Annotated in this window: 47 protein-coding genes (1 of these 47 only partly in view); 24 read left to right on the top strand and 23 right to left on the bottom strand. The window is 74.1% G+C overall.

The features are described from left to right. Nucleotides 1-1,187, top strand: partial view of a 1-deoxy-D-xylulose-5-phosphate synthase gene (dxs, locus tag ACIBIW_RS10295; protein ID WP_399334122.1) — the 3' portion only. It extends 727 nt beyond the left edge of the window; 1,187 of the gene's 1,914 nt are visible here — the last part of the coding sequence; its start codon lies off the left edge, out of view; the stop codon is at nucleotides 1,185-1,187. 181 nt (nucleotides 1,188-1,368) lie between these two features. Further along, nucleotides 1,369-2,856: an amino acid permease gene (locus tag ACIBIW_RS10290; RefSeq protein WP_399334120.1), complete on the top strand. Its 1,488-nt coding sequence runs from the start codon at nucleotides 1,369-1,371 to the stop codon at nucleotides 2,854-2,856. A gap of 54 nt (nucleotides 2,857-2,910) precedes the next feature. Here ACIBIW_RS10290 and ACIBIW_RS10285 read toward each other — a convergent pair whose 3' ends face one another. Then, nucleotides 2,911-5,097 carry an alpha-galactosidase gene (locus ACIBIW_RS10285; RefSeq protein WP_399334118.1) on the bottom strand — a complete coding sequence of 729 codons (2,187 nt, stop codon included), beginning with the start codon at nucleotides 5,095-5,097 and terminating at the stop codon, nucleotides 2,911-2,913. 268 nt (nucleotides 5,098-5,365) lie between these two features. Between ACIBIW_RS10285 and ACIBIW_RS10280 the strand changes: the two genes are divergently transcribed. From ACIBIW_RS10280 to ACIBIW_RS10265, 4 genes are all read left to right on the top strand, one after another. Then, nucleotides 5,366-5,764, top strand: a complete 399-nt coding sequence (locus tag ACIBIW_RS10280; RefSeq protein WP_399334116.1) for a DUF3140 domain-containing protein — start codon at nucleotides 5,366-5,368, stop codon at nucleotides 5,762-5,764. A gap of 147 nt (nucleotides 5,765-5,911) precedes the next feature. Continuing rightward, nucleotides 5,912-6,337: a phage holin family protein gene (locus tag ACIBIW_RS10275; RefSeq protein ID WP_399334841.1), complete on the top strand. Its 426-nt coding sequence runs from the start codon at nucleotides 5,912-5,914 to the stop codon at nucleotides 6,335-6,337. A gap of 94 nt (nucleotides 6,338-6,431) precedes the next feature. After that, nucleotides 6,432-6,794: a DUF3618 domain-containing protein gene (locus ACIBIW_RS10270; RefSeq protein WP_399334114.1), complete on the top strand. Its 363-nt coding sequence runs from the start codon at nucleotides 6,432-6,434 to the stop codon at nucleotides 6,792-6,794. Beyond that, nucleotides 6,791-7,063, top strand: coding sequence for a DUF4235 domain-containing protein (locus tag ACIBIW_RS10265; RefSeq protein WP_399334112.1), 273 nt, complete (start codon nucleotides 6,791-6,793; stop codon nucleotides 7,061-7,063). Before ACIBIW_RS10270 ends, ACIBIW_RS10265 begins: the two co-directional genes overlap by 4 nt. 80 nt (nucleotides 7,064-7,143) lie before the next feature. Here ACIBIW_RS10265 and ACIBIW_RS10260 read toward each other — a convergent pair whose 3' ends face one another. From ACIBIW_RS10260 to ACIBIW_RS10235, 6 genes are all read right to left on the bottom strand, one after another. Next, a complete protein-coding gene (locus tag ACIBIW_RS10260; protein ID WP_399334110.1) occupies nucleotides 7,144-7,527 on the bottom strand; it encodes an NTP pyrophosphohydrolase in 384 nt (127 codons plus the stop codon). 146 nt (nucleotides 7,528-7,673) lie between these two features. Beyond that, the gene (locus ACIBIW_RS10255; RefSeq protein WP_399334108.1) at nucleotides 7,674-9,806 is read right to left on the bottom strand and encodes a 3-hydroxyacyl-CoA dehydrogenase NAD-binding domain-containing protein; all 2,133 of its coding nucleotides are present in this window, start codon (nucleotides 9,804-9,806) and stop codon (nucleotides 7,674-7,676) included. Next, on the bottom strand, nucleotides 9,803-11,023 hold the full coding sequence (locus ACIBIW_RS10250; RefSeq protein ID WP_399334106.1) for a thiolase family protein: 1,221 nt from the start codon (nucleotides 11,021-11,023) through the stop codon (nucleotides 9,803-9,805). Before ACIBIW_RS10250 ends, ACIBIW_RS10255 begins: the two co-directional genes overlap by 4 nt. A gap of 231 nt (nucleotides 11,024-11,254) precedes the next feature. After that, a complete protein-coding gene (locus ACIBIW_RS10245) occupies nucleotides 11,255-12,556 on the bottom strand; it encodes a ribonuclease D (protein ID WP_399334103.1) in 1,302 nt (433 codons plus the stop codon). A gap of 217 nt (nucleotides 12,557-12,773) precedes the next feature. Continuing rightward, a complete protein-coding gene (locus tag ACIBIW_RS10240) occupies nucleotides 12,774-13,430 on the bottom strand; it encodes a LuxR C-terminal-related transcriptional regulator (protein ID WP_399334100.1) in 657 nt (218 codons plus the stop codon). A gap of 637 nt (nucleotides 13,431-14,067) precedes the next feature. Beyond that, complete coding sequence (locus ACIBIW_RS10235) at nucleotides 14,068-14,736, bottom strand: DUF3000 domain-containing protein (RefSeq protein ID WP_399334098.1); 669 nt, start codon at nucleotides 14,734-14,736, stop codon at nucleotides 14,068-14,070. Between the two features lie 102 nt (nucleotides 14,737-14,838). On the opposite strand from ACIBIW_RS10235, the gene hemE reads away from it, so the two are divergent. Further along, entirely contained in the window at nucleotides 14,839-15,939 is a 1,101-nt protein-coding gene (gene hemE / locus ACIBIW_RS10230) for a uroporphyrinogen decarboxylase (protein ID WP_399334096.1), read from the top strand. A 56-nt stretch (nucleotides 15,940-15,995) separates the two neighbouring features. On the opposite strand, the gene ACIBIW_RS10225 is transcribed toward hemE, so the two are convergent. Further along, nucleotides 15,996-17,405 carry an FAD-dependent oxidoreductase gene (locus ACIBIW_RS10225; RefSeq protein ID WP_399334094.1) on the bottom strand — a complete coding sequence of 470 codons (1,410 nt, stop codon included), beginning with the start codon at nucleotides 17,403-17,405 and terminating at the stop codon, nucleotides 15,996-15,998. 86 nt (nucleotides 17,406-17,491) lie between these two features. Between ACIBIW_RS10225 and hemG the strand changes: the two genes are divergently transcribed. Further along, a complete protein-coding gene (hemG, locus tag ACIBIW_RS10220; RefSeq protein ID WP_399334092.1) occupies nucleotides 17,492-19,054 on the top strand; it encodes a protoporphyrinogen oxidase in 1,563 nt (520 codons plus the stop codon). A gap of 4 nt (nucleotides 19,055-19,058) precedes the next feature. Further along, entirely contained in the window at nucleotides 19,059-19,775 is a 717-nt protein-coding gene (gene hemQ, locus ACIBIW_RS10215; RefSeq protein WP_399334090.1) for a hydrogen peroxide-dependent heme synthase, read from the top strand. Nucleotides 19,776-19,804: 29 nt separating this feature from the next. Here the strand turns inward: hemQ and ACIBIW_RS10210 are convergent, their stop codons facing one another. Together ACIBIW_RS10210 and ACIBIW_RS10205 are read right to left on the bottom strand one after the other, a co-directional pair. Further along, the gene (locus tag ACIBIW_RS10210) at nucleotides 19,805-21,133 is read right to left on the bottom strand and encodes a DUF692 domain-containing protein (protein WP_399334088.1); all 1,329 of its coding nucleotides are present in this window, start codon (nucleotides 21,131-21,133) and stop codon (nucleotides 19,805-19,807) included. Nucleotides 21,134-21,317: 184 nt separating this feature from the next. Next, complete coding sequence (locus tag ACIBIW_RS10205; RefSeq protein WP_399334086.1) at nucleotides 21,318-22,067, bottom strand: peptidyl-tRNA hydrolase; 750 nt, start codon at nucleotides 22,065-22,067, stop codon at nucleotides 21,318-21,320. A gap of 102 nt (nucleotides 22,068-22,169) precedes the next feature. Between ACIBIW_RS10205 and ACIBIW_RS10200 the strand changes: the two genes are divergently transcribed. Both ACIBIW_RS10200 and ACIBIW_RS10195 read left to right on the top strand, forming a co-directional pair. Continuing rightward, the gene (locus tag ACIBIW_RS10200; protein WP_399334084.1) at nucleotides 22,170-23,141 is read left to right on the top strand and encodes an ATP-binding cassette domain-containing protein; all 972 of its coding nucleotides are present in this window, start codon (nucleotides 22,170-22,172) and stop codon (nucleotides 23,139-23,141) included. Nucleotides 23,142-23,211: 70 nt separating this feature from the next. Further along, entirely contained in the window at nucleotides 23,212-23,880 is a 669-nt protein-coding gene (locus tag ACIBIW_RS10195) for an ABC transporter (RefSeq protein ID WP_399334082.1), read from the top strand. Nucleotides 23,881-23,891: 11 nt separating this feature from the next. On the opposite strand, the gene ACIBIW_RS10190 is transcribed toward ACIBIW_RS10195, so the two are convergent. After that, complete coding sequence (locus ACIBIW_RS10190) at nucleotides 23,892-24,038, bottom strand: hypothetical protein (RefSeq protein ID WP_399334080.1); 147 nt, start codon at nucleotides 24,036-24,038, stop codon at nucleotides 23,892-23,894. Between the two features lie 204 nt (nucleotides 24,039-24,242). On the opposite strand from ACIBIW_RS10190, the gene ACIBIW_RS10185 reads away from it, so the two are divergent. Further along, nucleotides 24,243-24,668 carry a hypothetical protein gene (locus ACIBIW_RS10185; RefSeq protein WP_399334078.1) on the top strand — a complete coding sequence of 142 codons (426 nt, stop codon included), beginning with the start codon at nucleotides 24,243-24,245 and terminating at the stop codon, nucleotides 24,666-24,668. A gap of 10 nt (nucleotides 24,669-24,678) precedes the next feature. On the opposite strand, the gene zapE is transcribed toward ACIBIW_RS10185, so the two are convergent. After that, nucleotides 24,679-25,833, bottom strand: a complete 1,155-nt coding sequence (gene zapE, locus ACIBIW_RS10180; RefSeq protein WP_399334076.1) for a cell division protein ZapE — start codon at nucleotides 25,831-25,833, stop codon at nucleotides 24,679-24,681. A gap of 109 nt (nucleotides 25,834-25,942) precedes the next feature. Here zapE and ACIBIW_RS10175 point away from each other — a divergent pair, with 109 nt between their 5' ends. From ACIBIW_RS10175 to msrB, 4 genes are all read left to right on the top strand, one after another. Next, nucleotides 25,943-26,731, top strand: coding sequence for a pyrimidine reductase family protein (locus tag ACIBIW_RS10175; RefSeq protein WP_399334074.1), 789 nt, complete (start codon nucleotides 25,943-25,945; stop codon nucleotides 26,729-26,731). A gap of 323 nt (nucleotides 26,732-27,054) precedes the next feature. Continuing rightward, nucleotides 27,055-27,528 carry an indole-3-glycerol phosphate synthase gene (locus ACIBIW_RS10170; RefSeq protein WP_399334072.1) on the top strand — a complete coding sequence of 158 codons (474 nt, stop codon included), beginning with the start codon at nucleotides 27,055-27,057 and terminating at the stop codon, nucleotides 27,526-27,528. A 180-nt stretch (nucleotides 27,529-27,708) separates the two neighbouring features. Then, entirely contained in the window at nucleotides 27,709-29,112 is a 1,404-nt protein-coding gene (gene murC / locus ACIBIW_RS10165; protein ID WP_399334839.1) for a UDP-N-acetylmuramate--L-alanine ligase, read from the top strand. 22 nt (nucleotides 29,113-29,134) lie between these two features. Next, complete coding sequence (gene msrB / locus ACIBIW_RS10160; RefSeq protein ID WP_399334070.1) at nucleotides 29,135-29,542, top strand: peptide-methionine (R)-S-oxide reductase MsrB; 408 nt, start codon at nucleotides 29,135-29,137, stop codon at nucleotides 29,540-29,542. A gap of 43 nt (nucleotides 29,543-29,585) precedes the next feature. On the opposite strand, the gene ACIBIW_RS10155 is transcribed toward msrB, so the two are convergent. From ACIBIW_RS10155 to ACIBIW_RS10145, 3 genes are all read right to left on the bottom strand, one after another. Beyond that, nucleotides 29,586-30,542 (bottom strand): family 16 glycosylhydrolase, encoded by a 957-nt coding sequence (locus ACIBIW_RS10155; protein ID WP_399334068.1) that lies wholly within the window; start codon nucleotides 30,540-30,542, stop codon nucleotides 29,586-29,588. Nucleotides 30,543-30,693: 151 nt separating this feature from the next. Continuing rightward, entirely contained in the window at nucleotides 30,694-32,670 is a 1,977-nt protein-coding gene (locus ACIBIW_RS10150; RefSeq protein WP_399334837.1) for a serine/threonine-protein kinase, read from the bottom strand. Nucleotides 32,671-32,856: 186 nt separating this feature from the next. Then, a complete protein-coding gene (locus tag ACIBIW_RS10145; protein WP_399334066.1) occupies nucleotides 32,857-33,057 on the bottom strand; it encodes a hypothetical protein in 201 nt (66 codons plus the stop codon). 217 nt (nucleotides 33,058-33,274) lie between these two features. On the opposite strand from ACIBIW_RS10145, the gene ACIBIW_RS10140 reads away from it, so the two are divergent. Continuing rightward, a complete protein-coding gene (locus tag ACIBIW_RS10140) occupies nucleotides 33,275-34,405 on the top strand; it encodes a glutathione-independent formaldehyde dehydrogenase (RefSeq protein ID WP_399334064.1) in 1,131 nt (376 codons plus the stop codon). 48 nt (nucleotides 34,406-34,453) lie between these two features. Here the strand turns inward: ACIBIW_RS10140 and ACIBIW_RS10135 are convergent, their stop codons facing one another. The 3 genes from ACIBIW_RS10135 to ACIBIW_RS10125 all read right to left on the bottom strand — a co-directional run bounded on the left by ACIBIW_RS10135 (nucleotide 34,454) and on the right by ACIBIW_RS10125 (nucleotide 36,940). Beyond that, nucleotides 34,454-35,146 (bottom strand): GAF and ANTAR domain-containing protein, encoded by a 693-nt coding sequence (locus tag ACIBIW_RS10135; protein ID WP_399334062.1) that lies wholly within the window; start codon nucleotides 35,144-35,146, stop codon nucleotides 34,454-34,456. Between the two features lie 154 nt (nucleotides 35,147-35,300). Beyond that, complete coding sequence (locus tag ACIBIW_RS10130; protein ID WP_399334060.1) at nucleotides 35,301-35,657, bottom strand: STAS domain-containing protein; 357 nt, start codon at nucleotides 35,655-35,657, stop codon at nucleotides 35,301-35,303. Then, entirely contained in the window at nucleotides 35,654-36,940 is a 1,287-nt protein-coding gene (locus ACIBIW_RS10125) for a PP2C family protein-serine/threonine phosphatase (RefSeq protein WP_399334835.1), read from the bottom strand. The genes ACIBIW_RS10130 and ACIBIW_RS10125 overlap by 4 nt, the downstream gene beginning before the upstream one ends. Before the next feature lie 395 nt (nucleotides 36,941-37,335). Between ACIBIW_RS10125 and ACIBIW_RS10120 the strand changes: the two genes are divergently transcribed. Then, nucleotides 37,336-37,899, top strand: a complete 564-nt coding sequence (locus ACIBIW_RS10120; RefSeq protein WP_399334058.1) for a dihydrofolate reductase family protein — start codon at nucleotides 37,336-37,338, stop codon at nucleotides 37,897-37,899. A 175-nt stretch (nucleotides 37,900-38,074) separates the two neighbouring features. Here ACIBIW_RS10120 and ACIBIW_RS10115 read toward each other — a convergent pair whose 3' ends face one another. After that, entirely contained in the window at nucleotides 38,075-41,455 is a 3,381-nt protein-coding gene (locus ACIBIW_RS10115) for a glycosyl hydrolase (protein WP_399334056.1), read from the bottom strand. Nucleotides 41,456-41,803: 348 nt separating this feature from the next. Between ACIBIW_RS10115 and ACIBIW_RS10110 the strand changes: the two genes are divergently transcribed. After that, entirely contained in the window at nucleotides 41,804-42,148 is a 345-nt protein-coding gene (locus ACIBIW_RS10110; protein ID WP_399334054.1) for a hypothetical protein, read from the top strand. An 18-nt stretch (nucleotides 42,149-42,166) separates the two neighbouring features. Here ACIBIW_RS10110 and ACIBIW_RS10105 read toward each other — a convergent pair whose 3' ends face one another. Further along, a complete protein-coding gene (locus ACIBIW_RS10105) occupies nucleotides 42,167-42,739 on the bottom strand; it encodes a hypothetical protein (protein WP_399334052.1) in 573 nt (190 codons plus the stop codon). 237 nt (nucleotides 42,740-42,976) lie between these two features. On the opposite strand from ACIBIW_RS10105, the gene ACIBIW_RS10100 reads away from it, so the two are divergent. The 4 genes from ACIBIW_RS10100 (at nucleotide 42,977) to ACIBIW_RS10085 (ending at nucleotide 49,131) form a co-directional block, all read left to right on the top strand. Continuing rightward, nucleotides 42,977-45,331, top strand: coding sequence for a germacradienol/geosmin synthase (locus ACIBIW_RS10100; protein ID WP_399334050.1), 2,355 nt, complete (start codon nucleotides 42,977-42,979; stop codon nucleotides 45,329-45,331). A 142-nt stretch (nucleotides 45,332-45,473) separates the two neighbouring features. Next, nucleotides 45,474-46,598, top strand: coding sequence for a M24 family metallopeptidase (locus ACIBIW_RS10095; protein WP_399334048.1), 1,125 nt, complete (start codon nucleotides 45,474-45,476; stop codon nucleotides 46,596-46,598). A 38-nt stretch (nucleotides 46,599-46,636) separates the two neighbouring features. Continuing rightward, a complete protein-coding gene (locus tag ACIBIW_RS10090) occupies nucleotides 46,637-47,596 on the top strand; it encodes a phosphotransferase (RefSeq protein WP_399334046.1) in 960 nt (319 codons plus the stop codon). Nucleotides 47,597-47,958: 362 nt separating this feature from the next. Then, nucleotides 47,959-49,131 (top strand): hypothetical protein, encoded by a 1,173-nt coding sequence (locus tag ACIBIW_RS10085; protein WP_399334044.1) that lies wholly within the window; start codon nucleotides 47,959-47,961, stop codon nucleotides 49,129-49,131. A 76-nt stretch (nucleotides 49,132-49,207) separates the two neighbouring features. Here ACIBIW_RS10085 and treZ read toward each other — a convergent pair whose 3' ends face one another. After that, nucleotides 49,208-50,959, bottom strand: a complete 1,752-nt coding sequence (gene treZ / locus ACIBIW_RS10080; RefSeq protein WP_399334042.1) for a malto-oligosyltrehalose trehalohydrolase — start codon at nucleotides 50,957-50,959, stop codon at nucleotides 49,208-49,210. A gap of 154 nt (nucleotides 50,960-51,113) precedes the next feature. Here treZ and ACIBIW_RS10075 point away from each other — a divergent pair, with 154 nt between their 5' ends. Then, nucleotides 51,114-51,662 carry an FHA domain-containing protein gene (locus tag ACIBIW_RS10075; RefSeq protein ID WP_399334040.1) on the top strand — a complete coding sequence of 183 codons (549 nt, stop codon included), beginning with the start codon at nucleotides 51,114-51,116 and terminating at the stop codon, nucleotides 51,660-51,662. 17 nt (nucleotides 51,663-51,679) lie between these two features. Here the strand turns inward: ACIBIW_RS10075 and treY are convergent, their stop codons facing one another. Then, a complete protein-coding gene (gene treY / locus ACIBIW_RS10070) occupies nucleotides 51,680-54,124 on the bottom strand; it encodes a malto-oligosyltrehalose synthase (protein WP_399334833.1) in 2,445 nt (814 codons plus the stop codon). A gap of 96 nt (nucleotides 54,125-54,220) precedes the next feature. Continuing rightward, a complete protein-coding gene (gene glgX / locus ACIBIW_RS10065; protein WP_399334038.1) occupies nucleotides 54,221-56,347 on the bottom strand; it encodes a glycogen debranching protein GlgX in 2,127 nt (708 codons plus the stop codon). Between the last annotated feature and the right edge of the window lie 170 nt (nucleotides 56,348-56,517).

The following is a 56,517-nucleotide window of genomic DNA, read 5'->3' as shown; positions in this document are numbered from 1 at the left end:
TGGGGCTCAAGTACGTCGGCCCGATCGACGGCCACGACATCGAGGCCCTGGAGTCCGCCTTCGGCCGCGCCAAGCGCTTCGGCGGCCCCGTCATCGTGCACTGCATCACCGAGAAGGGCCGCGGCTACAAGCCCGCGGAGGAGGACGAGGCGGACCACTTCCACGGCATCAGCCCCATCCACCCGGACACCGGCCTGCCCATCGCCGCCTCGGGCACCGACTGGACCTCCGTGTTCGGCGAGGAGATGGTGAAGCTCGCCGGGGAGCGTGACGACATCGTCGCCATCACCGCGGCCATGCTCCAGCCGCTCGGCCTCAAGGCGTTCGCCGAGCAGTTCCCCGACCGGATCTACGATGTCGGCATCGCCGAGCAGCATGCCGCGGTCTCCGCGGCCGGGCTCGCCACCGGCGGCCTGCACCCGGTGTTCGCGGTGTACGCCACATTCCTCAACCGCGCCTTCGACCAGCTCCTGATGGACGTCGCGCTGCACCGCTGCGGCGTCACCTTCGTCCTGGACAGGGCCGGGGTCACCGGCAGCGACGGCGCCTCCCACAACGGCATGTGGGACATGTCCATCCTCCAGTGCGTGCCCGACCTCAGGATCGCCGCGCCCCGCGACGCCGACCAGCTCAGGATGCAGCTCAGGGAGGCCGTCGCCGTCGACGACGCCCCGACCGTCGTGCGCTACTCCAAGGGCGCCGTCGGGCCCGCCGTCGCCGCCGTGGACCGGGTCGGCGGCATGGACGTGCTGCGCGCCGCGGGCACCACGGAGCCCGACGTCCTGCTCGTCTCCATGGGCGCGCTCGCCCCGATGTGCCTCGAAGTGGCCGGCCTCCTCGACAAGCAGGGCATCTCCTGCACCGTCGTCGACCCCCGCTGGGTCAAGCCGGTCGACGAGGCGCTCGTGCCGCTCGCCGAGGGCCACCGCGTCGTGGTCACCGTCGAGGACAACTCCCGCGCGGGCGGCGCCGGCTCTGCCATCGCCCAGGCCCTCAGGGACGGCGGCGTCGACATCCCGCTGCGTGACTTCGGCATCCCGCCGCGCTTCCTCCAGCACGCCTCGCGCGGCGAACTGCTCGCCGAGATCGGCCTGACGGCCCCCGACATCGCCCGCCAGGTCACCGGCCTCGTGGCGCGCCTCTCCGGGGTCACCGCACAGGCCGCGGAGGAGTCCGCGCGCGACTGACGCGGCCGGGCCGCCCGCGTCACCGGCGCGGCCCTGGCCCTCCCCCGTCCGGGTGGCAGCACGCGCCCGGTGGCGTGAAACTCCGCTCCCCGAGGGATAGCCGGGGATACGGAGTACCGCCCGGCCGCCCCGCGCTCCGCGAGGGCGGGCGCGGGGGTCGCGAGCAGGGAGGCCGCCACACATGCCCGTCAGAAACAGCCTCGTCCGCACGAAGACGGTCGAGCAGTCGGTGCGCGACACCGAGGAGCCCGAGCACCGGCTCAACAGGAGCCTGTCCGCGCTCGACCTGACGGTGTTCGGCGTGGGTGTGGTCATCGGCACCGGCATCTTCGTCCTCACCGGCAAGGTCGCCAAGGAGAACGCGGGCCCCTCCACCGCCCTCGCGTTCGTCGTCGCCGGTGTCGTCTGCGCCCTCGCCGCGCTCTGCTACGCCGAGTTCGCCTCGATGGTCCCGGTCGCGGGCTCCGCGTACACGTTCGCGTACGCCTCGCTGGGCGAGTTCCCCGCGTGGATCATCGGCTGGGACCTGGTGCTGGAACTCGCCCTCGGCTGCGCGGTGGTGTCCGTCGGCTGGTCGGGCTATCTGCGCTCGCTGATGGACACCGCGGGCATCCCGCTGCCGGACGCGCTCAGCGGCACCCACGACGGGCACTTCGGCTTCGACCTGCTCGCGGCCGTGCTGGTGCTGATCGTGACCGCGGTCCTGGTGGCGGGCGTCAAGCTGTCCTCCCGGGTGACCAGCCTGATCGTCGCGGTCAAGGTCACCGTGGTGCTGATCGTGGTGATCGTCGGCGCGTTCTTCATCACCGGCTCCAACTACCACCCGTTCGTGCCGCCCGCGCAAGAGGTCGGCGGCGGCTCCGGGCTGACCGCCCCGCTGATCCAGGTCATGGCGGGCTACACCCCCGCCAACTTCGGTGTGATGGGCGTCTTCACCGCCGCCGCCGTGGTGTTCTTCTCCTTCATCGGCTTCGACATCGTCGCCACCGCCGCCGAGGAGACCAGGCTGCCGCAGCGCGACGTGCCCCGGGGCATCCTCGGCTCGCTGCTGATCTGCACCGTCCTCTACGTGGCCGTGTCGATCGTGGTCACCGGCATGGAGAAGTACACCCGGCTGTCCACCGACGCCCCGCTCGCGGACGCCTTCAAGTCGGTCGGGCACCCCTTCTGGGCCGGGGTGATCAGCTTCGGCGCGGCCGTCGGGCTCACCTCGGTCTGCCTCATCCTGATGATGGGCCAGACCCGGGTGTTCTTCGCCATGAGCCGCGACGGACTGCTGCCCGGCGCCTTCTCCAAGGTGCACCCACGCTTCCGCACGCCCTACCGCTCCACCGTGCTGCTCGGCGTCGTCGTGGCGATCGTGGCCGGGCTCACCTCCATCGACGAACTCGCCGAACTGGTCAACATCGGCACCCTGTTCGCGTTCGTCGTGGTGGCCCTCGGGGTGATCCTGCTGCGCAGGCGCCGCCCCGACCTGCACCGCTCCTTCCGCACCCCGCTCGTGCCGCTGGTCCCCGTCCTGTCCGTCCTCGCCTCGCTCTGGCTGATGCTCAACCTGCCGTCGGAGACCTGGCTCAGGTTCGCCGTCTGGATGGTGGTCGGCATCGTCGTCTACTTCGGCTACGGCCGCGGCCACAGCCGCCTGGGGCGCCGTCAGGACGCCGACTGACGGCTCCGTGCCCGCCCGCGCCGCCGCCGTGCCCCGGTGATCTCCCCGCGGTGCTCAGCTCCCGCCGGGGCCCACCTCCAACAGCAGCGCCTGCTGCGGCGCGAGCGTCGGCATCGGCAGGCCGAGGGTAGCGAGGACCGCGCCGGGCAGGTCCACCCAGCCCTCGACGGCCTCCTGGTACCAGGCGGGGTCCGCCACCCGCCGGGTGACCGGAAGACCTGCCTCGGTGCGCACCCGCACCCGGTAGCGCCCCGCCGGGTCGAGGCCGGGCAGCGGCACCCGCCCCGACTGGCCCTGCGCGGAGGAGGCGAGCCGTACCCAGGCGTACAGCGCCGCGCGCCGGTCCCGGGAGACCACGCCGTGCAGCAGCGTGGCCGTGTCGTCCAGGTCCGCGCGCACCACGCGCCCCGAGTGCAGCAGCGGGCGGGTCTCCTTGTAGAGCGCCGCCCAGGAGCGCAGCGCCGCCCGTTCCTCTGGATCGCGCAGCGTCAGGTCGTCCTCGATGCCCGCGTGCGCGAACAGCGCGGTGACCAGCCGGAAGGAGCCGTCGGTGACGCGCCCCGTGGTGTGGCTGCGGGGCGCGCCGACATGCGAGCCGATCAGCTCGGGCGGCAGGAGCTGGCCCGTCCAGCGCTGGATGGCCTGGCGCTCCACCGGGTCGTTGCAGTCCGAGGCCCACACCCGGTCGGTACGGGCCAGGATGCCGAGGTCGACGCGGGCGCCGCCGCTCGCGCAGCTCTCGATCTCCAGTCCTGGGTGGCGCCGCCGCAGCTCGTCCATCAGCGCGTACACCGCCGTCACCTGGGCACGGGTGCCGGGCCGCTCGCCTTCGGGGCCCTGCGCGACGGCCTCGTGGACGTCGCGGTTGTGGTCCCACTTGAGGTAGTCGATCCGGTACGTGGCCACCAGGGTGTCCAGCGCGTCGAGCAGGTACGCCCAGGCGTCCGGGTGCGCCACGTTCAGCACGTGCTGGTGGCGCCAGCTCGTGCCGGGGCCCGCGGCGGGCGTCAGCAGCCAGTCGGGGTGGGCGCGGGCCAGGTCGGAGTCGAGGTTGACCATCTCGGGCTCGACCCAGAGCCCGAACTGCATGCCGAGCGCGCGCACCCGCGCGGCCAGGGGCGTGAGGCCGTCGGGCCACACCGTCTCGTCGACGCTCCAGTCACCGAGCCCGGCGCGGTCGTGCCGCCGCCCGCGGAACCAGCCGTCGTCGAGCACAAGCCGCTCCACCCCGACCTCGGCCGCGGCGTCGGCGAGTGCGAGCAGCTTGTCCTCGCGGTGGTCGAAGTACACCGCCTCCCAGGTGTTCAGCGTCAGCGGGCGCGGGGCCGAGGGGTGCCGGGGGCGGCCCCGCAGCAGGGTGTGGAAGCGCTCCGCGAGGCCGTCGAGGCCGTCGCGCGACCAGCCGAACGCACACACCGGCGTGGTGTGGCTCTCGCCTGGCGCGAGCCTGACCTCGCCCGGCGCGAGGAGTTCACCGCCGCCGAGGGTGGCGCCGTGCACCCCGGCGCCCTCGGGCAGCCGCTCCGCGAACCAGTGCTGGTCGCCGCTCCACGCCACGTGCACCGCCCAGACCTCGCCGTGCCCGAACCCGAACCCGGGCACCCCCACCGTCAGCAGCAGCGGGGTGTCGGAGCCCGGGCGCCCGCGCCGTGCCTGCCTGACGTGGGAGCCGTGGACGAGCGGGTGGCGCTGCGGGGCGGCCTCGCGACACCACTTGCCGGTGAAGTCCAGCACCTCGGACGCCCGTGTCGGCACGGGCAGTTGCAGCACGGCGGAGGCCAGGTCGTACGGGACCCCGGGGGCGGGGGCGTCCGGCAGCCGGCGCAGTGTGGCGTCCACGCTCAGCACCCCGGAGGGGGCGAGGCGGAAGCGCTGGGTGACGGTGAGCCCCACCGCGTCGTCGGCGAGCCGCACTGTCAGCTCGCCCGGGGCCTCGTCCGCTCCGGCGAGCCTGAGCCTGGGGGCCGTACCGGAGCCGCCCAGGTGTCCCTCGTGCCCCGGGGTGCCCGACCAGCCGTCCGCGCGTGTGGGCCACACCGTGCAGCGGCGCGGCAGGTCGGGCGCGCTGTTGAGGACGGGCCCGTCCGCGGTCAGCACGAGCGCCCGGGCGTCCGCGTCGGTCAGCTCGCCCAGTTCCTCGCCCCAGTGCAGGACGCGGGGCAGCGGACCGCTGTCAAGATCGACGACGAAGCTGACTCCGGCCGCGCGCAGATGGGCGATCCGGGGGGTGGTACGGGGCATGGGCAGTCCTTACGGCGTCGTCGCGGGAGGTGGGGGCGCGGGGGCGGGCGGCGCCCTGCGCGGGGCACCAGCGGCGGCCGGGCCCCGGCGGGGGCGCACAGAGCCGGGCCCTCGTCGGCGGGGGCGCCGTGCCGCGCGAGGGTGCGGAGGGACTGTACATCGTCGGCCGCGCCGGGCCCACGGGGCCGGTCCGGTTTCCGTTGCGGGGCCGCGGGGGACCCGGTCCCCTCGGTACCGCGCGACGAAGCGGAGGAGGAGGGGACGGCAGATGGCAGCCGACGACGTACCCCGGGAGGACCTCGACGAGCTGTGGAACGAGTTCCACGCCGTGGTGAACATGACCTCGCGGGAGCTGAGCGAGTGGCTGAAGACGCGCTCGTCGGGGGAGGAGACCGAGGAACTGCCCGACAAGGCGGGTCCCCCGAAGGGCCGCAGGGTGCTCGATGTCCTCGGCAAGCGCCGCTGCGACCTGGACTCCGACGACCTCCGCATCATGCGGAAGGTGGTGGACACCGTCACCGCGGAGCGCGGTGTCGACATGGAGCCCACCGCGGGGCAGGCCCCCTGGCGCCACCGGCTGATGAGCCTGGGCCACGACCCCCTCAAGCCCGTCGTCTCCGGCGGCCCCGGCGGCCCCGGCGGCCCCGGCGGTGCGGGACGCCGCTGAGCGGCGCTGCCAGGGCGTGACGGAGCGGACGCGGCCGGAAGCGGCCGGTAGGCGGCCGGTTTCACCACGGCCGTCTCAGGTCACTCGGGGGGCGGCAACCCCCGGGGCGGCCGAGACGCCGTCGACATGGAGGTGACAGACGTGAGGATGCCGACGCTCGAACGCGCGGAGCGCCGTGACGGCCACCCGGCCGAGGACTCGGTCGGCGAACTGGTCTCACGGGCGTCCCAGCAGATATCGCAGCTCGTCCGCGAGGAGATGCGCCTCGCACAGGCGGAGATGACACAGAAGGGCAAGCGCTTCGGGCTCGGCGGCGGCCTCTTCGGCGGCGCGGGCGTGGCCGCCTTCGTCGCCTTCCTGGCGTTCACGGCCGCGGCCATCGCCGCCGTCGCGCTCGCCCTGCCCGGCTGGGCCGCGGCCCTCATCGTGGGCGGCGGCCTGCTGCTGGTCGCGGGCCTGCTCGCCCTGCTCGGCAGGACGGAGATCGGCCGGGCCACCCCGGCCGCGCCCAAGCAGACCATCGACAGCGTCAAGGATGACGTGGCCGAGGTTAAGGCGAGGGCACGGCGATGATCAGTCGAGGTGAAGGCGAGGGCACGGCGATGATCAGTCGAGGTGAGGGCGAGGGCACGGCGATGATCAGCCGAAGTGAAGGTGAGGCACGGCGATGACCGACGGAGCGCACCAGTACTCCACCCCTTCCTCGGACCCCGAGGAGCTGAGGGCGCAGGTGGCCCACACCCGGCGGGAACTCGGGCATACGGTCGAGGAGTTGGCCGCCAAGGCCGATGTGAAGGCACGCGCCAGGCAGCGCGCCGACGAGACCAGGAACCGGCTGCGGCAGCGCGCGGAGCGGGCCAGGGGCCGGGCGCGCGGCAGGGCGGACCATGCGAAGGGCCGGGCACGGGGCCGCGGGGCCTGTGCCGCCCGCGCGGTGCGCGACCACCGGATGGCGGTGCTCGGCGCCGCCGCTGCGAGCGCGGTCGTCGCCGCGGGCGTGGCGCGCGGCTGCGGGAGGAGGCAGCGGTGAACAGCGAGAAGGTCGCCAAGGTGTACAAGCCCGTGGGGCTCGTGCTGAGCACCGCGAGCGGCGTGGTCGCGGGCAAGGCGGTCAGGAAGACCTGGCAGCGCGTCGGCAGCAGGGGCGGCGCCGCGAGCCCCACCGACGAGGAGCGCGCCCTGCGGGAGATCGTCGCCGCCGCCGCGGTGCAGGGCGCGGTGACCGCCGTGGTGAAGGCCGCCGTCAACCGCGCGGGCGCCACCACCACCCGCCGCCTCACCGGTACCTGGCCGGGCTGACCCGCGCCGCCCCGGGGTGCCCCCCCCCGCACCGTCCCCGCCACAGGCGCGCGGTACGGCACCGCAGAAGGCGGGGCGCGCTACCCCCTGCCGCCGCCCCCGTACAACGTCCGTGGCCCCGCGGTGGCGGCGCCCGCCGCCGTCACCCTGCGGCGCAGTTCACGGTCGGCGGTGATCACCAGGCAGGGGCGGTCCCCGGCCTCGGCGGCCAGCCGCGCGATCAGGTCGTCCCCGCTGCCCGGCGCGGCCTCCACCCGCACCCCCGGCACCGGCTCCACCCCGCGCGCCGCGCCCTCCACGACCAGTACCACGTCGAGCGGTCCCGGATGGCCGGGCAGCCCCTCCTCCGCGTACCGCACAAGGCCGTCGCGCAGCCGCTCGGCGGCGCCCCTGCGATCCCGCCACCAGCCGTCGGGCACCGAGCCCACCACGTTGGCGGCGTCCACCACGAGAAGTGTCCTCATGCCCTGCCGCGCCTTCCCCAGTCCGTACGGCACCGTCCGCGGCGGCGCCCGTGATCCCAGCAGGGTAGCCACGACGCGCGCGGGCCGTACCGGAAGCTGCTCCGGTACGGCCCGTCGGCGCGCCCGGGTCCCCGGGCGGTGCTCCGCTACGCCGGGACGCTGGCGACGCCCCGCGCGAGGAACCGCCTGCCGTTCACCCGCTCGCTGACGCCCTCGCGGTCCAGGTACGGGGTGATCCCGCCGAGGTGGAAGGGCCAGCCGGCGCCGGTGATCAGGCAGAGGTCGACGTCCTGGGCCTCCGCGACGACGCCCTCGTCCAGCATCAGGCCGATCTCCTGCGCCACCGCGTCCAGCACCCTGGCCAGGGTCTGCTCCTCGGTGAGCGCCGTGTCGCCCTGCCGCAGCAGCGCCGCCACCTCGGGGTCGAGTTCCGGCTTGCCGCTGTCGTGGACGTAGAAGCCGCGCTTGCCCGCCGCCACGACCGCCTTCAGGTTCGGCGAGACGGTGAAGCGGTCGGGGAAGGCGCCGTGCAGGGTCTCCGACACATGGAGACCGATCGCGGGCCCGACCAGTTCCAGCAGCACGAGCGGCGACATCGGCAGGCCGAGCGGCTCCACGGCGCGCTCGGCGACGTCCACGGGGGTGCCCTCGTCGATGACGTTCTGGATCTCGCCCATGAAGCGGGTCAGGATGCGGTTGACGACGAACGCCGGGGCGTCCTTCACCAGCACCGCGGTCTTCTTCAGCTTTTTGGCGACGGCGAACGCGGTCGCCAGCGACGCGTCGTCGGTGCGCTCGCCGCGCACGATCTCCAGCAGCGGCAGCACGGCCACCGGGTTGAAGAAGTGGAAGCCCACGACCCGCTCCGGGTGCCGCAGCTCCGACGCCATCTCGGTGACCGAGAGCGAGGAGGTGTTGGTGGCGAGGATGGCGTGCTCCGGCACCACCGCCTCGACCTCCGCGAACACCTGCTGCTTGACCGAGGTCTCCTCGAACACCGCCTCGATGACGAAGTCCGCGTCCGCGAACCCCTCGGCCTTGTCCAGCACCCCGGAGACCAGGGCCTTCAGCCGGTTGGCCCGGTCCTGGTCGACCCGGCCCTTGGCCAGCAGCTTGTCGACCTCGCCGTGGACGTAGCCGACGCCCTTGTCCACCCGCTCCTGGTCGATGTCGGTGAGCACCACCGGCACCTCAAGGCGCCGTACGAACAGCAGCGCGAGCTGGGACGCCATCAGCCCGGCGCCGACCACGCCGACCTTGGTCACCGGCCGGGCCAGGTTCTTGTCGGGGGCGCCCGCGGGCCGCTTGGCGCGCTTCTGCACCAGGTTGAACGCGTAGATGCCGCTGCGCAGTTCGCCGCCCATCATCAGGTCGGCCAGCGCCCGGTCCTCGGCGTCGTACCCCTTCTGGAGGTCGCCGTCGCGCACCGAGTCGATGATGTCGAGCGCGCGGTAGGCGGCCGGGGCCGCGCCGTGCACCTTGGAGTCGGCGATCTCCTTGCCGCGCGCCAGCGCCTGGTCCCAGCCCTCGCCGCGGTCCGGCTCGGGGCGTGCCACCTCGATCTCGCCGCTGAGCACGGACGCGGTCCACAGCAGGGACTGTTCGAGGAAGTCGGCGGCCTCGAAGATCGCGTCGGCGATGCCGAGGTCGTAGACCTGGGCGCCCTTGAGCTGCCGGTTCTGGTTGAGCGCGTTCTCGATGATGACGGTGACCGCGCGGTCGGCGCCGATCAGGTTCGGCAGCAGGGTGCAGCCGCCCCACCCGGGCACGAGGCCGAGGAACACCTCGGGGAACGCGAACGCGGGGATGGACGCCGACACCGTGCGGTAGGTGCAGTGCAGCCCCGCCTCCACGCCGCCGCCCATGGCCGCGCCGTTGTAGTAGGCGAAGCTGGGCACGGCGAGCTTCGCGAACCGCTTGAAGACGTCGTGCCCGCCCTTGGCGATGGCCAGCGCGTCCGTGTGCTCCTTCAGCACCTCGACGCCCTTGAGGTCGGCGCCGACGGCGAAGATGAAGGGCTTGCCGGTGAGGCCGACCCCGGCGATGGTGCCCTCCGCCGCCTCCTTCTCGACCTGGTCGAGTGCCGCGTCGAGCCGGGCGAGCGACTGCGGTCCGAAGGTGCTCGGCTTGGTGTGGTCGAAGCCGTTGTCCAGCGTGATCAGCGCGAAGCGGCCGACACCGTAGGGGAGTTCGAGGTGGCGTACATGGGCCTCGGTGACCACCTCGTCGGGGAAGACGTCGGCGGCGCGCTTCAGCGCCTCTGCGGTGGTGGTGCTCATGCGGTGCCTCCGTCGAAGTGCGGGTTCTCCCAGATGACCGTCGCGCCCATGCCGAAGCCCACGCACATGGTGGTGACGCCGTAGCGGACCTCGGGCCGCGTCTCGAACTGCCGGGCGAGCTGGTTCATCAGCCGCACCCCGGAGGACGCCAGCGGGTGGCCGAAGGCGATGGCGCCGCCGAACTGGTTGACCCGGGGGTCGTCGTCCGCGATGCCGTAGTGGTCGAGGAAGGCGAGCACCTGGACCGCGAACGCCTCGTTGATCTCGAAGAGGCCGATATCGGAGATGGACAGGCCCGCCTTGGCGAGCGCCTTCTCGGTCGCGGGGATCGGCCCGTAGCCCATCACCTCGGGCTCGACGCCCGCGAACGCGTACGACACCAGGCGCATCTTCACCGGCAGCGCCTGCTCGCGCGCGAAGTCCTCGGCGGCGATCAGGGACGCGGTGGCACCGTCGTTGAGGCCCGCCGAGTTGCCCGCGGTGACCCGGCCGTGGGTGCGGAACGGCGTCTTCAGGGCGGCGAGCTGCTCCAGCGTGGTGCCGGGGCGCATCGGCTCGTCCTGGGTGGCCAGGCCCCAACCGGTCTCGCCCGCCTCCGCGTTGGTGCGGCGCACCGAGACGGGCACCAGGTCCTGCTGGATCAGGCCGTTCGCGTACGCCTTCGCCGCCTTCTCCTGCGAGCGCACCGCGTACTCGTCGGCGCGCGCCTTGGTGAGGTGCGGGAAGCGGTCGTGCAGGTTCTCCGCAGTCATGCCCATGAACAGGGCCGACTCGTCGACCAGCTTCTCGCTGACGAAACGGGGGTTGGGGTCGACGGCCTCGCCCATCGGGTGGCGCCCCATGTGCTCCACACCGCCCGCGACCACGACGTCGTACGCGCCGAACGCGATGGACCCGGCGGTGGTGGTGACGGCGGTGAGGGCGCCCGCGCACATCCGGTCGACCGAGTAGCCGGGGACCGACGAGGGCAGGCCCGCGAGGATGCCGGCGGTGCGGCCGATGGTGAGGCCCTGGTCGCCGATCTGGGTGGTGGCCGCCACGGCCACCTCGTCGATCCGCGCGGGGTCGAGCCCGGGGTTGCGGCGCAGCAGTTCGCGGATGGACTTGACGACGAGGTCGTCGGCCCGGGTCTCGTGGTAGATGCCCTTCGGGCCCGCCTTGCCGAACGGGGTGCGGACGCCGTCGACGAAGACGACGTCCCTGACGGTACGAGGCACTGTGGCTCTCCTCCAGACGCGGGCGTGGTAAGACCACCGCGCGGCGCCGGGCCGACGGCGGTACGGTCATGCTACTCGCCGGTAACCAACGGGGGTAGTCTCCCCCCGCCGGGCGTCAAAGGTCACACCGGCGGCCAAAGGCGGGCTTGCGGAGAAGGCCCGGCAGTTGGGGGTCGGCCGGGGCGCCCGGGGGAGGGGAGGGCGTGCCCTCCTCCCCCTCCTCAGGTCCCCTCAGGAGTCGCCCTGCGCCGTCAGGGCGTCGAGCAGTACCGGCGTGACCAGCTCCACCTGCCAGTCCCGGGCGCCGTGCGAGGCGAGGGCGGCGGCCACCGCCTCGCTGCTCGGCGCCGCGGGCGGCTCCCAGCACACCCGCCGTACCGTGTCGGGCGTCATCACGTTCTCCTGCGGCATGCCGAGCCGCTCCGCCAGCGCCGACACCCCCGCGCGGGCCGCCGAGAGGCGGGCCGCGGCTGCCGGGTCCTTGTCGGCCCAGGCGCGCGGCGGCGGTGGCCCGGTGACCGGGGCGCCGGGGCCGGGCAGCCGGGAGTCGGGCAGCGCCTTCGCGCGGTCCACGGCCGCCTGCCACTGTTCGAGCTGGCGCCGCCCGGTGCGCCCGCCGAAGCCGGGCAGCCGGCCGAGCGCCTGCGTGTCGGCGGGCAGCGCGAGCGCCGCCTCCACGATCGCGGCGTCCCCGAGCACCTTGCCGGGGGAGATGTCGCGGCGCTGCGCGATCCGGTCCCGGGTCAGCCACAGCTCCCGTACGACCGCCATCTGCCGGCGGCGGCGGACCTTGTGCATCCCCGAGGTGCGCCGCCAGGGGTCCTTGCGGGGCGGCGGGGGCGGCGCGGCCACGATGGCCTCGAACTCCTGGCGGGCCCAGTCCAGCTTGCCCTGGCCTTCGAGGTCGGCCTCCAGCGCGTCGCGCAGGTCGACCAGCAGCTCGACATCGAGCGCCGCGTACCGCAGCCAGGGCTCGGGCAGCGGGCGGGTGGACCAGTCGACCGCGGAGTGCCCCTTCTCCAGCACGAAGCCGAGGACGTTCTCTACCATCGCGCCGAGTCCGACCCTGGGGTAGCCCGCGAGCCGCCCGGCCAGCTCCGTGTCGAAGATCCTGGTGGGCACCATGCCTATGTCGCGCAGGCACGGCAGGTCCTGGGTGGCGGCGTGCAGCACCCACTCGGCGTTCGCGATGACGTCCCCGAGCGGGGTGAGGTCGCCGCAGGCCACCGGGTCGACGAGCACGCTGCCCGCGCCCGCGCGGCGCAGTTGCACGAGGTAGGCGCGCTGCCCGTAGCGGTATCCGGAGGCGCGCTCGGCGTCCACCGCGACGGGACCCGTGCCCGCGGCGAACCGGGCGACCACCTCGGCCAGCTCCTCGGGGCTCGCGGTGACCGGGGGGATGCCCTCGCGGGGCTCAAGTAGGGGGACCGGCTCCCTGGTCTCCTCGTCCGGAGGCTGTGACAGCGGCTGCTGCCGCGGCCCCCCGTCGGTGCGCAGTGGACTGTCGGCTGCGGTGTCTTGGGAGTCGGTCACCTGTCAAGGGTATCCGTGTATACAGCACGCCCGTCGAGGCGGCGATGCCTCGGCGGGCGTGGGATCGGCCACGGGGGCCGTGTCGGGCGGGTTGCGGCCGGGTGGGGCCGGTCGTCGGGCGGGGGGTGTCGGAGGTACGGGGGAGGTGGGGGAGGCGTGGGATGTGGGGGATGTGGGGGATAGGGGCGATACGGAGGGAGGGGCGGCGGGGGTTCGGTCAGTGGATGATGCCGGTACGGAGCGCCACCGCGACCATTCCGGCGCGGTCGCCGGTGCCGAGCTTGCGGGCGATGCGCGCCAGGTGGCTCTTGACGGTCAGCGCGGACAGGCCCATCGAGACGCCGATGGCCTTGTTCGACTGGCCCTCCGCAACCAGCCGCAGCACCTCGACCTCCCGGCCCGACAGCTCCCGGTAGCCGCCCGGGTGGCTCGGGGCCCCCGGGGGACGGCGGTGCATACGGGCGGCGCCGATGGGTGCGGCGCCTGGGCGGACCGGCATGCCGATGTTGGTGCGTGTGCCGGTGACGACATAGCCCTTCACACCGCCCGCGAGGGCGTTGCGCACGGCGCCGATGTCGTCGGCTGCGGAGAGGGCGAGCCCGTTGGGCCAGCCCGCGGCGCGGGTTTCCGACAGCAGGGTGAGACCGCTGCCGTCGGGCAGATGGACGTCGGCAACGCAGATGTCGCGCGGGCTGCCGATTCTGGGACGGGCCTCCGCGATGGACGACGCCTCGATGACGTCGCGCACTCCGAGCGCCCACAGGTGGCGGGTGACGGTGGATCGGACACGCGGGTCGGCCACCACCACCATGGCGGTCGGCTTGTTGGGGCGGTAGGCGACCAGGCTTGCGGGCTGCTCTAGGAGAACGGACACCGGGCCTCCTGGGTGAGGGACGACGGGGACCGGCTTGGGGGAGAAGCCGGTACGAACCGTGCTTTTCAAGGTCACAGACGTCTTCGGCAGCACATCGGCTCGCCTTTAGGGAATGATCACGATTTAGTGAGTAACAATTTGAACGACTCGGACAGGCGATCGATCAGTCGAAGATCGAACCAAGTTCAAAGGCGGCCGAAACTGCTCGTATTCGGGAGCGCCCGGCATCCAGGCGCCTCGGTCCCGCCCGCGCGCGGCAGGCGTGTGCGGTACGGGGCGCTCCCGGCGGGGCCGCTCCGGGGGCGGGCGGGGGACGCTCCCGGTATACGGCGTTACTTCCGGTAGGGGGGTGAACGCCGCGGGGAGCGGCGACCGGGGGCGCACACGCGGGGCGCACATGGAGCGCATCGACGGGGCCCCGCGAGGGCTTCCGCGGCCCGCGAATCCCGCCGGGTCCTGCCCGCCGCCGCGCGGTGTTTGCGCCGGTGGGCGCGGTGCGGGCGGCTCACGGACCACCGCACGGCGCCCCGGCGCACCCGGCGCCGCCGCGCCGCCGGGACCCGGGTGCACCCGCCGGAAAAAACGATGTGCCGTGCGTGGTACGGGTGTTGACGCGGCGTGTCGCGCCGGGGGGCGCTCAGGGGGTCTGGGGCCCCCGGCGCTGCGGCAGCGACACCACCGAGCCGTCCCCGGGCGACGTCGGCGGCAGGCCCGCCGTCTGGCAGAGCAGATCGCACCAGCCGGCCAGGTGCGCCCCCGTGTCGGGCACACCCCCCGCGCCCTCGCGCGGGCTCCACGAGGCCCTGATCTCGATCTGGGAGGTGGCAGGGCGCTGCGCCAGGCCCCCGAAGTGGTGGGAGCCGGCCCGTGTCACCGTCCCGCTCGCCTCGCCGAACGTCAGGCCCCTCGCCTCAAGCGCGCCCGTCAGCCAGGACCAGCAGACGTCAGGCAGCAGCGGGTCGGCCGCCATCTCCGGTTCCAGCTCCGCCCGTACCAGCGTGACGAGGCGGAAGGTGCCCTCCCAGCCGTCGTGCCCCGCCGGGTCGTGCAGGAGCACAAGACGGCCGTCGGCGAGGTCGTCCTCGCCGTCGACCACCGTGGCCTCCATCGCGTACGTGTACGGGGCGAGGCGGCGCGGCGCGCGCACCGGCTCGATCTCGATGCCGGGGCGCAGCCGTGCCGCCCCCAGCGCCTCGACCGCAGCGCGGAACGCGGGGGGAGCCGCGTCCTTCGCGCTCAGCGAAGCCGTGTCCGCCCCGCCCGTTCCGTCAGCGTCGTCCGACAGTCGTCCCTGAGCCGCAGCCATGCGGGGAAGATTAAGGGGAAGCGGGCCCCGGCGCAGGGAGGGACACCCGGCGGCGCGCGGGCTGTCCGGATAGCGCTGCTCGCCGCGTGCGAAACTTGCCGGGTGAGCGCCGACATCCGCCCCCAGGGCACCCAGCAGAACCCCCCAGGAAACGCCCCCCGCCCGCCCGCGGGTCCCGCGGCCGACTCGGCCTTCCTGCGGGCGTGCCGCCGCGAGCCGGTGCCGCACACCCCGGTCTGGTTCATGCGCCAGGCCGGACGCTCCCTCCCGGAGTACCACGCGGTGCGCGAGGGCATCCCGATGCTGGAGGCGTGCACCAGGCCGGAACTCGTCGCGGAGATCACCCTCCAGCCGGTGCGCAGGCACGGCGTGGACGCCGCGGTCTACTACAGCGACATCGTCGTGCCCCTCAAGGCCATCGGCCTCGACATCGACCTCAAGCCGGGCGTCGGGCCCGTGGTCGCCGAGCCGGTGCGCACCCGCGCCGACCTCGACCGGCTGCGCGACCTCACCCCCGACGACATCCCGTATGTCACCGAGGCCGTCGGGCTGCTCGCCGGGCAGCTCGGCGCCACCCCGCTGATCGGCTTCGCGGGAGCCCCGTTCACCCTGGCCAGCTATCTCGTCGAGGGCGGCCCGTCCCGCAACCACGAGCGCACCAAGGCGATGATGTACGGCGACCCCGCGCTCTGGGCCGACCTGCTCGACCGGCTCGCCTCGATCACCACCGCCTTCCTGAAGGCGCAGATCGAGGCCGGTGCCTGCGCCGTACAGCTCTTCGACTCCTGGGCGGGCGCCCTCGCCCCCGCCGACTACCGGCGCTCGGTGCTGCCCGCGTCCACCAAGGTGTTCTCCGCCGTCGCCGGTTACGGCGTGCCCCGCATCCACTTCGGTGTCGGCACCGGGGAACTGCTTGGCGCGATGGGCGAGGCGGGCGCGGACGTCGTCGGCGTCGACTGGCGGGTCCCGCTCGACGAGGCCGCGCGCCGCATCGGCCCCGGCAAGGCCCTCCAGGGGAACCTGGACCCCGCGGTGCTCTTCGCCCCCACCTCCGCCGTCGAGGACGCCGCCTCCGCCGTCCTGGACGCCGCCAAGGGCCTCGAAGGCCATGTCTTCAACCTCGGCCACGGCGTCCTGCCCACGACGGACCCGGACGCCCTCACCCGGCTCGTGGAGTACGTCCACACCCGCACCGGGCGCTGACCCGCCGTCAGACGGCCGTCCCTCCCGGCCCGGGCGCGTCCCCGGCCGGGAGGCGGCTACGCCCCGTCCCGGGCGCCGACCTTCGCCACCGCCTTGCGCGCCGCCACCAGTACCGGGTCCCAGACCGGGGAGAACGGTGGCGCGTAGCCGAGGTCGAGCATCGTCATCTGCTCGACCGTCATCCCCGCGGTCAGCGCCACCGCCGCGACATCGACCCGCTTGCCCGCGCCCTCGCGCCCCACGATCTGCACCCCGAGCAGCCGCCCGGTGCGCCGCTCCGCGAGCATCTTCACCGTCATCGGCGCGCTGCCCGGGTAGTAGCCCGCGCGGCTCGTCGACTCGACCGTGACCGCCACGAACTGGAGCCCGGCCCGCCGCGCGTCCTTCTCGCGCAGCCCGGTGCGCGCGATCTCCAGATCGCAGACCTTGCTCACCGCCGTGCCCACCACCCCGGGGAAGGTGGCGTAGCCGCCGCCGACGTTGGCGCCGATGACCTGGCCGTGCTTGTTGGCGTGCGTGCCCAGCGGGATGTGCCGCTGGGTGCCCGACATCAGGTCGAGCACCTCCACGCAGTCGCCGCCCGCCCAGATGTCCTCGTGACCGCGCACCCGCATCCCCAGGTCCGTCAGCAGCCCGCCGTGCTGCCCGAGCGGCAGTCCGGCCGCGCGCGCGAGCGCCGTCTCCGGGGCCACCCCGATGCCCAGGACCACGATGTCCGCCGGGTACTCGGCGCCGGGGCCCGAGCCGTCCGCGGGCGCCGTGCGCACCGCGACCGCGCGCCCTGCGGCGTCGGTGCGCACACCCGTGACGTCCGTGTCGTTGACCATACGGATGCCCATGCCGCGCATCGCGTCGTCCACCGCGCGCCCCATGTCGGGGTCGAGCGTGGCCATCGGTGCCGGGGCGCGGTTGACCACCGTGACCTCGTAGCCGCGGTTGAGCAGCGCCTCCGCCATCTCCACGCCGATGTAGCCCGCGCCGACCACCACGGCGCGCCGCCCGCGCGTCGAGCGCAGCGCCTCGATCAGCGCCTCGCCGTCGCCGAGTGTCTGCACCCCGTGCACCCCGTCGGCGTCGATGCCGGGCAGCTCGGGCCGCAGCGGCCGGGCACCCGTCGCGATCACCAGCTTGTCGTACGACAGCCAGTCCTCGGCGCCCGACGCGAGGTCCCGATGCCTGACCCGGCAGCTTGTCACGTCGATCGCGGTGACCTCGGTGCGCATCCGCAGGTCGATGCCGCGGCGGCGGTGCTCCTGCGGGGTGCGCGCGATCAGCTCGTCGAGCCCGCCGACCTGGCCGCCCACCCAGTACGGAATCCCGCAGGCCGAGAACGACGCGAAGTCGCCCCGCTCGAACGCCACGATCTCCAGGTCCTCCGGGCCGCGCAGCCGGCGCGCCTGTGAGGCGGCGGACATGCCCGCCGCGTCCCCGCCGATCACCACGAGCCGCTGCCGCGAAGGATTCATGGCCCCCACGCTACGTGCCGCCACCGACAGCGGGTCCCAGGACCTGCGGTCGCGTGCCCTTCCCCGGTGTCTGAGAGAGTGGCCGCATGCGCGCGCACACGGACCCGGACGCCGGTGCCTCCACGGCCCCGGGGGCACGGCAGGACGCACGGCGGGACGGGGGCGGGCGGCACGCCGTGGTCATCGGCGGCGGTATCGCAGGACTCGCCGCGGCCCACCGCATGCTCGCCTCCGGCGGCGGCGGCGGCGACGGCGGCGCGGGCACGCGCGCGTGGCGCTCCGTGACCGTGCTCGAAGCCTCCCCCCGGCTCGGCGGCAAGCTGCGCACCGGTCGGATCGCGGACGTCCGTGTCGACCTGGGCGCCGAATCGCTGCTCGCGCGCCGCCCCGAGGCCGTCGCCCTGGCCCGCGAGACGGGGCTCGGGGACCGCCTGGTCGCACCCTCGGCCGCGGGCGCCGCCCTGTGGAACAGGGGCCGCCTCGTGCCCATGCCGAAGGGCCATGTGATGGGCGTGCCCGGCGAGGCCGCCGCCCTCGCGGGGGTGCTCTCCGCCGAGGGCCTGCGCCGTGTCGAACGGGACCGCGACCTGCCGCCGACCGAGGTCGGCGACGACACCGCCGTCGGCGAGTACGTGGCCGCGCGGCTCGGCAGGGAGGTCGTCGACCGGCTCGTCGAACCCCTCCTCGGCGGCGTCTACGCGGGCGACGCCTACCGGATCTCGATGCGCTCCGCCGTGCCCCAGCTCTTCCGTGCCGCCCGCACCCACGCCTCCCTCACCGAGGGCGTGCGGGAACTCCAGCGCGCCGCCGCCGAACACCCCGTCGGCGGGCCCGTGTTCCTGGGCATCGAGGGCGGCGTCGGGAGCCTGCCCCCCGCCGTCGCCGACGCCGTACGCGCGCGTGGGGGCGAGATCCGCACCGGTACACGCGCGAGCGCGCTGCGCCGCACCGGCGAAGGCCGCTGGCGTATCACCGTCGACGACGGCGCACGGGGCGGCGGCGACGTCCTCGACGCCGACGCGGTCGTCCTCGCGCTGCCCGCCCCCGCCGCGGCCCTGCTCCTCGCCGCCGAGGCCCCCGCAGCCGCCGCGGAGCTGCGCTCCGTCGAGTACGCCTCCATGGCCCTGATCACCCTCGCCTACCGGCGCTCCGACGCCGAACTGCCGCCCGGCACCGGCTTCCTGGTGCCGCCGGTCGACGGGCACACCATCAAGGCCGCCACCTTCTCCGGCGGCAAGTGGGGCTGGGTCGCCGCCCAGGACCCCGGCCTCGTGGTGCTGCGCGCCTCCGTGGGCCGCTACGGCGAGACGGAGGTCCTGCGGCGCGACGACGCCGCCCTCGTCGACGCCGCGCGCCGCGACCTCGGCGCCGCCACCGGCCTCGCGGGACGGCCGGTCGCGAGCCTCGTCACCCGCTGGGACGACGGCCTCCCGCAGTACCCGGTGGGCCACCACGCGCGCGTGGAGCGCGTACGCGCCGCCCTGCCGCCGGGACTCGCGGTGTGCGGCGCCGCGTACGACGGGGTGGGCGTCCCGGCCTGTGTGGCGGGCGCCAGGGCCGCCGCCGACCTGCTGCGCGGCGACACCGCCGGGTCCGCCGGGCGCGCGGCGGACCCGGTGCGGAGCCCGCGCGGCGGCGCGGGACAATAGCCGCATGAGTGCTGCTCCCGAACGTGTCCCGAACGCGGGCAAGAAGGCCAAGGACCTCAACGAGGTCATCCGCTACACCCTGTGGTCCGTCTTCCGCCTCCGCGACCTGCTGCCGCAGGACCGCACCGGCTACGCCGACGAGGTGCAGGAGCTTTTCGACCAGCTCGCCGCCAAGGACGTCACCGTGCGCGGCACGTACGACGTCTCCGGTCTGCGCGCCGACGCCGACCTGATGATCTGGTGGCACGCCGAGACCGCCGAGGCGCTCCAGGAGGCGTACAACCTCTTCCGCCGCACCCGCCTCGGCCGCGCCCTCGTGCCGGTCTGGTCGAACATGGCGCTGCACCGCCCCGCCGAGTTCAACCGCTCGCACGTGCCCGCGTTCCTCGCCGAGGAGCAGGCACGCGACTACGTCAGCGTGTACCCGTTCGTGCGCTCGTACGAGTGGTACCTGCTGCCCGACGAGGAGCGCCGCACCATGCTCGCCGACCACGGGAAGATGGCGCGCGGCTTCCCCGACGTGCGGGCCAACACGGTGGCGTCGTTCTCGCTCGGCGACTACGAGTGGATTCTCGCGTTCGAGGCCGACGAACTGCACAGGATCGTGGACCTGATGCGGCACCTGCGCGGCTCCGAGGCGCGCCGCCACGTCCGCGAGGAGGTGCCGTTCTTCACCGGCCGCCGCAGGTCCGTCGGCGACTTGGTGGCGGGCCTCGCCTGACGCCGCGGGGCGGCCTGGGCCGCCCCGTCTCACACCCGGTGCAGGGCCCGCCGCGCCACCCGCGTGATGCGCGACGGCGGCTTCGGGCCCGACCGGTCGAGCCACCATGTGGTCAGGCGCCGCCTGACGCCGTGCGGCAGCCGCTCCCCGGCCAGCATGTGCTCGGCGAAGTCGAGCGCGTCCGCGCGGTAGCCGCCGGTCAGCGGGCGCGCCTGCGCGTACCCGGCGAACGCGCGCCGGTAGCCGGCGCCGAGGATGCGGGGCAGCTCGGGCGCCACCTTCGCCACCACGTCGGCGCGCTTGCTCACCAGCGCCCTGCTCTGCACGGCGAGCCTGCCCCGGTCGAAGCCCTCGGGCACCGGGGTCCCGGCGACCAGCGCCGACAGCAGCGCCGCCTGCGCGAGACCGAGCCGCTGCCGCGGCGCCACCCCCGCCGCCTTCACCGGCAGATAGCGCGCCGGGGGCAGCGCCTCGCACACGCGCGTGATGCCGTGCAGCCGGTCGGGCCCGTACACGGTGTCGCGGATCGCCGCCAGCTCCCCCGCGAACTCCTCGGCGGCCGGGAAGTTCTCGTCCCGTTCGAGCAGCACCCCCGGCGGTGTGACCCGGTCGGCCAGCTCGGCGAGCACCTCCATGACCACGGGCGGCACCGGGTGCGCATGGCTGTCGTGCCAGACCCCGTCACGCTCGAAACCGCCCGCCACGTGTACGTACGCGATCGCTTCGAGCGGCAGCTCGTCCAGCGCCTTCGCCGGGTCCTCGCCGCGGTTGACGTGGTTGGTGTGCAGGTTCGCCACGTCGATCAGCAGCCGCACCCCGGTGCGGTCCACCAGGTCATACAGGAACTGCCCCTCCGTCATCTCCTCGCCGGGCCAGGAGAACAGCGCGGCGATGTTCTCCAGCGCGAGCGGCACGGGCAGCGAGTCCTGGGCGATCCGCACGTTCTCGCACAGCACGTCGAGCGCGTCCCTGGTACGCGGCACCGGCAGCAGGTGCCCGGCCTCCAACGCGCGCGTGGCGGTCATCTCGCCGCCCGCGCGTACGAACGCGATGTGCTCGCTGACCAGCGGCGCGCCCAGCGCCTCCGCCCGCTCGGCGAGCGCCGCGAGCCGGTCGAGCCGCGGCGGCTCCGCGTCCCCGAGGCCGAGCGACACACCGTGCGGCACCACGCTCACCCCGCGCTGGCGCAGCCTCAGCAGCGACGCGGGCAGATGCCCTGGACAGACGTTCTCCGCGACCACCTCGACCCACTCGACGCCGGGCAGCGCCTCGACGATCCCGGCGATCTCGGGCCGCCACCCGATCCCGTTCCCCAACAGCGCCGTCTCCCCCGACAGCGCGCTTGACAGCGGCTCCATCGTCCCCCGACCCCCCTCGTCCGGTCCGGCGCGCGGCACGGGCAGACCGAACCCGCACACCGTGGTCTTTCGATTACATGACCGACATACGGGGGGACGAAGCGGGTTCGGCCTCGTTCAGAGCTGGATCTGAGGTTCCGTCGGGCGGCACCGGGGCACACACGCGCGTGCCGCCCGCCACCCGTCAGCGCCCATGCGCCGTGCCGCCGATCGCGGTGTGCCCCGCCACGGCGACCGTGGGCCCCGGCGCTATCTCCGTGAACCCGGCGTCCCGCACCACCGGCACCCCGCCGACGAGCAGCTTCGCCCAGTGCTCCGGGTCCGCGGTGCGCACCGCGAGCGGGAACCCCGCGTCCCGCCACGCCGCACGCGCCCCGTCGTCCAGCTCCCACCAGGCGAGTTGGGCGGCGTGGCCCACCTGCGCCATCGTCTTGCCCGCCGACATGTCGACATGCGGATTCACCCACAGCACCGGCGTCCCGGGCGGCGGGGGTGGCGGTGGTGCGGGGTCGTCGAGTTCGGTGCCGGAGACCTGGAGCCGCGCCAGGTCCTTTGGCCAGCCGTCGAGTGGCACCGGGGGGAACACCCGCACCCGCGCGGCGGCGCCCTCGACCGTGATGCCGGGCAGCGCCTCGGCGCGCCGCCACTCGGCGCCCCTGGCGCGCCGCACCACCTTGCGGATACGGGCGTCCTGCCAGGCGCGCATCGCCCCTGCCCACTCGCCGTCGCCGGTGGAGCGTGGGTCGCAGAGCATCACGAGCACCGCGCGCGCCGCCGTCTCCAGGGCGTCCGTACGGGCCGGGGGAGCGGCGCGCTCAAGACTGACCACCATCGGCAGGACGTACTGCGCGCGCTCGTCGCGCTCGTCCGCGCCGTCCCGGAACGGGCTGTCCTGCGCCGCGCCGCCCTGCGGCTGCTGTTCCTCGCTGCTCACGCGGCCAAGTCTGCCAGGGCGCGCCGGGCCGCCCGCCCGGCGGCCGGGGGGAATGCCGGGAACGGCTTGGCCGGGGCGCCCGGCTGGGCCACCATGGTCCCCATGAGGCGTGATCACCCCGGAGGACCGGTACGGCTCTCCGGGGTCGGGCGGCGCTACCGGCTCGGCGGCCCCTGGGTGCTGCGCGGCGTCGACCTGGAACTGCCGGGCGGGCGGCTGGCCAGGATCGAGGGGGCGAACGGCAGCGGCAAGTCCACGCTGCTGCGGCTGCTCGCGGGGCTCGACGCGCCGAGCGAGGGCCGGATCACCGGGCGCGGCAGGACCGCCTACGTGCCGGAACGCTTCCCCGCCGCGCTGCCGTTCACCGCCGAGAGCTATCTCGCCAGGCTCGGCCGGGTACACGGCCTGCGCAGGGGCGCCGCGGCCCGCGCCGCCGCCGACTGGCTGGAGCGGCTGGGCGCGGGCGCGTTCGCGCGTACCCCGATGTCGGAGCTTTCCAAGGGCAGCAGCCAGAAGGTAGCCGTGGCGCAGGCCCTGCTCGCCGCGCCCGACCTGCTGGTGCTCGACGAGGCGTGGACGGGCCTGGACACCGCGGCGCGCGCGGAACTCGACCGCGCGGTCGCCGAACGGCTCGCCGCGGGCGGCGCCGTCGTCTTCGTCGACCACGACCCCCGCAGGCTCGCCGACGCGCCGCACGCGCGTTACGCGGTCGTCGGCGGCGTGCTCGCTCCCGCGCGGGAGGCCGACGCCGGGCCCACGGTGGTCATCGAGACCCGCCCCGCCGTGCCGCCTCGGCGCGCGGGCGCCGCCAGGACCGAGGCCACGGCGCTGCCGTCCGCCCTGGCGGGCGCGGTGGTGCTGGGCGAGGGGGAGGCCCGCCAGGCGTACGGTGCGGCGGCCGGGCCCGGCACGCTGCGGCTCGCCGTGCCCGCCACCGGCTCCGACGCCGCCCTGCGCGCGCTGCTGGACGCGCGGCCGCCCTGGCACATCGTCTCGGTACGCGCGGCCGCCCCGCACCCCGCGGGCGCCGCGAGCACCGACGGCGTGGGGAGCCCCGAGGGCGCCGCGGGATGAACGGACGGGGGAGCCATGGGATGAACGACGCGAGGAACGACGGGGAGAACGACCGGGAGGGGGACGGGGCTTGAGCGCCGTGCTCGGCTACCACCTGGCGCTGCTGCTGCGCTCCCAGCGCTGGGTGCCGCCGCTGATCCTCTACGCGGGCTTCTCCGCCGTCGGCGTACGGCCGGGCCAGCCGATACTGGACTCGCTGGGCTTCACCGCCGCCGCGACGCTCCCCATGGCGGGGTGGCTGGTGCGGATCTGCGCCACCAACGAGCCCGCGGCGGCGCGCGGCTGCGTGGCGGCGGGCGCCGGGGCCGTACGCGCCCATCTGGGCTGTCTGCTCGCGGCGCTGCTCGCCGCTGTCGCCCTGGGCGCCGTGGCCACCCTGTTCGTCGTCCTGATCAGCGACCCCGCGAACAACGACGGCACCGCCCCCGTCCCGCGCCGGCCCGCAGCGGGCGCGGGGCTGCTCGCGATGCTGGTGTGCGCGCTGCTCGGCGCCGCGGCGGGCGCCCTCACCAGCCGCCCGCTGCTGCACCGCACCGGGCGCGCGGTGCCCGCGCTGCTGCTCGCGCTTGTCGTGGTGCTGATCACCACAGGATCGCCGGTGCGTACGGCCCTCTCCGACCTGGTCACCGGGTCGCAGGACGGCACCGTACGCACCCCGGCACTGCCGCTGCTGCTCGGCGCGGTGATCGCCGCGGCGGCGGGCGCCGTGGCCTGCGCGCTCGCGCCGCGCCGGGACTGAACGCGCGCGGGTCAGCCCGAGCAGGCCGTGCGCTGGGCCTCCTGCCACTCGCACACGGGGCACAGCGTGATCCCGGCCGTGGACTCGGGGTACTCCGTGGGCTCGCGGCACAGGACGCACTCGGCGCGCGGCTCTCCCGTCGCGGGTTCTTCGCTCATGCGCCCAGGGTAGGCGCCGCCGCCCGGGGCGGGGCTGTCCGTGGTGGGGTTGTCCGTGGTGGGGCTGTCCCCACCACGGCCCGGGAGGCTGACCGGCGTGTGCCTGGCGCCCCCGCGCCGGAGGATGACGGGGTGGCCACGGCGGCCACGCCCGCGCCCCGGCACCCGCCGGTACGGCTCCGCCCGCGACGAAACGGGAACCCCATGTCCTTCGCACAGCGGAACGTGACGACCGCGCCGCCGCACGCCGCGCCGCGCCCGGTGCGCCACGCCTTCGGGCTCTGTGCCGCCGCCGTCGGCTGCGACCTCGCCGTCGCCGCGTACGGGGCAGGGTCGGGTTCGGGCGAGAGCGCCCTGAGCACGGGGGTGTTCGCCGCCGCGCTCGTCCTCGCGGTGCGGCTGCGCGGCGGCGACCCCTGGGCGAGGACCGCGCTGGCCCTGCTGCTCGCCGTGTTCGGCACGCTCTCGGTGGCCACGGCGGCGGTCCACGGCCACGCGCTCGCCGCGGTGGGCCCGGGGCACGCGCTCGGTATCGGCGTCCTGGCCCTGCACGCGGGCCTCGTGGCGGCGGGCGTCGCCTGTGCGCACCGGGCGGAGGCCAACGCCTGGTTCCGCACGGTGCGGAGGTAGCAGGCCCGGCTCAGCAGCCGGGCGCCTCACCGGAAGTGGTTCCGGGGGCGGTGTCCCGCGCGGGTGCCGCGTCCAGGAGGCGTGCGCCCTCCCGGGCCAGGGCGGTGAGCCGGGAGAGCGCGCGGTAGTACTTCTTGCGGTAGGCGCCGCGCAGCAGCTCCTCGCCGAAGAGCGCGTCGAACGGCACGCCCGAGGCCAGCACCGGCAGTTCGCGGTCGTACAGCCGGTCGGCGAGGACCACGAGCCGCAGCGCCACTGCCTGGTCGCGCACCGGCGCCACCCCGGTGAGGCAGACCGCCCCGACGCCCTCGGCCAGCGCGCCGTAGCGGCTGGGGTGCACGCGCGCGAGGTGCGCGAGCAGCTCGGGGAAGCGGTCGAGGAAGGCACCGGGCACCCGGCGCGCCGCCGCCTCCACCACGGCGTCGTCATACGGCGCGGGCGCCGGGGGCAGCCCCCGGTGGCGGTGGTCGTCGCCGTCCACGCGCACGGCATGGAAGCGCGCGGCGAGGCCCTGGATCTCCCGCAGGAAGTCGGCCGCCGCGAAGCGGCCCTCGCCGAGCCGGTCAGGCAGTGTGTTGGAGGTCGCCGCGAGCGCGACCCCGGCGTCCGCGAGCCGCCCCAGGAACGAGGAGATCAGCACCGTGTCGCCGGGGTCGTCGAGTTCGAACTCGTCGACGCAGAGCAGCCGGTGCCCGCTCAGCGCCTCCACGGCCCGCTGGAAGCCGAGTGCCCCCACCAGGTGCGTCAGTTCCACGAAGGTGCAGAACGCCTTGCGCGCGGGCTCCACGGGGGCCGCGTGCCACAGCGACGCGAGCAGGTGCGTCTTGCCGACGCCGTAGCCGCCGTCGACGTAGATTCCGCGCGCCGGAGCGGGCGCCGGTGCGCGCCGGGAGCGCGCGCCGAGCAGGCGCCGTCCGCGCCCCCGCTCCGGCGTCTCGCCGATCGCCCGCGCGAAGTCTTCGAGCAGCCGGACGGCGGCCTCCTGGCCCGGCCGCCCGGGATCGGGGACGTAGGTCGCGAAGCGCACCTCGGCGAACCGCGGCGGCGGCGTCAGCGCGGCGACGAGGCGCGCGGCGTCCACCCGCGGTTCACGCCCGCTCAGCGACGGCGGGGCGCCCCCTCCGGCGCGAGAGCCCGACGGGGCCGACGGGCCCACGGGGGACATGGCGGACGGAGGGCGCGAAGAGGGCGCAGGGGACGATGAGGGCGCGGGGGGTGTAGGGGGCGTGGAGGGCACAGTTCCCCACTGTAGGGCGCGTGCCAGACTGCACCGCATGCGACAACTGTTCCCTGTGACCGAGGAGACAGCGGGCGGCCGGGAGGGCGCGCGCGCCTGGGACCTCCCGGAGCTGGCCGCCGCCTACGCCTACCCCGAGCCCGCCGAGTACGGCCCCGGGGGCGCCTGGCTGCGCGCGAACATGGTCGCGTCGCTGGACGGCGCCGGGCAGCACGACGGGCGCTCCGCCCCCCTGTCGAGCCCCGCGGACATGCGGATCTTCGGCACCCTGCGGGCGCTCGCCGACGCGGTCGTGGTCGGCGCTGGCACCGTACGGCAGGAGGGGTATCGCCCGGCACGCGCGCGTGCCGCGTTCGCCGCGTCCCGGGCGGCGGCCGGCCAGTCGCCCGCGCCCGCGATCGCGGTGGTCAGCGCCACCCTCGACCTGGACCTCGCGGCGCCGCTGTTCACCGAGCCGGTCGTGCCCACCCTGATCCTCACGGGCGCGGGCGCGCCCGCGCACCGGCTGGCCGAGGCCCGCCGGTCCGGGGCCGACGTGGTCGTCGCGGGGGAGGGCGTCGGGGTGGAGCCGTCGGCGGCGGTACGGGCGCTGGCGGGGCGCGGGCTGCGCCGGCTGCTGCTCGAAGGCGGGCCGACCCTGCTCGGCGAGTTCGTCGCCCAGGACGTCGTCGACGAGCTGTGCCTCACGCTCTCGCCCACCCTCACCTCGGGCAGCGCGCAGCGCATCGCGAGCGGCCCCGCCGTTCCCGAGCCGCACCGCCTCGCCCTCTGCTCGCTGCTGGAGGAGGACGGGTTCCTCTTCACCCGCTACCGACGGGCCGCGTGAAGCTGCCTGCGCTTCCCTCCGTTTCCCACCGTTTCGCCATGATTTATTACGGACGCCCCGCATTTGTCCGATACCCCTCCGTGCGCCCCGCATCCGTTCCCCGTGGGGCGCGCGGAGCCGTGTTTGCGGGGGTGGAGCCTCTCTGTGTGTCCGGTCGGATACCTCCTGTGCGGGATTGCCCCTTCGAACTGACGACCACCGGAATAATCAGTTCCGTTTAGCCTTCGCCGGGCACACTAAATCTCGCGGTCCCCGTGCGAATGCGGGGCAGGATGGTTTCCGCGGGCCCGAGCCGGGGCCCCTGGAGGAGAAGGGCGCCCGTCGTGTTCACAAGCGTACTGATGATCGAAAAGGCCCTGACGTCGGCCGACGTGGAGTTCGTCACCACCCTGCACGGTGACGAGGGCGCTTCCTTCCGGGTACTGCTCCAGCCGCGCGGCGACCAGGCCGACCGGCTGCTGAGAGCCATCGACGACGTCGCGCTCGGGGAGCTGGACGAGGCCGCCCGCGAGGCGGAGACCCCGGAGGGGCGGGCCGCGAGGAGCACAGGCGAGCGGGCACTTGAGGTGTCGGTCGCGGCGCTGCACGCGGCGGGCTGCGAGGCCACCGGCAGGCTCGTCGAGGAGCACCCGTTGGACGCGCTGCGCTCGCTGGTCGAGGAGGCCGGGGCGGACGAGGTGATCGTGCTCACCGACCCGCACTACGTGGAGGAGTTCTTCCACCGCGACTGGGCGTCACGCGCGCGCCACAAGGTGGGCGTGCCCGTGCTCAAGCTGTTCTCGCACAGCAGCGCGTGAGCGCGGGGCCGCGCGGCCGGGCCCATCGGCCGCGCGGCCAGGCGGCGGCAGGGGCATAGGGTGGGGCGCGCCCCGGCAGCGGCGCGGCACGCGCGCGTGCCCGGCCGCGCGGGGCGGCGCCCCACCGGCGCCCGCACGCCCGTCCGCACGTCGTACGTTCCGCACATGGGGAGAACAGACATGGCACCCGGCCTTCCAGACGCCATGGACCGACCGCACTTCCTCGGCATCGGGGGCGCCGGGATGTCGGGCATCGCCAAGATCCTCGCGCAGCGGGGGGCGGCGGTCTCGGGCAGCGACGCGAGGGAGTCCGCCACCGTCGCCGCGCTGCGCGAGCTGGGCGTGACCGTCCACATCGGGCACGCGGCCGCGCACCTCGCCGACGACGCGACCTGCGTGGTGGTGTCCTCCGCGATCCGCGCGGACAACCCCGAGCTGGCCCGCGCCGCGGAGCTGGGCATCCCCGTGGTGCACCGCTCGGACGCGCTCGCCGCGCTGATGGCCGGTACCAGGCCGCTCGCCGTCGCGGGCACCCACGGCAAGACCACCACGACGTCCATGCTCGCGGTCGCCCTCACCACCCTCGGGCTCGACCCGTCGTACGCGATCGGCGGCGACCTGGACGTGCCGGGCTCCAACGCGCACCACGGCAAGGGCGACATCTTCGTGGCCGAGGCCGACGAGAGCGACCGCAGCTTCCACAAGTACGCGCCCGAGGTCGCCGTCGTCCTCAACGTCGAACTCGACCACCACGCCAACTACGCCTCCATCGAGGAGATCCACGAGTCGTTCGCGACGTTCGCCGACCGGATCACCGAGGGCGGCACGCTGGTCCTGGCCGCCGACCACGAGGGCGCGCGCGAGCTGGCCGGGCGGCTGCCCGCGGGCCTGCGCACCGTCACCTACGGCGAGGCCGAGGACGCCGACGTACGGGTGCTCGCGGTGCGCCCGCACGGGCTCACCAGCGAGGTCACGGTGGTGCACGAGGGCGAGGAGCTGACCTTCACCGTCTCGGTCCCCGGGCGGCACTACGCGCACAACGCCGTCGCCGCCCTCACCGCGGGCGCCGCGCTCGGCGTGCCCGCCGCCGACCTGGCGCGCGCCCTCGGCTCGTACACGGGCGTCAAGCGCCGCCTCCAGCTCGTCGGCGAGGCGGCCGGGGTGCAGGTCGTGGACTCCTACGCGCACCACCCCACGGAGATGACCGCCGACCTGGAGGCGGTGCGCGGCGCCGCTCCCGACGCGCGGATCATCGTCGTCTTCCAGCCGCACCTGTTCTCGCGCACCCAGCAGCTCGGCGCCGAGATGGGCGCCGCCCTCGCGCTCGCCGACACCTCCCTGGTCCTCGACATCTACCCCGCGCGCGAGGACCCCGTCCCCGGCGTCACCAGCGAGCTGATCATCGACGCGGCGCGCGCCGCGGGCGCCGTGGTGCGCGCCGTGCACGACCGCGCGGACGTGCCGGGGCTCGTCGCGGGAATGACCGGGCCCGGCGATCTCGTTCTCACCATGGGCGCGGGTGACGTGACGGAACTCGGGCCCCGGATCGTCGGACGGCTGTCCGGCGATCCGTCCGACCAGTGAGCGAAGCGAGGAACGGATTCGCATGGCGTACGACGTCGAGAAGCCGGATGAGCAGTGGCGCGCGGAGCTGTCCGACGCGGAGTACGCGGTCCTGCGCAGGGCCGCGACCGAGCCCGCGTTCACCGGTGAGTACACCGACACCAAGACCGAGGGCGTCTACTCCTGTCGCGCGTGCGGCGCCGAGCTGTTCACCTCGGACACCAAGTTCGAGTCGCACTGCGGCTGGCCCTCGTTCTTCGACCCCAAGGACACCGACGCGGTCGAGCTGATCCAGGACCGCTCCCACGGCATGGTCCGCACCGAGGTCCGCTGCTCCCGCTGCGGCTCCCACCTCGGCCACGTCTTCGAGGGCGAGGGCTACCCGACCCCGACCGACCAGCGCTACTGCATCAACTCGATCTCGCTGCGGCTGGCTCCCGAAGGGGAGTAGGACGGCAGGGGCTGCCCCAAGGGGCACCACCGCCGTCCTGTTCTCACTCGGACGCGTACGTGCGGACCCAGTCGACCTCGAACCTGGCCGGGCGTACGCCGCTGGTGCCGGTGAAGTTGTCGAGCTGGATGCAGAGGTTGCCCTCGGGCATGGCCTGGATGTCACCGCGGTCCTCGTCGGCGCCGTCCGCCAGGTGGAAGTACTGCTTGCCGTCCACATAGCCGGTCAGTCCGTCCGGGGACCAGTCGAAGGCGAAGTTGTGCCACTTCGTCATGTCCACCGAGCAGTCCTCGACGTGCTTCTTCTCGTCGCCGGGGCTGTCCGGGTAGTGCAGCCACGCGCCGAGGCACGCGGAGTCGGGGTCGGTGTACTCGACCCAGTCGTACTCGCCGTCCGCAAGGCGGTCGTCCGAGGTCGGCCAGATCAGGTGCAGCGGGTGGTAGGTCGCGCCGTCGTCCCCGGTGTTGGACGAGCGCGAACGGATCTCCCAGCGGCCGTAGTGGGCGTCACGCTTCTGCCGCAGCCATCCGGTGTCGCCGTTCTCGTCGCCTGTCATGGTGAGGACGCCGTCGTCGACGACGCTGTTCTTCGCGCACCGGCGGCCGTGATCGGAGTGGCCCGGCCAGCAGCCTTCCGTACCGCCCTCGTCACCCGAGGGGGTGGACCACTTGCCGGGGTCGACGGGGCCGTCGTCATCGAACTCGTCGGACACCGGCAGCGGGTCGCCCCAGCCGTACTTCTGGGCAGCCTGCGTCCCGTCGCCCTCCTCGCCCGTGGGCAGCGTCAGCTTCCAGTCGTCGAGATCGAGGACGTCGGCCGGGTTCTTCGCGGCGGCACGGCCGCCACTGCCCGTGGTGCCGGGCCCGGTGACGGTCCCGGCACCGTCGGCCCGCGCGAGCGCCGGTGCCGCCAGTGCCACCACCGTGACGAGCGCGGACGCCGCCAGTGTCGACCGGACGCGTCTGCTCCCCGCCATACGGATCACACGGGTACGCCGCACAGCGTTCCCCTCCCTGTTCGGGTGTCTCCCCGCCGTGCCCGGCCCTTGCGCGGCGCGCACGTGTCACCGGAGCCGTGGGGCTGGTCCGCGCGAACCCTAGGGGCAGGGCCGGGGGAGGGGTCCCGCGTGGCGTCGGGCGAGCGGCGGCGGGTCAGTGCCCGCCGTTAACCTGCACCTGTCCGACGGCCGCGTCGCCGAGGTCCCACCGGTTCAGCAGCCGCTGGTAGGTGCCGTCCTTCATCAGCGCCTTCAGCGCCGCGACCACGGCATCCCGCAACTCCCGCTGGCCGCCGGGAACGGCGATGCCCCGCAGCCCCCTGGCGTCCTTGACGAGGCTGGCCGTCAGCTCGGCCTCCGGCGACTCGTACGTGGTCAGGGCCGCCAGCGGATACTGCAAGACCGCCACCTCGGCCTCGCCCCTCCGGATCGCGTCGACCATCTCCTCGCGGTGGTCGGCGGGCAGGAAGTGGAGCGGATGCCGGCAGCGGGCCTCGTCGCGGATGTCGTTCTGAAGCTCCGGGTCGTCGTAGGTGACGATCGCCTTGCCGCACACCTCGGACAGGAACTCGTGCCGTGTGTCGCCGACGAGGCCGAAACCGCTGCGGACGGTGTCGACCATGTCCACGCCCCACCCCTTCCGGTGCTCCGGGGTGTCCGCGAGATCGCTCACCGCGAGGTGGGCCTCGACCGTGCGGCCCTTCTCGACGGCGGCAGGGGCGATGTCCTCGTCGTCCAGCTCCCGGGTGAAGCGGACGGGCACGCCGAGCCGCTTCCCCATCTCCTTCATCAGATCCACCTCGAACCCGACCGGGGTGCCGTCCTCCACATACATCAACGCCCCCTTGTCGTCGGCGACATGGACGGTGAGCCCGCCCGCGTCGCGCACCGCCCGCGGCACGGCGTGGCCCAGCGGCGCCCCCGCCGAACCGGCCGTCCCGCCCCTGCCCTCCGGCGGCGGGCCCGTCTCCCCGGCCCGCACCACCAGCCATCCCCCCACCGCAAGCGCGAGCACCGCGGACACCGCCCCCAGGAGATGGCGATTGCGGCGTCGCCCGCTCCACACGGTCCAGGCCGCGCGTGCCGCCCCCGCCCGCGAGGAGTCACGCGGCCCCGCAGCCGCGCCGAGGACCGGCTCGTCCCGCGGCGACAGCGCACCGGCGGGCTCCGCGGGCCCGGCCCCCGGCGGGACGTACGTGGTCTGGTTGCGCCGCGCGGCCGCCCTGTCGCGGCTCCGCCCCTCGTCCCGTAACAGTGCCGCCACGTCCCGCCCGAGACGGGCCGTCAGCTTCGGCGGCAGCCAGCGGTCGGTGCCCGCCCCCGCCTGCGCCAGCGGCAGCACCTCTGCCAGCTCCGGCCGCCCCTCCGGCTCCTTCGCCAGACACCGCACCACCAGGTCCCGCAGTGCCCCCCGCAGCGCCCCCTCCTCGGGGCCGAGCCGGGGCGGGTGGTTCATCACCCGGTACAGCACGGTGTGGAGCGGCGCGTCGTCCCAGGAGAACGGCGAGAGACCGGTCGCCGCGTACGCCAGCACCGCGCCCAGCGCGAACACGTCCACCGCGCCCGTCAGCCGCTCCCCGCTGATCTGCTCGGGCGCCATGTAGCCGGGCGTGCCGAGCAGGGTCCCGGTGCGGGTGAGCCGCGTACTGGCGTCCACCGCTCGCGCGATACCGAAGTCGATGACCCTCGGGCCCTCGGGCGACACCATCACATTCGACGGCTTCAGATCGCGGTGGATCAGCCCGGCACCGTGAATCCCCGTCAGCGCCTGCCCGAGCCCGTGCGCCAGCGCCCACACCGACCGCTCGGCCAGCGGCCCGTGCAGGGAGTCCACCACCGTCTGCAGCGGCGCCCCTGCCACATAGGTGAGGGCGACCCACGGCACCGCCGACTCGGTGTCGCAGTCCAGCACCGGCGCGGTCCATACGCCGCCTACACGCCGCGCCGCCCGGACCTCCGCGCGAAACCGCTGCCGGAACTGGGCGTCCACGGCCAGGTCCTCGCGTACGACCTTGACCGCCACCATCCGCCCGTCCCGCGCACGCCCCAGGAACACCTGGCCCATGCCGCCCGTACCCAGCCGCCCCAGCAGCTCGTACGCGCCGACGGTGGGCGGGTCCCCCGCCCGCATAGGCTCCACAGTCAACTCCCCCGGCCTTCGTCGGTCTTCCTACGACACCGCGCCCGCCGCCGCTGTCGAACGGCCGGCGCGGGTCCATCATGGCCGCAAGAAGTCCGCTGCGACACCGGCGGCTTCACCGGGGGGCGTGCATGGTGCCGTGCTCGACGCCCTTCGAGCGGAACGCCCCGCCGGGCTTCAGCGGGCGCACCGCGGCGCCCTGGAGGACGCTTCGGCCGGTGTCGAAGCGTGAGCCGTGGCAGGGGCACTCCCACAGACACCGGCGATGCCGCCACCGACGACGACGGCGTCCACCTCGGTGCTCTCCCGCAGCGGCGGACGCGCGGGGACGGTCTCCTCCAGCCAGTGGGACACCGGCCTGCCGGGCAGTGAAGCCATCACCTCTCCCTCTCGCTCGCGGTTCCTCACGGGGTCTGACCGGGCCCGGCGCTGTCGTACGGGAGTCGTCGTACAGCGGGAGCGCAGAGGGCGGTCATCGGGACGGGGCGGTGTGTCAGGGGGCCGCGAGGGGGGACTCGCGGCTGTGTCGGCGCGGCGGGACAGACCGTGTCGTCGTGAGCCACGAAGGCCGTAGGCCACCGAGTGGGAGGCAGCAATGAAGGCGCTGGTGTACAAGGGCCCGAAGGACGTCGCGGTCGAGGAGGTACGGGACGCCAGGGTCGAGAGGCCGACCGACGCCCTGGTGAGGATCACGTCCACCAATATCTGCGGCTCCGACCTGCACATGTACGAGGGCCGCACCCCCATGGAGACCGGTCGTGTCCTCGGGCACGAGAACCTGGGCGAGGTCGTCGAGACCGGCTCCGGTGTGGACCGGGTCCGGGTGGGCGACCGTGTGTGCCTGCCCTTCAACATCGGGTGCGGCTTCTGCGAGAACTGCGAGCGCGGACGCACGGGCTTCTGTCTGACGGTGGACTCCGACACCCCCGGGGGCGCCTACGGGTTCGCGGCCATGGGCAGCTACGCGGGAGGCCAGGCCGAGTACCTGAGGGTGCCGTGGGCGGACTTCAACTGCCTCGTCCTTCCCGAGGACGCGCAGGAGAAGGAGAACGACTATGTGATGCTGGCGGACATCTTCCCCACCGGCTACCACGCCACCGAACTGGCCGACGTCTCCCCGGGGGAGACCGTGGTGGTGTACGGCGCGGGCCCCGTAGGTCTGATGGCGGCGTACTCGGCCACCCTGCGCGGGGCGAGCCGGACCATCGTCGTGGACCGGCTCCCCGACCGGCTGCGGCTGGCCGAGAAGGCGGGCGCCGTGGCCGTCGACGACTCGCGCGGCGACCACGTGGAGCAGATCCTCGACCTGACCGACGGCGGGGCCGACAAGGGCTGTGAATGCGTCGGATACCAGGCCCACGACCCCGAGGGGAACGAGAGGCCGGAGCGGACGATGAACGACCTGGTCGCCTCCGTCAAAGCGACCGGGGCCATCGGCGTCGTCGGCGTCTTCCTGCCGCAGGACGAGGGCGCGCCGAACTCGTTGACGCAGGAGGGCAAACTCCCCTTCGACTTCGGCCAGTTCTGGTTCAAGGGGCAGCGCATCGGCACCGGCCAGGCCAACGTGAAGGCGTACAACCGGCGCCTCGCGCAGCTCATCCGGCACGACAGGGCGAAGCCCTCGTTCATCGTGTCCCACGAACTGCCCCTGGACGAGGCGGCCGAGGCGTACCGCAACTTCGACGACCGTGTCGACGGCTGGACGAAGGTCGTCCTCAAGCCCTGAGGCTGCCGTGAGCCGTCCGGCACACGCCGAATCCCGCGCGGTCGCGGGTCAGCGTTCGAAGGAGCCGGTCTGGCAGATGCGCAGCGCGATGTCGCGCAGTTTCTCGTTGCGCTCCTGGGAGAGGCGGCGCATGGCGTCGAAGGCCTCCTCCTCCGAGATGTGGTGGCGCTCCATGACGATGCCCATGGCCTGGCCGATGGTGTGGCGGCTCTCGATGCCCTGGCGGAACTGGTCGGTGTGCCGGGCCCCGGCGACGCCGACCGCCGCGTGCGAGGCGAGCGACCAGCCCGCGATCTCGCTGTCCTCGTCGAAGACCGCGGGTGACTTCGAGTAGAGGTTCAGCGCCCCCAGGTTCCTCTCCTGCTCCGTGTAGAGGAGGAACCCCATCATGCTGCCGATCCCGAGGTCGCGTGCGGCGGGGACGTACCGTCTCCACCGGTCCTGCGGGGCGTTGAAGTCCTCGACGCGGAACACCCGGTGGCCGGCGGCGGGCCGGGTGTCGATGCAGGGGCCCTCGCCGTAGGTCTCCTGGAGCCTGTCAGAGGAGGTGGCGAGGGGGTTGGTGGCGGCGAGGGTGCGCACGGCGCCGTTGCGCACGACCATCACCCCGGCCGCGTCGCAGCCGTCGATGATCTCGACCGCGGAGGTGGTGACGCGTTGCAGCGTGCTGTCGACGGACTCCTGCGCCATGAGGTCCCGGGCGAGTGCGGCCATCCGCACCGCGAAATCCTGCCAGTCCATCGTGCTCCCCTCCGCGGAGGCAGATCCGCCTCCGTGCCCTACCCTCCACCCTGCCATGCTCTCCGTCCAGGGAGTGGCCACCGGCTTTTCCGCCGCGAGGCATGGGCTTGGCCTGGGTTTGGGCAGGCGGCTCGCGCGCAGGGTCCTGCCGGTGTCAGCCGTCGGCGGCCGGATGGGCCGCGAGTGCTTCGGCGCGGCTGCTGTGGACGGCGAGGACCTGCTCCGCGCCGGTCAGGGCGAGCAGCCGGCTCACGGCCGGGGGAGGGGCGGCGAGGACGAGCTGGCCACCGGCTTCCAGCGCCCGGCGGCGCAGCCGGAGCAGGGCGTTGTAGCCGGAGGAGTCGCAGAAGGTGGTCCGCGACAAGTCCATGATCAGCAGCGGGTGGTCGGCGAGGAGGCCGCTCGCCTGGCGGTAGAGGTCGCCCGCGGTCTGCATGTCGAGGGCGCCCGTGAGGGCCACCACGGCACGCGGGCCCCGGGTCTCGGCGGGGTCGAGGGTGAGTTCGCTCATGGCCGGGTGCTCCGCTCCTCGCTGGAGAAGATGGGCGTGCCGTCGCCCGGCAGCGCGGTGGCGTGGGGGTCGGGGACGCCCGCGAGGGCCGCGGCGCGGGTGCTGGGGGCGGGCGAGGGGCCCAGCCACTCGCACAGCAGGATGGTGGCGTCGTCCTGGAGGTGCCCGTCGTGGTGGTCGAGGATGGTCCTCGTGAGGCGGCGCAGGGTCTCCGGGACGGGCAGCCGGTCGGCGTGGCGGCGTACGAGGAAGTCGAGGAAGCGCTCAAGACCGAACACGGTGTCCTCGCTGTTGCGGGCCTCGGTGATCCCGTCGGTGTAGAACACGACACGGTCGCCCGGCTCCAACTGCTCCGTACAGGCGGGGTGTTCGATGCCGAGGCCGGTGCCCATCGGGTGCATGGGCTTGCAGGTGAGGTGGGTGCTCCAGCGTGAGCCGCGGATCACCAGCGGCGGGGGATGCCCGCGGTTGACCCAGGTCAGCTCGCCGGTGCGGGTGTCGAGGCTGGAGAGGATGCCGGTGGCGTAGCGCCGGTAGTCGTACTGCTCGATCAGGGCTTCCTCCACGGCCTCGCCCGCCTCCAGCAGGCTCGCGCCCTGCCGCCGGGCGTTGCGGCAGGCGCCCAGGGCGAGGTGCGCGGTCAGGCCCGCGGCGGTGTCGTGCCCCATCGCGTCGAAGATCGACAGATGGATCAGCGGCCCGTCGGTGCCGTAGTCGAAGGCGTCGCCGCTGACCTGGTAGGCGGGCTCCGTCGAGGCGGCGATCACCACCCGGCCGTCCGCGTAGCTGCGCGGGTTGGTCAACTGCCACTGCATCTCGGCCGCCACGTTCATCGGCCTGCTGCGCGTCAGCCGGGCCAGGCTGTCGCTGCCGTGGGTCTTGCTGACGATCACCACCGCGAGCAGGGCCGCCAGCCGGTCCGCGTCCTCGCGCGCCCTGGCGTCGTCGTGCGCGGAGCAGAGCCGCAGCAGCCCGAGACGTGCGGTGCCGTCGACCAGCGGCACCCACCAGTGGTAGCCGTCGGCGTCGGGGGCCTTCGCGTCCACGATGTGCCCGTACTGGAAGGCACGGCCGGGCGCGGTGGAGTCGACGGGGATCTCCTCCTGCTCCCGCCGGGGGTGCCGCCCGTCGTCGCCCGGCATCAGCCGCAGGGTGAGGCCTTGGAGGTCGGCCAGGTAGATGTCCGCCTCGCAGAAGCCCGCGTGAGCGGCGCTCTCGGCGGCCTGCACCGGCAGGTACTCCAGGGGCATGATGTGGCTGGCGGCGAGCAGGTCGCCCAGCATCCGCCGCCCGCCGCCGTCCCGCCCCGGGTCGCTCACTCCGCGCTCACCCCTCCCGCACCCTCCGCACAGCGCCCACGCCCGCAGCCCGGCCGACGGCGGCGCCCTCGCGACGTGCCCCCGGCGCCCTCGCCGGGACGGCCGCGCGGCCCGCGCGGGTCACCGGTGGTGGCGCGAGTCGGCGCCACCCCGCTCCCCTCCCGGCCTCCGGGCCGGGGCACTGCCACGATCTCCATCTGCGGGGCCTTCGCGTAGAGGGGCGGCCGACGTGCGCAGCCGCGCCGACCGAGTACCCATGACGGCCCACCTCAACCTGTCGCCCCGATCGGGTACGCGGCGATGAGTTCTGCCGTGTCCGGCGGTCGTACGGGCGGACCCGTCGCCGAGGAGGACTTCTGATGCGCAGCGTGACCTATTCGATGAACGTCTCACTCGACGGCTACGTCGTCGGCCCCGACGGCGGCTTCGACTGGTCGGTGCCCGACGAGGAGGTCTTCCGCCTCGCCACCGACGAGGTGCGGGAGACCGGCGTCCATCTGCTGGGACGACGGCTGTACGAGACGATGCTGTACTGGGAGACCGCCGAGCAGGACCCGGCGCTCGACTTCCCGACGCGCGAGTTCGCCGCGCTCTGGAAGCGGCTCCCCAAGGTGGTGTTCTCCACCACGCTGTCCGCGGTACGGGGCAATGCACGCCTGGCCTCCGGCGGCCCCGCGGAGGAGATCGAGCGGTTGCGGGCCGAGCCGGGGGACGGCGACATCGCGATCGGCGGCGCGACGCTGGCCGCCGCGGCGGCCGCGGCGGGTCTGATCGACGAGTACCGGCTCAGGGTCTGCCCTGTACTGGTCGGCGGCGGCACCCCGTTCTTCCCCCGGCACGAGCGCCGGGTGGATCTCGAACTCGTCAGGACCCGCACCTTCAGCTCGGGAGTCGTCCACCTCCACTACCGCGTGACGCGCTAGCCGGCCCTCCGCAGGGCACCGCAAAGGGCAAGTCAAACGATTGATTCACCAAAGGAGACCGACCGGGCCCCACGCCGTCGGTACGGGGTTGGTGCCGCCGCTCGCAAATGGCTTCACCAACCCCGCGGTCGGGGCGGTCGGCGCGAGGGGAAGGAGTGCTGCCCGCCCCCGTCGGTCACCCGCGGTGGCCCGGGGGTGTCACCACCGCGACCGTGTAGGTCTCCAGGGAGACGTCGCCTTGCAGGCCGTACGACGCCACGGCGCCCTCGACGGTGTCGGCGTCGGGCAGGTCGGGGTAGCCCAGGGCCCTCATCTGGTTGCGCAGCGAGCTGGACACCTCGATCTGGAGCGTATTGACGCCTGCCTTCAGGGCGAAGCTCACGTCGACGCGTCCTGCGACGAAGTCGTAGCCGGGGATCTTCTTCCCGTTGACCCGTACCTGGGCCAGGGCGCCGCCCGTGGAGCCGATGTGCAGCCGGCCGCCGTTCGCGGCGTTCCACGTCCTGGGCAGCCGGAACGTGGTGCTGTACGTGCCGACCCCCGACACCGACGCGGGGTCCTGGGCCGTGAATGTCATGTCCTTCCACGGGACGAGCGGGGTCGTGCCCACGTCGATGTCGGACTTCTGCGTCGTGTAGGAGACCTCTTTGGTGGTGTAGCCGTCGCGCGCCTCGGTCAGGGTCACCTTGTCCCCCGGTGTCCAACTGGTGAGCACCAGCTTCCACCGCGCGTCGGTGAGGTGGACGTCGGCCGGTACGGAGACCTTCTTCGTCACGGTGGAGCCGTCGGCCAGCCTGGCGGTGTAGCGGCCCGAGTCGGTGGCGAGGATGGCCGCGCCCTGCGCGGTCACGACGCCCCGGGGCGCGTCGGTGCCGCGCAGGGGCGCCGCGGCCCCGTTCTTCAGGTCGATGGCGATCACCGTGGTCTCCCCGGGCGCCAGCGTCACGTCGAACGAGGTCCGGCCGCGGGAGGTCCTGTACACGGCGAGCGGTTCGACGCGGCCCGACCATGTGCCGATGCGGTAGGGCCTGCCGACCGCGTCCACACTGAGGGACGCCGTGGCGGTCCCGGCGTCGATCGGTGTGTTGTTGTAGTCGCCGCGCTTCTCCCTGTAGTTGTACGCCCACAGGTACACGGTGTCGTGGGTCCTGCGCAGGGTCGTCAGGATGGTCTGGTTGGGTTCCGCGTACTCGGCCCGCGGCCGCACCCCGAGTTTCCGCAGCGCGTCGTACACCCCGGTTTTGCCGTAGTAGTACTTCTTCTCGTAGTCCGCGTCCGCCGGGTCGGGGTCGGTCGGGCTCTGCGGGACGTCCGCGTCGACCAGTCTGACGTTCGGAAGCTTCGCCATCCGCGCCATCACCTTCGCCAGCTCGGCGTCGGTTCCCTCGTTGCCGAGGGTGTGCACTGCCGCCTTGGCGTTGAGGTAGTTCCTGGTCGCGCCGAGGGTCTCGGTCAAGCCGTTGACGATGACGACGGGCAGCCCGCGACGGGCGAGCCCGTAGACCGCCGCCGCGCTCCTCAACCGGATGGAATCCTGGTAGATGACGACCGCCCGGTACCCCACGTTCTCGGGGATCAGCCCTTCGGTCCTGCTGTAACGGACACCGCGCCCCTCCAGGATCTCGGGCGCGAAGTAGTCGTAGGTGTACCCGTTGTCCTGGAGTTCCAGGTCCTTGAAGTACGCGGCCTTGCCGTGCCGCATGTTGTCGATCTCGGGCTGGCCGTTGTTGTAGGCGTAGTCGGTGCGCAGCACGGCCAGGTCGATCTGCGGCTTGCCCTGCTGGAGCACTGCCTGGGTGCGCGCGATCATCAGCATGTAGTCGGCGTACTGCGTGGACTCCGGCTGCCGCGGGCCCCACCGCTCCGAGAACCGCGAGTACATACCCTCGTGGCCCGGCCAGTACGTACCGTTCCAGGGGTCGGAAGGGTCGCTGGAGTCGGCACCCGAAATGCTCGCGTAGCCGTGGAACACCGTGTGGCTGATGCCGGAGGCGAACTGGGTGTTCATGATCTGCATGAACCGGTCCTGCGGCCAGGTGTAGTTCTCGCCGCTGATCGCCCCGGTCTCGCTGGAGTAACGCAGCCCGTATGTGTGGGCCGCGCCCGCCAGCGACCGGTGCGCGTCCAGTTGGTTCCCGTATTCGAGCGATTCCGTCTCCACGAAGTCCACCGCCTGGGCCGGCGTGGTGATCTCGTAGTTCACGCCGTAGGAGATCTCCGCCCGCAGCTTCATGTGCATCTCGTCGTGCAGATAGGCCCGCAGCGGCTTGAGGACGTTGTCGGTGTACATGTCGGTGATCGTCTCGAAGAAGTCGTTGCGCGCCTTGTTCACCGTCACCCGGTCGGAACCGGTGACAGGGAACGACGTGTCGCGCGCCCGGGAGCCGAGCCTGATGACATACGGCAGATACGGTTCGAGGCTGTACCCGCGGCGCTTGCGGAACTCGTCCATGAGCGTGGCGCCCCAGAACTCGCCGCCGTTGGAATTGCTGGTCGAGATCTCCAGGGAGTCCATGTAGTTCTCGCCGCGGCCGTTGTCGGCGATGGCCCGCTTCAGTTCGGGGTCGTCGAACACATGGTTCTTGTAGTAGTCGATGAAGGCGTTCATCCCGGCCGGGTCGATGTAGTTGATGGTCACGTTCCTCGTGGCCGAAGGCGTCGGCGACTGGCCGGTCGCCTGCATCCAGAACGCGTAGACGTCCCAGGTCCCCGTGCCCTCGGGCGGCGTCCAGCTCAGCGCGAAAGCGCGCTGGCCCGTGGGGTCCTTCATCGTCGCCTCGGTCACGGGGACGCCGTCGAGGGTGACCTCGCCGGTCAGCACGACCGACTTGCCGGTGTAGCTCATCGTGCCGGAGATCTCACCTGCGGAGGTGACGGAGCCGGTGTTGTCCGCTGCCCGCCGCATCGCGACCACCGAGACCAGGTCCTGCCGCACGGGTCCTTCCACCGTCATCGCGGACCGCTTCAGCGTGCCGCTGAACGCGGTGCCGCCGGTCGTGGTCCGAATGGCGTAGCCCAGCGCCTTGCCCGCGCCGTCGTCGTCGAACTTCAGGTTCTCGATGGGCAGGTTGGCGTTCGCCCAGTGGGTGCCGCTGGTCAGGGAGAAGCCCATGCCGTACTTGTTGGCCTCCTGGATGATGAGCTTCGTGTCGTGCCACCACTCGTCGGACCCCCAACTGTAGGTCTGCTGCGGCGTCCTGCCCGTGGTGTTCTCGACGAAGACCGTGTCGCTCAGGTCGCTGTCCACGTTGGGCTCGGGCATGCAGACGATCTCCACCGAGCCGATGCCCATGTCGTGCAGCGTCTTCATGTCGGCCTTGATGGTCGCGTCGGTGTGCAGCCCCTCGGCCAGCCACCACCTCGTGCCCGGCCGGTACTTGCCCTCCGGGTTGTCCAGGAGCGCGTGCTGCGCCCTGATGAACCTGTCGGCGACACTCGTCGACTCCGCCTCGGCGGAGCCGGCACCGGCCCAGCCCGAGAGCGCCGCCGCCATGCCGACACCGCCGCTGATCTTGAGGAGGTCTCTGCGGCCAAGGGCGGGCTTGCTGTCTTCCATCGGTCCTCCTGGGACGGGCGGGAAAGGGCCTCGCTTTGACGGACGGGTCCCCGGGCGCTGCCATGCAGGACAGCCGCCGACGGTGATCGCGTGTGCGTTGCGCAGGGGCCCGCGGGGCGACGCGCCCTGCCGGGGACGGCCTCGGGCACGGTCCATCGCCCTTCGCGGTCGAGCGGCCCGAAGGTTTTGGAACGTTTCAACGTTGCGCCGACTATCCTTTGCGCGGGCCCGAGCCGATGTCAACGCCCTCGACAGCAACAGGGCTTGATCAAGTTTCTTAAGAACGATTCAGGGCTGTCGGCGAGGCCCGCCGGGAGCCTCGTACCGCGTCGCATCACCCCGGGCGCCATGCGCGCCGTCGACCGGCCGACAGGTCCGCCGCGATGGTCTGCCGCACCGCGGCATGGTGCACGCTCGGCGCGGACCGGCGGGCGTGCGGCCTCCCCGCCTTCCGCGGGTGCCGCCCGCCCCCGGTCCGCGCCGCGGGCCAAGTGCGGTGGGTTCTCAGGTGAGTTCGGTGAAGGCGCGGGTCCGTTCCGTGAGGGCGCGTTCGCCGCCACCGCCCGCAAGGCACCCCCGGAGGCCGAACCGCTGCCGCTGCTCGCCGTCCCGTACCACGCCTGGGCCAATCGCCAGGACGGAGCGATGCGAGTGTGGATTCCCGCCCTGCGCCCGCAAGAGCAGGGGAGGTGACGACGCCGCCGGGCGGCGTCAGTTCTGCTCGTCGGTGGTGTCCGGTGCCGCGTCGGCCTCCCGCGCGTGTGTCACGTCCGGCCCCTGGGCGCGTACCCGCTCGACGTGTTCCAGGGAGTCGCGCAGCTCCGTGAGCCAGTCGTCGGTGTGCCGGCGTACCAGGCGCACGCACCAGGCGAGGGCGTCGCTGCGGCTGCGGGCGACGCCCGCGGCGACCAGGGTGTCGAGCACCCGCCGCTCCGGCTGCCGCAGCCGTGTCATCACCGGCGCGGCGACATGGGTGAAGAGGGCGCTGACGCCGTCGCACTCGGCGCCCCAGGAGACCTTCCGGCCGAAGCGCCGCTCGGCGTCCCTGGCGACCGCCATGCGCCGCTCCCTGGTGCGCTCGCGGAACTCCTGGAGGCGGCCCTCGGCGGCGGCCTGACGCTCGGCGGGCGAGGCCGACCCGGCGAGGTCGGGCGCGGGGATCCCGCCCACCACGGTGATCTCCTCGCGGTCGGCGGTCACCTCTGGAGCGCCCTCGAACAGATCGCCGGGCAGCCGCCCCGCGAACCAGCCCCGGATCTCGTCATCGTGCTCCTTTGTAATCATGTAATCAGCATTACTCGGCACCGAAGGCGGGGCAAGGAAGGGGAGATCGGGTCCGCCAGGGGCGAACGCGCAGGTGTCGGCGGCCGGGGCGGCGTGCGTGGACACCGGGTGGGGGAGCAGCCGGGGGCGAGTGCCCGAAGAGTCGCCCATGTGCAACCCCTGCCGCACAGTTCACGCGATGGTGTGATCAACTGGGGCATGGCGGATGGCCGCCGGGGGCGTGGGTAGGGCCGGGCCATGACCAAGCCGTTCGCACTCCCGCAGTTCTACATGCCGTATCCCGCCGGGCTGAATCCGCATGTCGAGGAGGCCAGGGCGCACACCCGCGAGTGGGCCGGGAGCATGGGCATGCTGGAGGGTTCCGGCGTCTGGGAAGCGGCCGACCTGGAGGCGCACGACTACGCCCTGCTGTGCGCCTACACCCACCCGGACTGCGACGGCCGGACGCTGTCGCTCATCACCGACTGGTACGTGTGGGTCTTCTTCTTCGACGACCACTTCCTGGAGACCTTCAAGCGCAGCCAGGACCGCGTCGGCGGCAAGGAGTACCTCGACCGGCTGCCGCTCTTCATGCCGATGGACGACGCAGCCCCCGTGCCCGAGCCGGTCAACCCGGTCGAGGCGGGCCTCGCCGACCTCTGGGCGCGCACCGTCCCCGCGATGTCCCAGGGCTGGCGCGAGCGCTTCGCACGCAGCACGGAGAACCTGCTCAACGAGTCCCTGTGGGAGCTGTCCAACATCAACGAGGGCCGGATCGCCAACCCGGTCGAGTACATCGAGATGCGCCGCAAGGTCGGCGGCGCCCCCTGGTCGGCGGGGCTCGTCGAGTACGCGACCTCGGAGGTCCCCGCGTCCGTGGCGTGCGAGCGGCCGCTGCGGGTGCTGATGGAGACGTTCTCCGACGGTGTCCACCTGCGCAACGACCTGTTCTCGTACCAGCGCGAGGTCGAGGACGAGGGCGAGCTGAGCAACGGCGTGCTCGTCCTGGAGACCTTCTTCGGCTGCTCCACCCAGGAGGCCGCCGAGATGGTCAACGACGTCCTCACCTCGCGCCTGCACCAGTTCGAGCACACGGCGCTCACCGAGGTCCCCGCCCTCTGCCTGGAGCAGGGCCTCACGCCCCCCGAGACCGCCGCCGTCGCCGCGTACACCAAGGGTCTGACGGACTGGCAGTCCGGCGGTCACGAGTGGCACCTGCGCTCCAGCCGGTACATGAACGAGGGCGCACTCGACGCCGACCCGCCCGGCGGCCCCGCGGGCCTCGGCACGGCGGGCGCCGACCCGGCGCGGCTGCTGCGGGCCGTCGGCGCGGAGCGGCTGCGCCGGCACACCCACGTGCCCTTCCAGCGGGTGGGGCCCTCCGTGCTGCCCGAGTTCGCGATGCCGTACCCGCTCCGCCTCAGCGGCCATCTGGAGGGCGCGAGGCACCGGCTGCGGGACTGGGCGCAGGGCATGGGCATCCTCGCCGAGGGCGTATGGGACGAGCACAAGCTGACGGCGTACGACCTGCCGCTGTGCTCCGCGGGCATCCACCCCGACGCCGCCGCCGACGCTCTCGACCTCACCTCGGCCTGGCTCGCCTGGGGCACCTACGGCGACGACTACTACCCGCTCGTCTTCGGCCACCGCCGCGACGTGGCCGCCGCGCGGCTCTGCTCCCGGCGCCTCTCGGCCTGTATGCCCCTGGAGGGCGAGGAGCCCCCTCCGCCACCGGCGAACGCGATGGAACGCGGCCTCGTCGACCTCTGGCTGCGCACCACCGCCCCCATGGACGAGGCGGCGCGGCGCACCATGAAGCACGCCGTCGACGTGATGACAGAGGCATGGGTGTGGGAGGTCGCCAACCAGGCGTGCCACCGCGTCCCCGACCCCGTCGACTACGTCGAGATGCGCCGCGCCACCTTCGGCTCCGAGCTGACCAAGAACCTCTGCCGCCTCGGCCACGGCCCCCACGTGCCCCCGGAGATCTACCGCTCGGGCCCCGTGCAGTCCCTGGAGAACGCCGCCATGGACTACGCGTGCATGCTCAACGACATCTTCTCGTACCAGAAGGAGATCGAGTACGAGGGCGAGATCCACAACGCCATCCTGGTGGTGCAGAACTTCTTCGGCTGCGACCTGCCGCGCGCGCGTGCCGTCGTCGCCGACCTCATGAACCAGCGGATGCGGCAGTTCCAGCATGTCGCGGCGCACGAGTTCCCGGTCCTCTACGAGGACTTCGGCCTCGACGACGAGGCACGCGCCACCCTGGACCGCTACGTCGGCCAGCTCCAGAACTGGATGTCCGGCATCCTCAACTGGCACCGCGGCTGCCGCCGCTACCGCGAGGCCGACCTCGCCCGCAATCTGACCCCGCGCGTGCGGCGCCCCGCGGGCAGCACCGCACTGCTGCCCCCGCCACCGGGCGCCGCCGACCTCACACCGCCCACCGCGGCACCGCCCGCCGCCACGGCACCGGAGCCCGCCGCCCCCGCGCCCGGCCCCGCGGCTCCCGCCGACCCGGCCGCCCCCGAGCCCCCCGCCCGCTTCACGCTCCCCGGGCCGCCCCCGGTGCCGTTCCCGGCGTCCCCGTCACCGGCCGCCGTCGGCTAGCCGGCCCGCGGCACGCACGTGCGCATGCCCGCCCCGCGGACCGGCGCCGGCCCCCACGGGGGTGCGGGGACCCGTCGGGGCGGGCAGGATGCTGCTCGTAGGGGCCGCCCACCGGTGGCCCGAGGGAGGTCTGGAGGCCCCGATGTCCACCGCGCCCGCGCCCTTCACGGCAGACGACTACCGGAACCGGATGGAGCGCGCCGCGCAGGCCGCCGCCGACGCGGGCCTCGCGGGGCTGCTCATCGCACCGGGGCCGGACATGGACTGGCTCACCGGCTACCGGCCGCCCGCCGACACCGAGCGCCTCACCCTGCTGGTGCTCGCCCCCGGCGCCCACCCGGAACTGGTGGTCCCCGCCCTGGAGGCGGGCGACGTGGAGCACGCCCCCGGCGGCCCCGCCCTGACCCTGCGCGACTGGCGCGACGAGCAGGACCCGTACGACGTCACCGCCCCCCTGATGGCGCCCGAGGGCCGCTACGGCATCAGCGACAACACCTGGGCCCTGCACCTGCTCGGTCTGCGCGGGCGGCTGCCCGGCACCTCCTACGCGGCCCTCTCCGACGTGCTGCCCATGCTGCGGGCCGTCAAGGACGCCGCGGAGCTCGGGCGCCTGGCCGCCGCGGGGGCCGCGGCCGACGCGGCGTACGCGGAGATCACGCGCGTGCGCTTCGAGGGCCGCGCCGAGCGCGAGGTCGCCGCCGACCTGGCCGCGCTGCTGCGCCAGTTCGGGCACTCCCAGGTCGACTTCACCGTCGTCGGCTCGGGCCCCAACGGCGCCGACCCGCACCACGAGGCGGGCGAGCGGGTCATCGAGCGCGGCGACACCGTCGTCCTCGACTTCGGCGGCCTCATGCACGGCTACGGCTCCGACATCTCCCGCACCGTCCACGTCGGCGAGCCCACCGCCGAGGAACAGCGGGTCCACGACGTGGTCCGGGAGGCGCAGCGCAGCGCCGTGGCCGCGGTACGCCCCGGCATCGCCTGCCAGGACGTGGACCGGGTGGCACGCGAGATCATCACGCGCGAGGGCTACGGCGAGCGGTTCATCCACAGGACCGGGCACGGCATCGGGGTCACCACCCACGAGCCGCCCTACATGGTCGAGGGCGAGCGGCAGCGCCTGGTCCCCGGCATGTGCTTCTCCGTGGAGCCGGGCGTCTACCTGCCGGGCCGCTTCGGCGTGCGCGTGGAGGACATCGTCACCGTCACCGAGGACGGGGCACGCACCTTCAACGACGCGCCCAGGGAGATGGCGATCGTCCACTGACCCCCAGGCCCCGTCCAGCCCGCGCCCCGGAACGAGCCATGCCACAGCCGCCAGGTGAAGACACCGCGCGCCGTCTCGCCCGCGCCGTGCTCGGCGCGGCCGGTACGGACGTCTACCCGGCGCACCCGGGGGCCACTACGGGCGCGGGCCACTTCACCTGGTGGGCGGGCCGCGCCCACGTACTGCGCTGCGCACACGACGCGGACGCCTCGGCCCGCCTCGACCGCGAGCGCGCGGTACGCGACCTGGTGCGTCCGCACACCAGGGCCGCCGTCGCGTCGAGCGCGGGGCACGGCACCTGGGCCGCCGCTCTCGCCTACACCGTGGACACCCGGCTGCCCGGCGCCTTCGGCGACCGCGGCACGGTCTCGCCGGGCGGCGAGGCCGACCTCGCCGACCTGCTCGGCGGGCTGCGCGCGGTGCCCGCCGCGCAGGCGGCGATGCTCGGGCTCCCCGCGGCCCCGGCAAGGCCGCTGGAGCGGCTGCGCGCCAGCGCGGTGCGCGCGGCGCGGGCGCTCGCCGACGAGGGCGAGTTCGGGCCCGCCAGGTTCGCACCGCTCGGCGGCCGGGCGCTGGCCCAGCTCGCCGCGCCGCCCGGCGGCGTCCTGGTGCACCGCGCCCTCACAGGACGGCACCTCGGGCTCACCGGCGACGGGCGGCTCGGCGGGGTGCTGCACTGGGGCGACGCCGCTCTCGGCGACCCCGCGGAGGACATCGCGGGCCTGGCCGCCGCGCTCGGCGCCCCCGCCGCCGTACGGGCCGCGACCCTAGCCGGGTACGGCGCACGGCAGTGCCTGCGCGGGCTCTGGCTGGCCCGCTGCGACGCCGTGGTCCGCTTCGCCGCGGCGCTGCGCACGGCGGGCGCCGACGCCGCGGCGGGCGGCAAGGACGGCGCGCTGTCCGCGCTGCGCGAGGGGATGTGGCGGGCCTGGGAGCCCATCCTCCTCGAACGCCTCACCGGCGAGGACCCAGGGGACGCGGCCCCCGCGGCCCGCTGAACCACCGCGCGCCCGCCACACCATCGCGCAACACGCGCCCGTTCACCTGGAGTTGGCCGGGCCGTCACCGTCCGGGTGGACAACGAACCCCGCCCGCCACGGGTCTTGTGAGGCATAAGGGGCACGAAGGCCCGCGCGGGCGCCCCGCCGCACACCCACGCGCTCCGGCGCACCCGCGGCAGCCCGCGCCGACACGCACGGCCCGGACGCCGCTGTCCCACGCGCGGCTGCGGCCCGCGCGACAGGCCGCGACCCGGCAGCCGCGAAGCGGCGGGCCGCACGACTCGGCGGGCCGCACGACTCGGCGGGCCGCACGACTCGGCGGGCCGCACGGACCCGACAGGCCGTACAGGAGGGGAACCATGAGCACACGCACCAGACCGCAGGACCCCGCACGGAGGCCCGCGCGCGGCAGCGCCAGGGCCCGGGTGCTCGGCAGGGCGCTCGCCGCCACCGCCGCCCTGAGCGCCACCGCCCTCGCCGCCCCCGCCGCGCTCGCCGCCCCCGCCACGGGGCCCTGGCGGGTCTCCGAGGCCGGCACGCTGTCCACCACCGCGATCCTCAGCTCCGTGACCTCGGCGGGCCCGCACGCCGCCTGGGCCGTCGGACAGCAGGCGGGCCCCGGCTCCGCACCCGGCGGTGTGATCATGCGCTGGGACGGCGCGCGCTGGGCCCAGGACACCGCCCCCGGGCTGCCCGACGTCAGCTACTGGACCTCGGTCTCCGCCGCCGCGCCCGACGACGTGTGGGCGTACGGCTGGTCCACCACGGGCGGCGGCGAGAAGCTCGTCCACTTCGACGGCGTCCGCTGGCGCGAGCGGCACATGCCCGACCTGCCCGACGGCGCCGCCCATGGCTTCGCCCAGGTCACCGCGGTGCCCGGCCGGGTCTGGCTGGTCGGCGACCGGTGGAGCACCTCGTACGCGCACGGCGCCTGGCAGTTGGGCGACCTCGGCGATGCCGCGGACATCGAGGACGTCGACGCGGCCTCGCCCGGCGCCGCCTGGGCGGCTGGCTACTCCTGGACCGACGGCCGCCCCTCGCCGCTCGTCGCCCGCTGGGACGGCGCGCGCTGGCGCGAGGTGCCCGTGCCCGGCCACCCCGGCCTCATGCTCAGCTCGGTCTTCACACAGTCCGCGCACAGCGTCTACGCCGTCGGCCGCACCGGCGCCGGCACCCCGGAGGGCGGCGACGACACCACCGTGCTGCACTGGAACGGCCGCTCCTGGCGCGACGTCACGGGACCCGTCGCCGGGCTCTTCGCGGAGCGGGTCGCGGGCGACGGCAGGGGCGGCGTCTATGTGACGGGTGATCCCGCGGGCTGGGAGGGGCCGCCCGTCTTCTGGCACTACGACGGCGCCCGCTGGACCCGCGAGCAGGGCGCCACCGTCGCCTCGGGCCGGACCCAGTCGTACGCGGTGAACGACCTGGCGCCGGTCGGCCGCACCGGCCGGGTGTGGGCCGTCGGCAGCTATGAACTGCTGGTCGGCGAGCACACCTCCGCCACCTACGACCTGATAGAGACCAACGGCTGACGGAGCCACCGGCCGAGGGGCTCCACCGGCCGCCCCCCGGGCCCCGGCCCCGCCCCCGCGTGCGTACGGCCCCCGCTCAGCCCTGCGCCAGCACCACGCAGGACTCGGCGGGCAGCCGCAGCAGCCCGTCGGGGCCCGGCGCCGCGGTCCGCCCGGGGAGCCAGGCGGCGAGCACGCGCGCGGGGCGCCCGCCGAGCGGCACCTCGACCGGCGCGTCCGACAGGTTCGCCGCGATCCTGAGGTCGCCGCGCCGCACCGCGATCCAGCGCGCCTCCTCGTCGAAGGCGACCCCGACGGCGGCCAGCGCCGGGTCGAGCAGGTCGGGCTGGGCGCGGCGCAGCGCCAGCAGTTCGCGGTGCCAGTCGAGCAGGCGCGCGTACGGCTGCCGCGCGGGCTGCGACCAGTCGAGGCAGGAGCGGTCCCGGGTGGCGGGGTCCTGGGGGTCGGGGATGTCGCTCTCCGCCCAGCCGTGCTCCGCGAACTCCCGCCGCCGGCCCACCCGCACCGCCTCGGCGAGCCGCGGGTCGGTGTGATCGGTGAAGTACTGCCAGGGGGTGTCGGCGCCCCACTCCTCGCCCATGAACAGCATCGGTGTGAAGGGCGACGTCAGCACCAGCGCCGCGGCGCAGGCGAGCAGCCCGGGGGAGAGGGCGGCGGCGAGCCGGTCGCCGCGCGCGCGGTTGCCGATCTGGTCGTGCGTCTGCGCGTACGCGAGCAGCCGGTGCGCCGAGGTGCGGGTGCGGTCCAGCGGGCGGCCGTGGTGGCGGCCGCGGAACGACGAGTAGGTCCCGTCGTGGAAGAAGCCGCCGCGCAGCGTCTTGGCGAGCGCGGCGAGCGGGGCGCGCGCGAAGTCCGCGTAGTAGCCCTGGGACTCGCCCGTCAGCGCCGTGTGCAGGGCGTGGTGGAAGTCGTCGTTCCACTGCGCCGCCACCCCGAGGCCGTGCTCCGCGCGCGGGGTGATCACCCGCGGGTCCCCGAGGTCCGACTCGGCCACCAGGAACAGCGGCCTGCCCACCTCCTCGGCGAGCCCGTCCACGGCCGCAGACAGCTCTTCGAGGAACGGGTACGCGCGCGTGTCGGCCAGCGCGTGCACGGCGTCGAGGCGCAGCCCGTCGAGCCGGAAGTCGCGCAGCCAGGCGAGCGCGCTGCCGACGAAGTACGCGCGCACCTCGTCGGAGCCGGGACCGTCCAGGTTCACCGCCGCGCCCCAGGGCGTGCGGTGGGCCTCCGTGAAGTACGGGCCGAACGCGGGCAGATGGTTGCCCGAGGGGCCCAGGTGGTTGTGCACCACGTCGAGCACCACCCCGAGCCCGAGCCCGTGCGCCGTGTCCACGAAGCGGCACAGCGCCTCGGGGCCGCCGTACGGCTCGTGCACCGCCCAGGGCGCCACGCCGTCGTACCCCCAGCCGTGCCGCCCGGGAAACGGGCACAGCGGCATCAGCTCGACATGGCTGACCCCCAGCTCCGCCAGGTGCCCGAGGCGCCCGGCGGCCGCGTCCAGGGTGCCCTCGGGGGTGAACGTGCCCACGTGCAGCTCGTACAGCGCCGCGCCCGTCAGCCCGGCGCCCGCCCACGGGTGCCGCCACGGATACGCCCCTAGGTCGACCACCGCGCCGGGCTCCTCCGGCCCGTCCGGCAGGCGGCGCGCCCGGGGGTCGGGCAGCACGGGGCCGCCGTCGAGCACGAAGCCGTACCGGTCGCCGGGGCCCGCGGGCGCCTCGGCCGTCCACCAGCCCGCGCGCCCGGCGTCCCGCCCCATCGGCACCGTCGCGTCCCCGAGCCGGAGGCCGACCCGCTCGGACGACGGCGCCCACACCTCGAACTCCACGCCGGCTCCCCTCGTCTCACGTCGCCGCCCACGCGGCCACCTCCCACTCCTGCCCCGTTTCCCGCCCAGTCTGCCCCGCGGGTCCGACAGCCGGGCCCAGGGCCGCGCCCCGATTTCTGGACAGCCCCGGTCCGCCTGACCGACAATCACGTCTGTGACGTCGCCCTTCGAACAGAATCCCGTCCCCCTGCGGATGTCCGACGCCGAGCGGGAGGAAACGCTCGTCGTCCTGCGCGACGGCGTCGCCCAGGGCAAGCTCTCGTACGACACGTTCATGCGCCGTATGGAACTCGCGCTCGCCGCCCGCAGGGCCGACGAGCTTGCCGCGCTCACCGCCGACCTGCGCACCGAGCGCGGCCTGTCGCGCGCGTTCTTCGGCGCCGTCGAGGCCGTGTCGGGCTTCCGCGAGCGGCTGCGCAGGGCGTGGCGGGCCGAGCGGCTGCCGAAGCTGCTGCTGCCCGCCCAGGGCGTGACGGCGCCGCTGCGCATAGGCCGCGACCCGCGCAACGGCCTGCGGCTCAGCCACGCCACGGTCTCCCTCATGCACGCGGAGCTGACCTGGCAGGGCGGCATGTGGGTGCTGCGCGACCTCGGCTCGACCAACGGCACCACGGTCAACGGGCGCCGGGTCGCGAGCGCCGCCGTGGTGCGCGTCGGGGACCAGGTCACCTTCGGCGAGATGGAGTTCAGGCTCACCGAGTAGCGCGCGCGGCGCGCGTGTCAGCCCGTGCGCTCCAGCAGCACCGCGGGCGCGCCCGCGAACAGGTCGTCAGCCGCCGTACGCCCCTCGTGCTCCGTCCCCCGCGGCCCGGTGTCGCGCCACACGCCCGGCGGGAGCACGAGCGCGGTGCCGCGCCAGCCGCCCGCCCGCGCGAGCCGCAGGGGCAGCCTCACCACCGCCGTCAGCGCGGCGTCCGCGCGCGTGAACGCCAGCAGATGGGCGGCCGCGGGCCCCTCGGCGTGCCGCGGCGTGTACCCGCCCCGCTCACCGAACGCCTCGGGGCGGCGCGCCCGCAGCCCCAGCGCCGCCAGTGTCAGCGCCGCCTTCTCGCCGTCGAGCCCCGCGCCGTCCGCCGCGAGCGCGCGCAGCGCTTCCGCGTCGAAGGCGGCCGGGGCCCGGTTGTCGGGGTCCACCAGGGCCCGGTATACGCGCTCGGTGCCCTGGTACAGCTCCGGCACCCCCGGCATCGTCAGGTGCAGTAGGGCCGCGGCCAGTACGCGCGCGCGTACCGGCTCCCGCAGCTCGCGCGCGAACGCGGCGAGCGGGCCCGCGGCGGCGTCCTGTGCGGCCGCCGCGAACGCCGTCACCGCCTCCTCGTACCCGGCGTCGGGCTCGGTCCAGGTGGTCCGCAGACCGGCCTCCCGCACCTGCTTCAGCAGCGCGTCGACGAGCCGCCGCGGCTCCACGGGCCCGATGCCCACCGCGGTCTGCCAGGCGGCCCACGCGGTCGCGCCGTCCGGCGCCGGGGCGCCCGACGCGGCCGCCGTCACCTCGTCGAGCAGCGCCGCCCACCGCTCGGGGCACTCGGCGAGCACCGCGATCGCGGCGCGCACGTCGGCGCTGCGCTTGGTGTCGTGCGTGGACAGCACCGTGCCGGTCCCGGGCCAGTCGCGCTGCACGCGCGCGCAGTACGCGTGGAAGTCCCGGGGTTCGAGCGCGGGCCGCCCCGGCTCGCCGCCGACCTCCGTCGCGGACAGCAGTGCCGGGTACCGGTAGAAGGCGCTGTCCTCCACCGACTTGGCCCGCAGCGCCGACGCGACCTGCGCGAACCGCGCCCGCAGCTCCCGCACCCCCGCGCCCGCCCCGTCGGCCTCATCCACGCCGCCCGCCACGGCCCCGGCACCCGCCCCGTCGCCACCGGCCAGCAGCCCCCGCACCGCGCGGACCGCCGCCGCCTCCTCGGGCACCTCGAAGGCCGCCTCCGCCTCCTCCACCGTGCGCCAGGGCAGCAGCAGGGCCGCGTCCTCGGCGCCGTACGGCCGGTAGACCGGCAGCCGCACCAGCAGTTCGCCGAGCGCCCGGCGCAGCGCCCACGGCGCGTGGTCGCGCAGGCCGGGGTCCAGGGCGCAGACCCGCGCGCACACGCGCGTGAGACGGTCCATCTCGGCCGCCAGGTCATGGGTGACGACCCGGTACGCGGCCCGGCGCACCGTCGCCGCCCAGTCGCCGCCGAGGTCAGGCGCGGGCGCGGCGAACGCCCGGTAGCCGCGGGCGAGTTCCGCGGCGCCCGCCCCGTCGGTCAGGACGCCGTCCACGTGCCGCAGCGCGTCATAGCCCGTGGTCCCCGCGACCGGCCAGGACGCGGGCAGCCGCTCCCCGTCCGCGAGGACCTTCTCCACCACCGTCCAGGCGCCCCCCGTGGCCTTGTGCAGCCGCTCCAGATAGCCGCCGGGGTCGGCGAGCCCGTCGGGGTGGTCCACCCGCAGGCCGTCCACCACGCCCTCGCGCAGCAGCCCGAGCACCGTGGCGTGGGTGGCGTCGAACACCTCGGGGTCCTCCACCCTGAGGCCGATCAGCTCGGAGATGGTGAAGAACCTGCGGTAGTTCAGCTCCGTACGCGCAAGGCGCCACCAGCACAGCCGGTAGTGCTGGGCGTCGAGCAGCGCGGGCGGCGGCAGGTCCTCGGTGCCCGGCCGCAGCGGGAACTCCTGCCCGCCCAGGTGAAGGACCCCGTCCTCGACGCGCAGCGCGGCGAGTTCGCGGCCGAGCGGGGCCCCGAGCACCGGCAGCAGCAGCCGCCCGCCGCCCGCCTCCCAGTCGACGTCGAACCAGCGCGCGTACGCGGAGTCCCTGCCGTGGCGCAGCACGTCGCGCAGCGCGGCGTTGTGCCGGGGGGAGGCCGCCATGTGGTTGGGCACGATGTCCACGACGAGCCCGAGCCCGTGCTCGCGCGCGGTGCGCGCGAGCCGCCGCAGCCCCTCCTCGCCGCCCAGTTCGCCCCGCACGCGCGCGTGGTCGACGACGTCGTACCCGTGCGTGGAGCCGGGGACCGCCTCCAGGATCGGCGACAGGTGCAGATGGGAGACGCCGAGGAGGGCGAGGTGCGGCACGGCGGACTCGGCCGCGGCGAACGGGAAGCCGGGCTGGAGCTGCAACCGGTAGGTGGCGCGGACCGGCACGGCCCCCGCGCGCGGCGCGGCACCCGCGCCCCCGGGGCCCTCGATGTCGCGCTCGGACGGATTCGGCACCACCGGGCTCCTTGTCGTCGTCGGGACCGTACGCGCGCGTGCGGCCGGTCCTGGCCCCACGCGCGCGTGGGGCTAGGCCGGGCGCTGGAGGACCGCCAGGGTCCTGTCCCTGAGGGTGATCCGGTCGCCCGCCTTCACCCGGGCGCCCTCGCCGTGCGGCACGCCGTCCTCCCGCGCCGTGTCCACGATGACCTGCCACTGCTTGCCGTGGTTGACCGGGACGGCGAAGTCCATCGGCTCGGGGAACGCGTTGAACATCAGCAGGAACGAGTCGTCCTGGATGCGCTCGCCGCGCGGTCCCGGCTCCGAGATCGCGTTGCCGTTGAGGAACACCGTCAGCGCCCGCGCCTGCGCCTCGCTCCAGTCCCGCTGCGTCATCTCCTCGCCCGCGGGCGTGAACCAGGCGATGTCGGTCAGCTCGTCCCGGGTGCCCCGCACCTGCCGGCCGTGGAAGAAGCGCCGCCTGCGGAACACCGGGTGGTCACGGCGCAGCCACACCATCGCGCGTGTGAACGCCAGCCTGCGCGCCGCGACACCGCTCTCGTCGCCCGCGCCGTCCCAGTGCACCCACGTCAGCTCGCCGTCCTGGCAGTACGCGTTGTTGTTGCCCCGCTGGGTGCGGCCGAACTCGTCGCCGTGGCTGAGCATCGGCACGCCCTGCGACAGCATCAGGGTGGCGACGAAGTTGCGCATCTGGCGCTCCCGCAGCGCCAGCACCTCGGGGTCGTCCGTGTCGCCCTCGGCGCCGCAGTTCCAGGAGCGGTTGTGGCTCTCGCCGTCGCGGTTGTCCTCGCCGTTGGCCTCGTTGTGCTTGTCGTTGTAGCCGACCAGGTCGTGCAGCGTGAAACCGTCGTGGCACGTGACGAAGTTGATCGAGGCGAGCGGGCGGCGCCCGTCGTCCTGGTACAGGTCGGACGAGCCCGTCAGCCGGGACGCGAACTCCGCGAGCGTTTGGGGCTCGCCGCGCCACATGTCGCGCACCGTGTCCCGGTACTTGCCGTTCCACTCCGTCCACATCGGCGGGAAGTTGCCCACCTGGTAGCCGCCCTCGCCCACGTCCCAGGGCTCCGCGATCAGCTTCACCTGGGAGACCACCGGGTCCTGCTGCACCAGGTCGAAGAACGACGACAGCCGGTCCACCTCGTGGAACTGCCGCGCCAGGGTCGCCGCGAGGTCGAAGCGGAAGCCGTCCACGTGCATCTCGGTGACCCAGTACCGCAGCGAGTCCATGATGAGCTGGAGCACGTGCGGGGAGCGCATCAGCAGCGAGTTCCCGGTGCCCGTGGTGTCCATGTAGTAGCGCGGGTCGTCCGTCAGCCGGTAGTAGGAGGCGTTGTCAAGACCCCGGAACGACAGCGTCGGACCCAGGTGGTTGCCCTCCGCCGTGTGGTTGTAGACCACGTCGAGGATGACCTCGATGCCCGCCTCGTGCAGCGCCCGCACCGCCGACTTGAACTCCAGCACCTGCTGCCCCCGGTCGCCCCAGGACGCGTACTTGTTGTGCGGCGCGAAGAAGCCGATCGTGTTGTAGCCCCAGTAGTTGTTCAGGCCCATGTCGACGAGCCGGTGGTCGTTGACGAACTGGTGCACCGGCATCAGTTCGAGCGCCGTCACGCCCAGCTCCGTCAGGTGCTCAAGGATCGCCGGGTGCGCCAGCGCCGCGTACGTGCCGCGCAGCTCATCGGGCAGCGCCGGGTGCAGCATCGTCAGGCCCTTCACATGGGCCTCGTAGATCACCGTGCGGTGGTACTCGGTGCGCGGCGGGCGGTCGTCGCCCCAGTCGAAGTATGGGTTGACCACCACGGACGCCATCGTGTGCGGGGCAGAGTCCAGGTCGTTGCGCTGCTCGGGCGAGCCGAACGGGTACCCGTACACCTCCTCGCCCCAGGAGATCTGCCCGCTGACCGCGCGCGCGTACGGGTCGAGGAGCAGCTTCGACGAGTTGAACCGCAGCCCGCGCTCGGGCTCGTACGGGCCGTGCGCACGGAAGCCGTAGCGCTGCCCCGGCATCACCCCCGGGAGGTAGACATGCCGCGAGAACGCGTCGGACTCCCGCAGCTCGACGGCGGTCTCGGAACCGTCGTCGTGCAGCAGACACAGCTCGACGCGCTCCGCGGCTTCCGAGAAGACCGCGAAGTTCGTTCCGGCGCCGTCGTACGTCGCGCCGAAGGGGTACGCCTGTCCAGGCCAGTCCTGCATGGATACGACTCTTCCACTCCCGGCCCTGGTCTGGGGGCCATTGTGCGCCGAGTCTCCACGAAAGTGGCGACAGCTCCTAGGGCGTGTCCGCAAAGTTGTGGCGTCGTTGGTCTGTTCGTGGTGCGTCGTCATGAGGTGACCGATGAATCGTGGGCGGTGATCGAGCCGTT

It is taken from the genome of Streptomyces sp. NPDC050560 (assembly GCF_044457285.1).
GTDB lineage: Bacteria > Actinomycetota > Actinomycetes > Streptomycetales > Streptomycetaceae > Streptomyces.
This window is presented reverse-complemented; position numbering and strand designations above follow the sequence as displayed.

What these genes read in the sequence shown, in the direction of transcription:
- ACIBIW_RS10115 (WP_399334056.1), bottom strand. Translation starts at nt 41,455, where the DNA reads ATGGAAGACAGCAAGCCCGCCCTTGGCCGCAGAGACCTCCTCAAGATC.
- ACIBIW_RS10260 (WP_399334110.1), bottom strand. Translation starts at nt 7,527, where the DNA reads ATGAGGACACTTCTCGTGGTGGACGCCGCCAACGTGGTGGGCTCGGTG.
- ACIBIW_RS10175 (WP_399334074.1), top strand. Translation starts at nt 25,943, where the DNA reads ATGCGACAACTGTTCCCTGTGACCGAGGAGACAGCGGGCGGCCGGGAG.
- ACIBIW_RS10085 (WP_399334044.1), top strand. Translation starts at nt 47,959, where the DNA reads ATGAGCACACGCACCAGACCGCAGGACCCCGCACGGAGGCCCGCGCGC.
- ACIBIW_RS10275 (WP_399334841.1), top strand. Translation starts at nt 5,912, where the DNA reads ATGCCGACGCTCGAACGCGCGGAGCGCCGTGACGGCCACCCGGCCGAG.
- ACIBIW_RS10280 (WP_399334116.1), top strand. Translation starts at nt 5,366, where the DNA reads ATGGCAGCCGACGACGTACCCCGGGAGGACCTCGACGAGCTGTGGAAC.
- ACIBIW_RS10190 (WP_399334080.1), bottom strand. Translation starts at nt 24,038, where the DNA reads ATGAGCGAAGAACCCGCGACGGGAGAGCCGCGCGCCGAGTGCGTCCTG.
- ACIBIW_RS10200 (WP_399334084.1), top strand. Translation starts at nt 22,170, where the DNA reads ATGAGGCGTGATCACCCCGGAGGACCGGTACGGCTCTCCGGGGTCGGG.
- ACIBIW_RS10150 (WP_399334837.1), bottom strand. Translation starts at nt 32,670, where the DNA reads ATGCGGGCGGGGGACCCGCCCACCGTCGGCGCGTACGAGCTGCTGGGG.
- ACIBIW_RS10255 (WP_399334108.1), bottom strand. Translation starts at nt 9,806, where the DNA reads ATGAGCACCACCACCGCAGAGGCGCTGAAGCGCGCCGCCGACGTCTTC.
- ACIBIW_RS10225 (WP_399334094.1), bottom strand. Translation starts at nt 17,405, where the DNA reads ATGAATCCTTCGCGGCAGCGGCTCGTGGTGATCGGCGGGGACGCGGCG.
- ACIBIW_RS10105 (WP_399334052.1), bottom strand. Translation starts at nt 42,739, where the DNA reads ATGATTACAAAGGAGCACGATGACGAGATCCGGGGCTGGTTCGCGGGG.
- ACIBIW_RS10145 (WP_399334066.1), bottom strand. Translation starts at nt 33,057, where the DNA reads ATGGCTTCACTGCCCGGCAGGCCGGTGTCCCACTGGCTGGAGGAGACC.
- ACIBIW_RS10110 (WP_399334054.1), top strand. Translation starts at nt 41,804, where the DNA reads ATGCGCGCCGTCGACCGGCCGACAGGTCCGCCGCGATGGTCTGCCGCA.
- ACIBIW_RS10130 (WP_399334060.1), bottom strand. Translation starts at nt 35,657, where the DNA reads ATGAGCGAACTCACCCTCGACCCCGCCGAGACCCGGGGCCCGCGTGCC.
- ACIBIW_RS10135 (WP_399334062.1), bottom strand. Translation starts at nt 35,146, where the DNA reads ATGGACTGGCAGGATTTCGCGGTGCGGATGGCCGCACTCGCCCGGGAC.
- hemQ (WP_399334090.1), top strand. Translation starts at nt 19,059, where the DNA reads ATGAGTGCTGCTCCCGAACGTGTCCCGAACGCGGGCAAGAAGGCCAAG.
- zapE (WP_399334076.1), bottom strand. Translation starts at nt 25,833, where the DNA reads ATGTCCCCCGTGGGCCCGTCGGCCCCGTCGGGCTCTCGCGCCGGAGGG.
- hemG (WP_399334092.1), top strand. Translation starts at nt 17,492, where the DNA reads ATGCGCGCGCACACGGACCCGGACGCCGGTGCCTCCACGGCCCCGGGG.
- ACIBIW_RS10235 (WP_399334098.1), bottom strand. Translation starts at nt 14,736, where the DNA reads ATGGCTGCGGCTCAGGGACGACTGTCGGACGACGCTGACGGAACGGGC.
- ACIBIW_RS10210 (WP_399334088.1), bottom strand. Translation starts at nt 21,133, where the DNA reads ATGGAGCCGCTGTCAAGCGCGCTGTCGGGGGAGACGGCGCTGTTGGGG.
- ACIBIW_RS10120 (WP_399334058.1), top strand. Translation starts at nt 37,336, where the DNA reads ATGCGCAGCGTGACCTATTCGATGAACGTCTCACTCGACGGCTACGTC.
- msrB (WP_399334070.1), top strand. Translation starts at nt 29,135, where the DNA reads ATGGCGTACGACGTCGAGAAGCCGGATGAGCAGTGGCGCGCGGAGCTG.
- ACIBIW_RS10140 (WP_399334064.1), top strand. Translation starts at nt 33,275, where the DNA reads ATGAAGGCGCTGGTGTACAAGGGCCCGAAGGACGTCGCGGTCGAGGAG.
- ACIBIW_RS10095 (WP_399334048.1), top strand. Translation starts at nt 45,474, where the DNA reads ATGTCCACCGCGCCCGCGCCCTTCACGGCAGACGACTACCGGAACCGG.
- glgX (WP_399334038.1), bottom strand. Translation starts at nt 56,347, where the DNA reads ATGCAGGACTGGCCTGGACAGGCGTACCCCTTCGGCGCGACGTACGAC.
- ACIBIW_RS10290 (WP_399334120.1), top strand. Translation starts at nt 1,369, where the DNA reads ATGCCCGTCAGAAACAGCCTCGTCCGCACGAAGACGGTCGAGCAGTCG.
- ACIBIW_RS10270 (WP_399334114.1), top strand. Translation starts at nt 6,432, where the DNA reads ATGACCGACGGAGCGCACCAGTACTCCACCCCTTCCTCGGACCCCGAG.
- ACIBIW_RS10090 (WP_399334046.1), top strand. Translation starts at nt 46,637, where the DNA reads ATGCCACAGCCGCCAGGTGAAGACACCGCGCGCCGTCTCGCCCGCGCC.
- murC (WP_399334839.1), top strand. Translation starts at nt 27,709, where the DNA reads ATGGCACCCGGCCTTCCAGACGCCATGGACCGACCGCACTTCCTCGGC.
- ACIBIW_RS10285 (WP_399334118.1), bottom strand. Translation starts at nt 5,097, where the DNA reads ATGCCCCGTACCACCCCCCGGATCGCCCATCTGCGCGCGGCCGGAGTC.
- ACIBIW_RS10125 (WP_399334835.1), bottom strand. Translation starts at nt 36,940, where the DNA reads ATGCTGGGCGACCTGCTCGCCGCCAGCCACATCATGCCCCTGGAGTAC.
- ACIBIW_RS10100 (WP_399334050.1), top strand. Translation starts at nt 42,977, where the DNA reads ATGACCAAGCCGTTCGCACTCCCGCAGTTCTACATGCCGTATCCCGCC.
- ACIBIW_RS10185 (WP_399334078.1), top strand. Translation starts at nt 24,243, where the DNA reads ATGTCCTTCGCACAGCGGAACGTGACGACCGCGCCGCCGCACGCCGCG.